The following is a 55,668-nucleotide window of genomic DNA, read 5'->3' on the forward strand; positions in this document are numbered from 1 at the left end:
AAACGGTCGCCTCACAAAATGTTTGTTCGTTATAACGGGTTTGTTATACCGAAAGCCCGCCATCAATAGGGAAAATGGTGGCTGATGTGGCTCGAACCTTCGAGCGCGGATTAAGGGTCGGAGGGACTAGCAATTCCCACTGCCCACAAGCTCCGGCGCCGTCAAGAATGTCGACGGATCAGAGCCTTGGAAACAAGACCAAGTCCGAGCCCCCATTCAGTCCACCTATTTTTTGCGTCAATATAGTTTGATGATTTGGCGCCGTGGTTCCACGTAACATACCGTATGCTACCTCCACGGACGCGTATTTTACTGCCTTAGCGGCTTCAGTCGCCCTATCATCTCTCAAACTTTGGAGGCCATGGCGATGACATCAACCGAGACGTCTGCATCCCATCCATTAAGCGCGGAAGAGCTGCGCAAACGAGCCCTTGAACTTCAACTCAAAGAAATGGAGCGCGACGACAAGATCAAGGCGCGCGAGGCGAAGAAGCATTCCGAGTTTGTGGAGGACTTTTTCCGCAAGCATATCAGTGAAAATGAGCGCACCGTCATAAAGCGGCTCGTGATGAAGGCGGCCACCGACGGAAAGTACGAGGCGATGATCTACAGTTTCCCTTCGAGTTTCTGCACCGATAGCGGCCGTGCCATAAACAATAACCTTCCGGGCTGGCAAAAGACGCTCCAGGGAAAGGCGAAGGAACTGTACGAGCTCTTTGAGGAGGTTGCAAAACCTCAGGGCTACGGACTGAAGGCGGCAATCATCAATTTTCCAGGTGGTATGCCGGGCGAGGTCGGCTTCTTCCTGACGTGGGCACCGCCCATCGAGTGACCCAATGACACGATGGCAAGGGGCCATTGTCGCGCTGTGCTCGTTCGCGTGCGGTTTCGTCGAAAGCGCTAGTCGCTGACGACAGTCCAGTCGGAGTCGGGATTGAAGTCCTTGATCGCCGCTGCCCGATCCTCCGTCTGCGGTCCCAGGTCGCGTTGGTAGATGACGCTCACACTGTTGATGATAAAGGTCTGCACGCCGGTTACCCGATATTTGACCGGCCAGGCGAGCAGCGCAAAGCCGCCAGTCATGTTGCCGTTGACGATATAGCTTTGCTTGCCGCCGAGAACATTGTCTCCCTGCCTCGTCAGGATGCGATAGCGATACCCGTAGTAACCCTCGCCCCGCTTGGCTCTGTCGAAGGCGGCGGTCTCGATCAGAGCGCTTGCCGGGCTTTCCTCACCATGCACGCTCGGGTCCCAGTAAAGCCCGTCCACCTTGCCGGGACTGCTGATCAGCTTCTCGGCATACTCGTAAACGCCATCGCCATCCCGGTCCTCGGACGCATATTCGCGCTGGGCCGTGACATATTCCTGCATTGTCTGAATCGTTGCGAGTTCATTCTCGCCGATGCGACGGTTGACGATTTCCTGCAGCCCGACCTCGGTATCGAATGCCCACTTGCCGTCCTTGTCCTGCGACAAGGGGAAGGGCAGCGGCCACAAGACTTCTCCCACTTCAACGATCTGGCGGTCTCCCACGGCCTGAAGGCGCAATTGCCGCGCGGCGCCCTCGCGGATGAGACCATAGCTTATCATGGCCTCCTTGCTGGAGCGCAGCTTGGCGGCATCCAGCCCAAGAAGATTTGCCAAGCCGTCGAGATCATCATTGCTCAGCACCGCCTTGAATCGCTGGAGAGCTGCCGATGGATCGTCGAACGACGGCGGAGTTCCGGCCGCGAACTCCGAGAGGTTCGTCTGCATCTGGGTGGCGGATGGGCCGGCGAAAGCCAGCGAGAGCGCGGTTCCGAGCAGCAGCGGGATCAATCTCAACCGTAGTCTCATGATTTTGTCTCCGGTAACCTGAAAAGCTGGGAATTTACCGCCGGCCGCCGCCGCGGCCACCGCCACCACGGCCGCCGCCGCGGCCACCACCACCGTGCATTCTCGGGGGCGGACGACTGGCGACGCGAGGCGCACCGCGATGCCCTCCTCCCATGCTCTGCCCTCCTCGCTTGGAAGCAACCGCTTCGCGGCGGCCCGACTGCACGTTGCCGAGGGCACTTTGCTGGCGTGATCTGTTGTCGGATCGCGCTGCCATCTTTGGTGCGTTTGACTTCTTTTTTACGTTAGCCGGTTTTGACGGACGGCTGGCCGCGCTCGCCTGGCGATTGCCGGAACTGCCTGGACGAGCATCGGGACGCGTCGTGCTCGGTCTATTGGCGGCGCGATTTCCCGCCGATCCCGGATTTGCCTTCAAGCCCTGGACCGTGCCCTTGCGGATATCATCGGCCCGGGCGCTGATGTCCCTGGTGCCAGGCCTGACATTGCCTTGGCGATTGCTGACCTTGTTCTTGAGCTGGTTGCGGTTGTCGGACTGGAGACTGGATTTGATTGCCGAACGATCGAGATTGGCAATCTGATCCTTTCCGATGCTCAGCTTGCTCCGGTCTACGTTCGTCCAGTCGATGTCATTCCACTTGACCTTGCCGTTGAAGTTCCGGTCGTTGAAGCAGTTGTTGCAGTCGACGTCGATATCGCCGTCCCAATCGCCACCCCATACGCCCCAGTCGTCCCAGTTGACGATCGCTCCCCAGGCAATCCCGGTGATCGCAGCGGCGAAGAATGCCGCGCCCGGATAGTAGTAGCTGTCGTAGGAGTCGGGATAATAGGAGATCGGCTCGACTGCGTAGCCGGGTTCATACAGCATTTCGGGTGGATATTGCGGGATGTAGACCTTCTGCGGATCAGTCGGTCGGATGACGATGTTTTCGTTTTCCGTGACGACAGTGAGCTTATCGTCCGTCTCGATGATGTCCTTCGCCACTGCTTCGTCGCGAAGCTGCTGGATTGCGATCAGGACGTCCTTCTGCTGATTGGTGAGGGCTTCGGCCAGCGACTGGGTCCAGTCGAGGTCGTCGCTCATCATCTTGACGACATCGGGATAATTCAGAAGCGAGATCACGCTGCCGTCCCAATCGTCCTTTGGCTTGAGATTGGTCTCCTTCTTTTTGGCCTCAAGGAAGCGGGATGCCTCCACGACCTGTAGCGGAAACAGTGAAGCCGCCGAGATCGCGGCGACAAGTTCATCCGGATAAAGCGCTATACGCGCCACAAGAACCTCGAGCTCGTCCTCTGAAAGAAGGTCGGCTTCGGCGTTGACGGTCTGCGCAGGCGCGGGCTTCGGCGTGGGCGTCGGTGTCTGGGAGTACGCCACCGGTCCTGGATGCAACGACATGATTGCGAGGGCTGACAGTCCGCCGAGCAGCCTGCGGGAAATTGCTTTCATTGCGCATCGATCTCCTCTAATCAAACCGATTGCCATGATGCATGCCTCACGAAGACCTTGGTCCGGTGGCCGGAGGCCGCCTGAGCACCACGATTTTCGACTGCGCGAGCGCCTCTTCCATTTCCTTTAAAAGGGCGTCGACCAAGGCGGCATATTCTTGGCGCCGTGCTTCCCGCAGGCTGTCTGGCAGGCGTTCCACATTTAACAAGGCTTCCGCTGCGGCAGCCAGATCCTCGCACATGCTGTGAAACTCCTCATTTTCATAAGCAAGTTGCTGCACCAGCCTCTTTTGGTCAGGGAAATGAGCCTCGGCCGTTTCCAGAACGGACAAATGGGTCGAGTTGCTTTCTCCCGAGGTCATGCCCGCCTCCGCCATCGAAACGCGTTAAGCAGATGTCACATCATATAACGCCTGCTGCGCGCAGTGGCGTAACTTACGCGATCTTACGGCGGGTCGGCTTTTCTCGCTCCGGGCAGGTTCCACTGCGGCTATGCGCTGGCCATTCAGGCTCATCCTTCAGCGGCGATGCACCTGCCTCGCATCGATAGAGTTTACGCGATGCTACGGGCCTTTGCGCCAAAGCGGGTCTACTATTGCGCTGTCGCTTGCGACCGAACGGCTCGGCTGGGCCAAGCCGAAAAGGAGGAGCCGTGTTTCTCGACTACTTTGCTTTGGGCGTGCTTATCTTCGTCGTCATCACCTTGTTTTACGCGGTGATCGCGATCCACGACATTCCGCATCTGATAGCCAAGGGGCGAAATCATCCTCATCAGGACGCGATACACGTCGCGGGATGGGTCAGTCTTTTCACGCTTCATGCCATTTGGCCGTTTCTTTTCATCTGGGCAACGCTCTACCGCGAAGACCGCGGCTGGGGCATTCGCCAGGATGGAAAGCTGTCTGAAAAGGTCGAGGCGAATGAGGAGATTGCCCGTCTGCACATGCGGATAGCAGAACTTGAGGGGCAAGCGCTGGAGCAAGCACCGGAGAAGGAGAACGCCTGATGGACCTTCTGCTCATACTTACCTACGCGGCGATCTGCTGGACAATATTCAAGATATTCAAAATTCCCGTCAACCAATGGACGCTTGCGACTGCCGTCCTCGGCGGAATCTTCCTCATTTCCTCCCTTCTTCTGCTGATGAGCTACAATCATCCATACACGAGCGATGGACGCATCTATTTCACGTCCGCTCCTGTCATCCCGGTGGTCGGTGGTCAGGTTGTTGAGGTCCCGGTCACGCCGAATAGACCCTTGAAGAAGGGGGATGTTCTTTTTCGCATCGATCCCCGCCCCTATCAGTACACCGTCGATCAGAAGCAAGCCGCGCTCGCGGAAGCCGAGCAAACAGTCCGCCAGTTGAAAGCCGCGCTCGACGCCGCCAACTCGAGCGTAACCGGTGCGGAAGCCTCGCGGGATCGGTCGCTGCAGGCCTTCGAGAAGTTCCAGCAATCGAACGAGAACTCAAAATCGAGCGGCAGGGGAGCTGTGTATTCCGAGCTCGAGGTCGAGAACCGGCGCGGCATCTATCTCACCGCGGAGGCTGCGGTCGATACTGCACGCGCACAGGCGGTGCAGGCAAGGCTCGCCTATGAGTCCAAGATCAACGGAACGAACCCGACTGTTGCAAGGCTGCAGGCCGAATTGAAGAACGCCGAGTATGAGCTCGACCAGACGACCGTTCGCGCGCCAAGCGATGGCCATGTAACTCAAGTTTTTCTCCGCCCCGGCATGATGGCGAACCCACTCCCGCTGCGGCCGGTGATGGTCTTCATCAACAGCGAGGATCGGATGCTCGGTGCGGCCTTCATCCAGAACTCCCTGCAGCGTGTCCGCGTCGGTGACGAGGCCGAGGTGGCCTTCAAGGCGGTACCTGGCAAGATTTTCAAGGCAAAGGTCGAGGAAGTCATCGACGTCATGGCCCAGGGCCAGCTACAGCCGAGCGGCGCGTTGATCGATCCGCAATCACCCGAGCGCATAGCGCCCGGCCAGACGCTGGCGCGTATCGCATTGCTTGAAAGCACGGACGGTTACCAACTGCCAGGCGGCGTGGTCGCGGAGGTCGCGGTCTACACCCACCACTGGCACCACGTTGCAATTCTCCGCAAGGTGCTTCTGCGCATGAGCAGTTGGATGAACTTCGTGTTCCTGGAGCACTGAAACGGACCCGCCGATCGCTTCGACCACCGACGACGCGAATGCAACGCCGGGAGAGGCGCAAAGAAACATAACGAAGGAACGAGGAGCCGCGGGGTGTTACGCAGTCTTCCGATGTTGCGCGGCTTGGCCGGTTTTGAACGCAGCTGGCTCCGCCGCGATATTCCGGCGGGACTGTCGATTGCTGCGGTCGGCCTGCCGAGCGCCATCGCCTATCCGGCGATCGCCGGTCTACCGCCCGAAACCGGCATTTACGCGAGCATCGTTGCTCCGATCGCCTATGCGATCTTCGGTCCTTCCCGGCTCCTGATCGTCGGACCTGATGCAGCAACCATGACCGTGCTTGCGGCTGCGATGGGTGTCATCATCGCCGCCGAGCCTGCTTCCTCCAACCTCGAGCCGGTTGCCATCGCATCGGCACTTGCCCTTGGCGTAGGTGTGTTCTGCATTGCAGCGAAACTGCTGAGGGTCGGCGTCATGGCAAGCTTTTTGTCCCGTCCCATCCTAGTTGGGTTCTTCGCGGGTGTATCGCTTTCCATCCTTGTCGGGCAGATCGGCCGCTTCACCGGGGTGAAGATCGAGTCGGACGGATTGATCCCGCCGCTCGTCGAGATCCTCGGAAAGAGCGCTTCGATCCACTGGCCGTCGTTACTCTTCGGCCTGCTCATGTTCGCATTGTTGTGGTTCGTGCGCGCCTTCCAATTCAGGATTCCCGGTCCCGTTCTGGTTGTCGTCGTGTCGGTCGTTTTTTCCGCGATCTTCGATTTTAGTGGGCATGGCATCGCTGTCGTAGGCGACATCCCGAGCGGGCTGCCGTCGCTTTCCCTGCCGGCGATTTTAGCGATGCCTCTCGACAAGATCGTGCTTGGGTCGACTGCGATCTTTGTGGTGAGCTTCGGCGCCGGCATCGTGACCGCAAGAAGCTTTGGGTCGCGCAGCGGCGAAGAGGTCGATGCAAATCAGGAGCTGATCGGCCTTGGCGCCGCCAATATCGCACCGGGCCTGTTCGGCTCCTTTCCCGTCAGCATGTCGGATTCGAGAACCGCCATAAACCTAGCTACCGGCGGCGTATCGCAAGTTGCAGGGCTGGTTTCGGCCGCTACGCTGGTTGCAGCACTTGTTTTCCTCCAGAGCGCCCTGCGCATACTTCCGATTCCCGCGCTCGCCGCCATCCTGGCATCGGCGGCCATCAGCCTCATCGATGTTCACGAACTCAGGAAGATCTGGCGGATCAGCCGCATGGAATTCGTCTTTTCACTGATCGCCATGTGGGGTGCAATCAGCTTCGGCGTTCTCAACGGCGTGATCGTCGCCGTTGCCGCAACCCTCGTCTATCTTTTGCGCAAGACGATGTTTCCGCGCGATGGACTTCTTGGTCGCATCGACGGCCGGCACGGTTTCTTCGACCTCGCCCGCTTTCCGGAAGCTCGTCCCGTCGAGGAAGCAGCGGTCTTCGCGATTCAGGGAAGCGTCCTGTTCTACAACGCCGATTATGTGCGCCTGCGGCTGTCTGCAGTTGCCAAGGAGCTCGTCGCCGGGACCAAATGCTTCGTGCTGGATGCCAGCGCCATCACGCATATCGATAGCACCGGGGCGGCCGCGTTGGACGCCGTGGCCAAGATCCTCGAAGCGCGGAATATCATCTTCGCGGTCGCCGACCTTAGCGAGGAAGGCCGCGACATTCTCGAACGCGCGGGAGTCATCAAGGCGATCGGCCCTGACAACCTTTTCAATGGCAGAGAAGAAGCCCTGAGGGCGCTGACTGGCAGGTTCGGTCAGGCAGGCAATGCATCAGCAAGCAACGAACGTTAGAGCGCGAAGGAGGTAGAGCCATGGACGAGAACTACGAGCCTGGACCTGTTGATCGAGAAGCACGCCACAATGGCAAGGACAAAAAGAAGAAAAAGACATGGGACTACGATAAGGAACTCAGGCGGCGGCAGGTAGAGTTGGCGCATCTGCAGGCATGGGTGAAGAAATCGGGCGCCCGAATCGTCATCATCTTCGAAGGGCGTGACGCCGCCGGCAAGGGCGGCATGATCAAGAGGATAACAGAGAAGGTCAGCCCACGGGTGTTTCGTGTCGTTGCCTTGCCCGCTCCCAACGATCGCGAAAAGTCGCAGATCTACATGCAGCGCTACATAGCGCACCTGCCTGCGGCGGGCGAGATCGTGATCTTCGACCGTAGCTGGTACAACCGGGCCGGCGTTGACCGCGTGATGGGATTCGCTAGCGAGAAGAAGGCGCAGCGCTTTCTTGAACTCGCGCCTCGCTTCGAAGCTGCAATCGTCGAAAGCGGTGTCATCCTGCTCAAATATTTCCTAACGGTCAGCGAGGAGGAACAGGAACGTCGCTTCAAGCGCCGGATCGACGATCCGCTGAGACAGTGGAAGCTCAGCCCGATGGATGTCGAATCCTATCAGCGCTGGTGGGATTATACACGCGCCTATGACGAGATGCTGCGGATGACCGACAGCAACCACGCGCCTTGGTGGATCGTACCTTCCGACGACAAGGATCGCGCCAGGATCAACTGCATTTCGCACATACTGCAATCCATCCCCTATGAACGACTGAAGTTCGATGCGCCGGATCTCGGAAAGCGCCAGAAGCGGCCTTCAGGCTTCGTCGAGGATCGTAGTATCCGTCACGTCGTGCCCGATGTGACATCCTAAAAGGCTCGATCGGAATGCGGAAGACGGGATGCGACAATGGAGCAGGCAAGCAATACGACACCGCAAACCGACTTGGGGCAGATTTCGATCGAAGCAAGAGTAAGCGACCTTGTCAGGTTGGGCATCATTGGAATTTTTGCCTATTGGACCATGGTTCTCATCGCACCTTTCGCGCTGATCGTCGTATGGTCGGCAATCCTTGCGGTGGCGCTCTTTCCGATGTTCGAAGCACTTTCTCGACTACTCGGAAGCCGGCCGGTCATTGCCGCCACGGTCGTGGTTGTGGCCTGCCTCGTTCTCATCATCGCGCCATTGGCGCTTGTCCTCACCAGCTTCGCCGATGCGATCCAGGCGCTTGTCAGCAAGCTGAAGGCAGACAACTTCGCATTACCACCCTTGCCCGAAACCATCCGCGACTGGCCCGTCGTCGGGGAGCGCATTCAAGCTGCCTGGAACCAGGTCGCCAGCAATTTGGGTTCGACCATCATGAAGTTTCAAGCGCCGATTCGCGAGGTTACCGGCGTCATTGTCGCAAAGCTTGCATCCATCGGTGGTGGCGTATTGAGTTTCGTCGCCTCGATCATTCTCTCGGGAATCTTTCTCACCATGTCGGATCGAATGGCTGCAGCGATCAAGGTGCTAGCAAGCAGGATTGCCGGCGACAAGGGCGTTGGCTTTGCGCGTTTAGCGGGCACTACGGTTCGAAATGTTTCGCGGGGTGTCATCGGTGTGGCCCTTCTGCAGACGCTCCTCTGCGGATTATGCTTTGCCTTCTTCGGCATCCCTGCACGCGGGGCATTGACCTTTCTCGTCTTTGTCCTCTGCGTAATACAGCTCGGCCCCGCACTCATACTGCTTCCTGCAATCGTTTGGGCGTGGATCTCCTGGCCGACATCCATCGCGTTCGCCTTTACCATCGTGACGCTTCCCATCATGGTCGTGGACAACGTCTTGAAACCAATCTTGATGGCGCGAGGTCTTACGACCCCGATGCCGGTGATCCTGATTGGCGTGATAGGCGGCACCCTGTCACATGGTCTGCTGGGTCTGTTCCTTGGGCCGATCGTACTCAGCGTTTTCTACGAATTGCTGCGAGCCTGGGCTTGGCCGCCAGAAGGATCAACGGCATCCCAAAATACTGCGGAGATGATGGCAAACGGCAAGCTGGAGGGCGTCAAAGCAGATTGAATTCATTCAGTGCTTGTTGCAATAAAGACTGAAGGCCGAGCCCCAAGGCTTACCACGATTACGATAGGTCAAAACCTCTTGCTCTATCTCCGGCAGAGCTACTCATATTCCCTGATCAATCTCTCTTCTTTCGGGCGGCCTTGCTTTCGAACGCTCCAGTGCGTCGACAACCCAAACATGCCGCCAAGCATTGTCGGCAACGGCAGTGAAGACAATCGCAAGCCCGGCGATTGGCGCTCTCGTATCCGATCGCGGCACCGATCTCATTGCCGACGTCAGGCTGACCGCGCCGCCGCGTCAGTTCGCGTCAATGCACGCTGACATTATAGAATTGTTGGACAAGCCACGCGCGCCAATGGGTCGGATGAACGTCAAGAATTTCGCCGGTCATGGCGTTTACCCAGGCGTGGGGGATGCGCTGGCACGGGAAGACCAACGCATGAACGCCTTCCTCGTCGATCACGGCGAGCTCTATATCTTGCTCGAATGGAGCTCTGACGACTGATTGCCACATCACCGGATACCTCATCGCGACGATGCATGAGCGACAGTCCGGGCGTGAGCGTAGCTCATTTCGTCCCACAACCCAGGACCTCCAGTCCTTCGCTTGGACCGGCGCATGGGCCAAGTAAGGCTGCAGCAAAAATAACAGCGCGCTTGGCAGGACGATGTCCCAACCGCCTTTCGCCTGTCCCGCGGAAATCTCTCCTTGGATACTAGCGATCGCTCATTCTACGTAGAAAACCATATTGCCATTGCGGGCCCGTGTTACCCACTCGATGTCGTTGGGCGTCAGCCTCTTGGCCCTCAACTGACCAACGAGCCACTGGTTTGACCGGGCTGCAGCTCGGATTGCCTCCACCTGCTGTGCACTGCCAGGCGACGGGTGGTGTCCGGTTTCGTTGGCGGTGCGATAGCTGACGATTGTGAATCGCCTGTTTTGAAATGTCCTGACCGCTTCCGGCAGGTTTTCAGCCCAATTCATCCTTCGATATTCCTGACGAGTCTGTTGAGCGCTGACAGGCTCCAGCGAGGTCATCATCGCCGCAGCGGACACAATTCCAACAGCCAGGGCAGGATTTCTCATCTTACCTACTCCTCGAAAGATCATGCACCCTTTGCCTATAACTTAGCCCAACCGCAAAGCGGCGGCATTGAGCCGGATCAATGGAAATCGAGATAGTTTACATCTTCCCTCGCTTGAAGGCGGCGGATTTCCGAGGCGCGCGAAGCTTTGCCGAAAGATGTCGCTTCAACGGAGAACCGCTGCCCTTCTTTCACGATCACAGACGCCATGTTCCGACGCAGGATGTTGATTGCGCCATTTTGGTCGGCATGGGCGCGCAAGCCGCATTGGCAACAGTGGAAAGACGTTTGGCTTTCGCGACTTTCCCTGTCCACGGCTCGGCAGGCCGAACAGGTCTGCCAGGTGTGGCGGGATCGATCCTGCACAGGTATCCGCCCCGTTCTTCGAGTTTGTAGGCCAACACGGTTTCAAAGCCGTGCCAGCCCTGTTCGAGGATCACCCGGTTGAGCCCCGCCTTCTGGCAGACGTTCGCTTCCGGGCGCGTCTATGGTTCCCCTGGCGCTGCGCGACATCTTGGCCGTAGCGAGGATTTCCAGCACGACCGTTTTGAAGCGACGGGCGATATCAAGACTGGCCTTGTGCCGCCAATCTGCCGGATGCGGCCAGAACGGGCCTGCAAGGCTGCAACGCGGCGGGCCTTCGCGTGGCGGCTCGATCCGCGCTTGCGCAGCGCCAGAACGCGCTGTGCCCTGCGCTTCCTGCGCTCGATCCCCGCAAGGTCGGCAGGCATCCACGTCCTACTTTGCGGCAAGCTGTGGCGGCGCACTGCTCTCGGTGATCGCCGAGTAAGTCAAACCCCAGCTGCAAGCGGCCCAAGGCCACGCGTTCCTCCCCGACCTGAACATCCCGCGAGGTTCACGATGATGAAAGAGCGGTCTGCTCACCTCGAAAAGCCCATCTCCAACAGATATTACACGATGCTACACCGATCATCCGTCCAAAGATCGTAACGGTACGTCATAGTCGGAAAAGGCGCCATCGTTCGGACGATTGGAGCAGAAGGCTCGGTGCATGTCTGCTGAAAAAGGGGGCGGAGGCCAAACTGATGTGAAGATGCCGCTTGCTATCAGGTAAGGACCCGTGCGTCTAGAAGCAGGAGGCGGCTCATCTGTGACTTCACGACCATCGGCCTGCCGTCCCTCTGAATGAATGGCACGGGCCAAGGGTTCGATCTTCTCGTTCTCGCTTCCGATGATGGAGACCCCAACTGATGGCCAACGACCTAACAGTCCATCTCGTCGATGACGAGGAGCCGTCCAGAAGATCCTTGACGTTCTTGCTGGTGTCAGCAGGATTTGCCGTGCGCGCGCATGAATCAGCAAAGGCGTTTTTGGATGTTGTTTCCATCTCCGAAAGAGCCTGCGTTGTCGTGGACCTCCGCATGCCGCACGTGGACCTCATAGGCTTGCTGGAGCGCCTGCGACGTTTCAGTTCGGATATTCCAGCAATCGTCATCACTGGCCACGGTGACGTCGCAACGGCTGTTCAAGCAATGAAGGCGGGGGCGACGGACTGCATAGATATGCCCTTCAGAGACGACGTGCTGATCGCGGCCATCAACCGAGCAACGGCTGTGAAGCGGATGTCCTGCGCAACGGCCGGCACTGAAAATGTCGAGTCTCGGCTTTGCCAGCTCACTGAGCGCGAACACGAGGTCCTGTCTGGCGTGCTCGATGGCCTGCAGAACAAGATGATCGCGTTCAATCTGGGCATCAGTTCACGGACGGTAGAAGTCCATCGCGCCAACGTGATGGCCAAGATGGGAGCTCGCAATCTGGCGGAACTCATGCGCATGGTTATAACCGTAAACGGGATCGCCCAACCACTCGCAAACAGACCGTTGCGGCGAACCCGCGCCAGCATGATATAGATTTCCAATGCATTTGTTGCAGCCGCTCGTTGTTCTGGGATATGATGTAGTGGGAAAGACTTAGATCATTGAGTGATCTGTCTGGGGGCGACCATGAGCGGCGCAAAAGGCAATCCTTTAATCCACCCCGGACCGACAGCCGAAGAAGTCTGCCAGCAAGTCGATCGAATTCTTTCAAGTGACGAGTTTCACTCGCCTAATCGCGGTCGAAGCTTCCTGAAATTTATTGTAAGCGAGACCCTTGCAGGACGGTCGGAATTCTTGAAGGCCTTCACCATTGCAAATGAGGTCTTCGGTCGGGAAGTTTCATTCGATGCGCAGAATGATCCGGTCGTCCGGATCGAAGCCGGCCGGATACGAAGAGCACTGGAGCGTTATTATCTTGTCGCCGGGCAGGCAGACGACATATTAATAACGGTGCCAAAAGGCGGATACGTGCCGCATTTCGAATACGCTCACGATTCCCGAGGCGCGGCATCGCCAGCGCAAAGCCCGGATGTTTCGCAAGGCATCGGCTCCGGCAATCAGGAGAAGGCATCTTCCGGCTCTCGTCCTTCGATATTGCTGATGGCGCTGGTCATGGGGGCTGTTCTGGTAACCGTCGCGGCGGTTCTCTACATCGCCTTTGCGCCTGCACTTTTCGTATCGCGTGGCCCCCTTTCCGGAAGATCTCCAGGAGAAGCATCTGAGCCGAAGGTTGTCGTAGAAGCTTTCGCAGGCAGTGGCGTCCCGAATGCCGTTGAAATCGCGCATGGCTTGAGGGACGAAGTTATCAGCCAGCTCGCGAAGGTCGACGACATCATAGTTGTCGCCGATCCGTCGAGAACAGGACGTACTGCCGCGGCCGGATATGCACTGCAAGGCAATGTCCAGCTCGATGGGAGCCGGCTGCGTTCTGTCGCCCGGCTCGTGCGCCAGTCCGACGGCGCCGTGATCTGGGCAAACAACTATGATGCCGATCTTCGCACTCAGAGTAAGCTCGCGGTTCAGGCCGACATCGCACAGCAGATTTCCACCGCCGTCGCTCTGCCCTATGGCGCCATTTTCCAGGCCGATACCGGCACGATCGCCCGTCAGCCTCAGAGCGGAGATTGGGACACCTACGCCTGCACCCTCGCCTACTACAGCTACCGCCGGTCGATGAACACCCACAGTCACGACACGGCTCTCGATTGCCTGCAACGAGCGACACAGCGATTTCCCAATAGCGCCACGTCTTGGGCGCTTCTGTCTCTCACCTATCTGGATGAGATGAGGTTTCGCCATAGGCTCGGCACATCGTCGCCGGCCCAGCCGCTCGAACTCGCCTCAAGTGCCGCGGAACGGGCGGCGGCACTTGCCCCCGACAATGCGCGCGCCCTACAGGCGCTCATGCTGGTGAGCTTCTTCAAAGACGACATCGACAAAGCCTTACAGGCCGGCGCGGCCGCCTATGCCATGAACCCCAGCGACACGGAAGTCGCAGGTGAGTACGGCTTGCGGTTGGCGATGTCCGGCAAGTGGCAATCGGGCTGCGAGCTGGTTTCCAGCGCGATCAACAAGAACGCCGGCCCAAAGGGATACTACGAAGTCGGCATGGCATTGTGCGCCTTCATGAGGAATGACATGAAAGCCGCAGAGCTGTGGTCCCGCATGTCCGATCTGCAATACAATCCCATGCATCGCCTCGTGCTCCTGTCGATTCTCGGCGCGGCCGGAAAGATGGCCGAAGCCAAGCAGGAACAGGATTGGCTGGCGGCCCACGCACCCGACTTGATGAACAATATTCGCCGAGACATCACGCTCCGCCTGCAACGGCCGGAGGATCAGGAGAAGTTCTTCAACGGGCTGCGAGCCTCAGGCGCCTTCATTGAACCCCCACGAGCAGAAGTCGGAAAGTAGACCAAGGCAGAATACTTCGCGGCAAAGGTGGCTTAGAGCCAGGCGTTTACAACGCAGCTGAAAGCCATGTTGCGCGCCGCGGATCTCTGAACTCGCTGACCAATCTTGCTCCGATTTGCGTGGCGGACCAGGGCCGTTTGCGGATCTGGCACCGGGCCTGCTCGAGCTTTCTCCAAGGCTTTCAAATATTGGAGGATAGCCGTGATCCGCACGGGATCGTTACCTCCGAATCCGAGGCAGTATCTGCTGCCGCGTCGTTCTCATCAAGCTCATCAGGGAGCGACGGCGTCGCACACCAATCCATGATCGCAAGCGTCCGTAGCAGTACGTAAGGGCTATTTCGAATAGTCGAATCTGCTTCAGTTTCGTATCCTGCCCGCCCATATAAGGGATAACGCGATGTTTCAGAGCCATGTCGTCGTGAAGCAGAAGTTTCTGACATTCCCCGGTCTCCGGCACGCGGGCCCGTGCGGGGCCTCTAAAGATTCGACCATCAAGCTTGAAGCAGATCAGACGATCTACAGTGAAGGCGAGCATGCGCTGGCAATCTATCAGGTGGAGGCTGGAGCCGTCCGAATCTACCGGCTGACGGCGAGCGGGCACAGACACATTTTGTCCTTCTGCAGCAAGGGCGAATGGTTCGGGCTCGAAAAAGGACATGTGCGAACCGACTTCGCCGAAGCCGTCTGCGAAACGCGAATAAGGCCGTTTCCCGCTGACCCCGATGCGGTCATCTCGATTGACCTCCTGAATATCGCCCTGACGAACCTGGCGAAAGCACAAGACAGACAGCTCGTCATGACGGAACAGAGCGCCCTGAAACGGGTTGCAGCCTTCGTGCAGGAGATGGCCGAACGCCGCCCCGAAGAACCTGAATTTGACATGATGATGTCTCGCAGCGACATCGCCGACTATCTTGGACTGACGATCGAAACCGTCGCCCGCTCCTTCACCAAGCTCCGCGACAGACACATCATTCGCCTGAACGGAAAGCTCCAACGCTCGGTCCGGCTACTGGACCGGGAGGCGCTGAGGGCATTGACGATCTAGCGGTGACAGGTTCCACGCCTATTACGGCAAGGATTTTGCCAGACGTATAGAAACTTATGTGGCATCCGATCGACTTTCCGGTACGATCACCTTGGACGGACAAGCAAGGCGACCGAGGAAGGAGGCAGTTGCTTCAAGACGCTCAAGGGACTTCACGCCTCTGATCACCCACGACCTGAAGCGGTGATCGCGGTTGCGACAAGCTGCGGTGGCAACCGCCAGTCAGCGATGAATAGATGCTACGTGATACTACCGGGACGGATAGCCGCAAATGATAGCATTCTCCGTGATGGGGGTGCTATTGGAACTCGTTGGATGACTAAACGACGTGCTGCAATCATATTGTTGGTTCTATCCGGTTGCGGGCACCCAACCGGGGTTTTGACGCCTGTCGCCATTTCGGCGTCGTCGCCACCCACGACGAAGGTCGACATGCTCGTGGCAACGACACGCGAGCTATCCGGAGACCCTGCGACCCTCTTCAGCGGCGAAAGAAGCTCGAAGCCGCGCCTCACCCAGATTTCAGTCTCGATCCCGCCCAAGCGCGACGCTGGGACCGTGCAGTGGCCGCAGCGCCTCCCGCCCGATCCGGCAACTGACTTCGCCGTGACGAAGGTTCAGCAGATCGCCACCGTCGCCGAGGGCCGGGCTTGGTTCCGACAGCATGTGAAGGGCGGGCATGCGCTCGTATTCATCCACGGCTTCAACAACACGTACGAGGATTCGGTCTTTCGGTTTGCCCAGATCGTGCATGATAGCAAGGTGCGGGCGACACCGGTGCTGTTCACCTGGCCGTCGCGAGCCGAGATCACCGCCTATCAATATGACAAGGAAAGCACGAACTATTCGCGCACAGCATTGGAGCAGGCACTTCGCACACTGGCCGCCGACCAGAACGTCAAGAGCATCACTATCCTGGCGCATTCCATGGGCACATGGCTAGCAATGGAGTCGCTGCGGCAGATGGGCATCCGCGACGGGCATGTAAATTCAAAGATCAACAATGTCATTCTTGCTTCGCCCGACATCGATATCCAGGTCTTCGCCAAGCAGTATGTCGAGATGGGCGAACCCCGGCCGAAGTTCACGATCTTCGTCTCCCAGGACGACAGAGCCCTTGCTGTTTCGAGCTTCATCACAGGACGGGTGTCACGGCTAGGCGCCATCAACCCGGTCGAGGAGCCCTACCGCTCTAAGCTGGAAAGGGCCGGCATAACTGCCATCGACCTGACGAAGGTGAAGACCGGGGATCGCCTAAACCACGGTAAGTTCGCCGAGAGCCCGGAGATCGTCCAACTCATTGGCCAGCGACTGATGACAGGCCAGATGCTTACTGATTCAAAAGTCACGCTCAGCCAGGGCATTACGGCTGTCGTCGGCGGAACAGTGACTAACATCGGCGCAGTTGCGGCCACTGCCGTCGCCGCTCCCGTTACGATCCTCGAGCAGCCGGTCGATATGAATAGGGCACCGCGTCCGTCCGACGAGACCCTTGAGACAGATCTGAGGCCACAACAGCTAACGCAGTGACTCGCGACGGGCGTGACAAGCTGGCTGGATGTGGCCCGCACGCATCGACCGCCTCGTGCTTCGATTGTTCCAGAAAGGTGGCGGTCCGTGGCATCGCAGAAGATGGCTGGTGGGTGATGTAGGGCTCGAACCTACGACCCGCTGATTAAGAGTCAGCTGCTCTACCAACTGAGCTAATCACCCGTTCGCGCTTGGCTGCGCGGTGTGACGGGGCGTATAAACAGGATCGCAGGGCTTGTCCAGCGCCCAGCGGGAAATTCTTTGATTAATTTCGAAGATTTTTCTTCATGGCTGAAATGGGAATGAAATCAAAGGTCGAGCGTACCCGTGGCAAGGCGCACCGCCTGCCCGCCGATCCGGGCATTGGAGATGGTGCCGGCCTCGACGTCGACATGCAGGTGGATGAATGATGGCCGCCCCATCTCTACCCCTTGTTCAATCGTGATCGGATGATGGCCGTCCGGCAGCCTGTCAAAATGGTGGATTGCTCCCGAAAGTGCCGCGACGGCGGAGCCGGTTGCGGGATCCTCGGATACCCCCATGTCGCATGCAAACATGCGCGCGTGGAATTTCGCCGAATGGTTCACGCCGGCGCGGCAGTAGATATAGGCCGAGGCCAGCGAACCGTCGACGAAGGGCACGGTCTTTTCAAAGAGCTGCGGATCGAATTCCAGTCGTTTTGCAACTCCGACATCGTGGACCGGCACCAGCAGGAAAGGTACTCCGGCGCTCCAGATCGAGGGCACATGATTCTCGAATCCGATCTCCGTCACCTTGAGCGACAGCGCATCGGCGATTCCGAGCTTTTCGAGCGGCATGTTGATCTGCTGCGATTTCCGCGGAAGATCGAATTCGGCAAAACTCACCTCGCCCCTGCGCAGCCGGACCGCGCAGCGCACCGGCCCGACATTTTCCTCCAGTACCGAGACCAGGTCGAGCGTCATGTCGCGCCCGTGCGCCTCTTCGGCAAGAGCAATCGCCGTGCCGACGGTCGGGTGACCGGCAAAGGGCAATTCGCGGCCTGGCGTAAAAATCCTGAGCTTGGCTGTATAGGCTGGATTTGTTGAGGGACGTACGAAGACGGTCTCGGAGAGATTAATCTCGCGAGCGATAGATTGCATCGCCTCCTCGCTCAGATCGGCACCGTCGAAGATGACGGCCAGCGGATTTCCGGCGAGTTTGCGGTCGGTGAACACGTCATAGACGCTGTAGCTGCGCGCCACATCGGCCTCCTTAATCGGTCATCGAACCTGCAACCTGCCCGACCGGCGAAACGAGTGCAAGATATTAGCCATCCTTTGTATTAGCGAAATACCAATCGATGATCGGAAGCATGGCGACGTTATAGGGATGGGCGGAGTGATCAGCAGAACGAATCGCAACTGCTCCGGCTATTTCCTTGTCCTCGGCAACGAGCATATGGGCTGCGATGCGGTCGATCATTTCGTCCGCCGCGAGCGCGAAACGGAACAGCCGGAACACGGTGACCGTGCGCCGGAAATGGCTGGCATAGTAAGTGGTATCCGGTGCTGCATCACCAAGGTCCATGCCCGTCTCCTCGAGCACCTCGCGCCGCATATTGCTCTCGACGTCGCAACGGCCGCCGGTGATATCGTCGAGGTCCAGGGAGCCGGCAGCGCAATAGACCTGACCGGCATTTGCCGTGTGCGCGCCCATGCGCACCGCGATGATCGCGCCATCTGACGAAATCATGATGCCAAAGGCAAAAAGATGGATGCCGCCGCGGCGCTCTGCCTGCTTGCGCCACCACAGAAAAGTGGAAAATGGAATGATGTGGCCCCTCCCAGATATACCGCCATCATTCAGGGCAAGCTGATGCTGAAACACCATACGACCATCGAAAAGCTCCGGCTTGGCCGATATCTCGCGCTTCCAGTTCTCGCCCGCGAGCGCTGCATTCTGCAGATGATACGGATGCTCGCCCGCCAGCACGCGAAGGTCGATGGAGGCGACAGGAAAAACGGATTTCTCCGGCGGCCAGCCGCTAAAATCATCAGAGAATGCAAAACTCATGTCAAATCCAGTGTCATGACGACGGGGCAATGGTCGGAGGCTTTCGGCCGATCCCAACCGGTGCGTGGATAGCGCTGGACTTCCTGGCCGGGCGGAAAGATGGTGCGGAAGGGCTGGCCGTTGCGGATGATTTCCGGCACCCGGCCGATATTTGCTTTAGCAAGCGCCGGTGAGAGCCAGAGGTAGTCGAGCTGGCAAAGCCACTGTTCTTCCGGTCCCCGCGCGTGATAGAGCGTCCAGCGGTCTAGCGGATCGCGGCGGCGCGCGACATTCTCGGCAAAGCCGTCATGGCTGAACACATCGAGCGCGCTTTCGGACTCGTCGGTGTGTTCGAAACGGTATCCGCTGCGACGCACGCCTATGACGTTCACGCGCTCCTGGTAGTCGTTCATGTCGCCGCAGATCACGAAATTCTTCCCGGCGGTATGTCCGGTGCCGAATCGGCTCTCGACAATCCGGCGCACGGCCAGCGCCTCCGCCCGACGGACGGGCATCGTCGCCTGCCGGCTGGGGACACCATTGGTGCGCGGCCCATCCATCGACTTGAAATGCACGACATAAATGGTCAGCGGCACTCCGCCGATCGCGAGATCGAGTTCCAGGCAATCGCGCTTGAAGATCTTGTCGTCGATGCGATTGATGAGCGCCAATTGATCGTTGAACAAATCGAGATCGCGGTAGGTGAGCATCGCGTGGCTCTTGATCTCCTTCAGCTCGATTTTCTGGCCGTCGTGCGTTTCCTCGCGCATGAGGACCGCGACATCGATGCCCCGGCTGTCATTACCCTTGACGAGATACTTCTGCCGGTAACCGGTTCCCACCATCCGGAAAAGATAGCCGTACTCGAAGGCCTGCAGCGCCTCCATGCTGTCGATCTCCTGCAGGCAGAGAATGTCCGCATCGGCATCGGCGATCGCAAGCGCCGTCATCTGACGTGTATCGTCGGTCGAGGCGACGACGCGCGCCTGCTCGAGCTGCTGGTAGAGGCCTTCGCTCTGGATCTCAAAAAGCTTGATGACGCGGTCCTGGCGCAGTTGATTGCGAAAACCGGTGAAATCGAAACGCGTCATCAGGTTTTCGACGTTAAATGTGGCAATGCGAAGCGACATCGAACATTTCCGGTTGGTCGTTCAGTCATTTGTAGAGACGAAAGCGGCATTCGGGAAGGCTGTGAGACGGAAATCAGAGCCGCCATGCCGAGCGGATCACAATCTTCACCGCATCGCCCGCCTGCACCGCCGTGCTGCTGAAGGCGCGCAGCATCTGGCCGTCCGCCAGGGTAAGTTTCAGCGCATAACGCTCGCCTTCATAGAGAACCGATTCCACCGTGGCCGCAATGCCCTCGCCGCCGAGGAGGACGTCTTCGGGACGCACGAGCATATCGATGCGCGGCCCCTCGCCCGGTTGATCTGCAATGATGGCTTGCAGCGCATTCCAGTCGAAATTTCGCTTGTCACCGCATGGGGACCGCGTAGTCAGGATCGCCCCTCGCCCGATCAGTCCGCCGACCATCCGGCCTTCGGGGCGTGCATAAATCTCGGCAGGAGGCGCGACCTGCAGCAGGTGGCCCTCCGACATCACCGCGACGTCCGTTGCAAGCGCCATGGCCTCGCTCTGGTCATGCGTCACATAGATCATGGTGGCGCCGGAACGCTGATGAAACTCGCGGAAACTCTCTTCCATCTCCTGCTTCAGGTGCCGGTCGAGATTGGCGAGCGGCTCGTCGAGCAGAACCACATCTGGCGATGTGACCAAGCAACGCGCCAGAGCCACACGCTGGCGCTGGCCACCGGAGAGGTCGGCCGGGCGCCGCTCGGCGTATTCCACAAGCCGCACGGTCGAAAGCGCGTCCCGAACCCTCCGGCGATAGGCTTCGCCCACAATGGCGCGCACCTTCAGCGGATAGCCGACATTATCGGCGACATTCATATGCGGCCATAGCGCGTAGGACTGGAAGACCATCGCCATGTTGCGCCGTTCGGGCGGCAGGGATTGCGATGCGTCGGCAAGCAGCCGCTCGCCGAGATGGATCGAGCCGTCGGTGGGCGTCTCGAAACCTGCAATCATTCGCAGCACCGTCGTCTTGCCGCAGCCGGAGGGACCGAGCAGCGCCAGGAATCCGCCTTCGCGCACGTCGAGTGAAAGCGCGCTCACCGCTGGTTTTCCAGTGCCGAAGTCCTTACCGACATGATTGAGGATCAGCTTCGCCATGGCACCACTCCCTTGGGCAGCCGCTTTGCCATCAATTCCAAAAGCAGCATCAGGGCGATGACCATCAGGACGATAAGCACGGAAAGCGCAGATGCCAGATCTGAACTTCCGCTGTCATCGAGATTGTAGATCGCCACCCCAAGCGTCTGGGTGCCTGCAGACCAGAGCAGCGCCGAAATCGTCAGTTCGTTGCAGGCAATTAGAAAGACGACGATGACCGAAGCGCCGGCCGCAGGTGCAATCAGCGGCACGATGATATCCCTCAACCGACGCAAGAAGCCGGCGCCCGAAAGCCGCGCTGCCTCCTCCAGCGCCGGATCGAGCTGATGGAACGCGCTGACGAGAGGCTTCAGGCTTACGGCAAAGAAGCTGGAGAGGTAAGCAATCAGGATGATCCAGATCGTGCCGTAAAGCGTGACGTTGAGAACCGGCAGCGGCGAGGCAAAGACGAGGATGAAGCAAACGCCAATGACTATGCCCGGCAGCGAATAGGGTATCTCGATCAAACTGGAGACGGCGCGCGAAATTGCGTCCCTGCGCCGCGTCAACGCGTAGGCTGCCAAAACAGTCACCAGGACGAGACATGTCGCCGTTCCGGCCGCAAGCGAGAGCGAATTGACGAAGGCCGTTCGTGTCACCGCCTGGTGAAAGAGGATTTCATGAAAGGCGTTGAGGGATATGGTCTTGAAGGTCAGCGGCACGCCATAGGCCGGCACTAGCGCGCCGGCGAGCAGCGCGAAGAACGGTGCTGCCAGCATGAAGAACAAGATGAGCCAAAGCAGCGGCGCGAACAGATATTTCCAGCCACCAAGTTGGAAGGTGGCTCTCGCACCCGAAAAGCCAAGCAGGCGGTAGTCTCGCCCGCGCAAGGCCCGATTCTGAATCGCCAGCCCGGTGACGGAGATAATCGCGATGATCGCCGACAGCAGCGCGACTTCGCCAAAAGTGCGGCTGGTGAATGCCGAGAATTTCGAGAAGATCAGCGTCGGTAAGGTGTAGATCGAGGAAGGAATGCCGAGGATCGCTGGGATGCCGAAATTGCCGGTGCAGGAGACAAACGAGAGCGCCGCGCCTGCGATGACGCCGGGCAGTGACATGGGCAGAACGATATCGTGAAAGACACGAAAGCTGGATGCGCCGGAAAGCCGCGCGGCCTCGACGCCCTCACCCGGCAGCGCCATCAGCCCGGCTCTCAAGGCCAGGTAGACGAGCGGCGCGTGCTGCACGCCATAGAGCAGCGCAATGCCGCCGACCGAGTAAAGCGGCTGCGGGGAGCCGAGCGGCGGCGCGATCTGCAGCGCTTTGAGGAGCGGGCTCGACGGACCAGACATCTGCACCCAGGCAAGAGCCGTCACCTGCGGCGGGATCATCATCGGCAGTACGAAGAGAAAACTCAACTGCCCCTTCCCCCGAATATCCGTCAATGCCAGCACAAACGCGAAGGCGCAGCCGATGACGAGTGAAATCACCGTGCCGAGCATGGCGGTGACGATCGTGTAATAGGTGGCCGACCAGAGTGCGGGATCGGCAAGAACGGCAGACACGCCGCCATTTGCCAACGCGGCAATGCCTGCAGCCGCCAGCCGCGCCAGCGGCAGTACGCTGAGGATCAGAACCACCAGAATGATGAAGGGAAACAGCCAGGCCGGCTGGCTGCTTCCCGCACGAACATATCCCTGCATCGAGTATCCGGTTATGATCAATTCGATCCGTAGATGCCCGAGAAGGTCTTCAGATCCTGATCGGTATTCTTCAGCGCTTCGTCGGCCTTGATCGGCAGCACCTTGATGCTGTCGCGTGCCGGGAATCCTTCGGGTAGCTTCATACCGTTGCGCGCCGGAATATAGCCGAGCTTCAGGAAGCCTTCCTGACCCTTTTCGGAAAGCACATAATCAACGAATTTTTTCGCCGCTTCGGCGTTGTCGGTGCTTGCCAGAATGCCGACCGGCTCGGTCACGGCCGAGACACCCTCTTGCGGGAAGACGAACTCGACAGGTGCACCCTTAGCCTTCTCGCGGATCGGCATATAGTCGACGACCATGCCATAGGCCTTTTCGCCCGAGGCGACCGACTTCAGGACAGCACCGTTGCCGCCGGCAGCCGTGGCGCCATTTGCGGCAAGCGCCTTGAAGTAGTCCCAGCCGAGGCCATCGACTGCAGCCAGCGTCTGGGCGTGAATGAGCGCGGCACCCGAGGTCAACGGGCTTGGCATGGCAACGAGGCCCTTGGCTTCAGGCTTCGCCAGATCCTCCCAGCTCGCCGGCTTCATCGAGGCCGAGGTGTTGTACATGATGCCGGTGGTGATCAGCTTGGTGGAATAGTAGTAGCCGTCTGCATCGTAGAGATTGGCGTCATAGTTTGCGGCTTCCGGTGACCTGTAGGCAAGCAGCTTGCCGGCGTCCTTGAGGCGCTCCAGCGTCACCGTATCGGCAATCAGCAGCACGTCGGCAACCGGGTTGCCGGCTTCGATCTCGGCTTGCAATTTCGCCATGATCTTCGGCGTGCCGTCGCGGACCCAGTCGACATTGACGTCCGGATTTGCGGCCATGAAGCTATCGACAGTGGCCTGCGCGTCCTCGTTCGGCTGGCTGGTATAAAGCACGAGATTGGCAGCCTCAGCCGAAACGGAAACGAGACCGGCAGCCAGCAATGCGGTAAAGATGGAGAGCTTCTTCATGGCAATTCCCTCATGATGAACATGACGGTTCCATAGAGAGACCGAATAACATGATTGTGACAGTCGGCGATGGGGCTTTGCGAATACTGGGGCGAGTCGCACTTGAACGTGACGGCACCCCGCTATTTCTAGCCCGAGTTTAGATTTTTGATTTTGAGTTGGGGAGATGGGAATGGAATATCGTCTACTTGGCCGGTCGGGCCTCAAGATTTCGACCGTGACGATGGGCACGATGACCTTCGGCGGCAAGGGCTGGGCGAAGATGGTCGGCGATCTCGGCATTTCCGAAGCCCGCCACCTTGTCGATCTGTGTCTTGATGCGGGCGTCAATCTGATCGACACCGCCGATGTGTATTCGGCCGGCGTTTCGGAGGAAATTCTAGGCGAAGTTCTCGGCGGAAAGCGCAAGAATGGCGTGCTGATCGCGACTAAGGCGCGCTTCCCGATGGGCGACGGCCCGAACGATGCGGGCTCGTCGCGCCAGCACCTGATCGCGGCCTGCGAGGCGAGCCTCAAGCGCATGAAGACCGACGTCATCGACCTCTATCAGCTTCACGAATGGGACGGCCAGACGCCGCTCGAAGAAACGATGGAGGCCCTCGATACGCTCGTGTCTCAGGGCAAGGTCCGCTATGTCGGCTGCTCGAACTTCTCAGGCTGGCACATCATGAAAGCGCTCGGCATTAGTGAAAGGGACAAGCGCCAGCGTTTTGTCAGCCAGCAGATCCACTATACGCTGGAGGCCCGCGACGCCGAATACGAGCTGCTGCCGGTCAGCATCGATCAGGGGATCGGAGTTCTCGTCTGGAGTCCGCTGGCGGGCGGTCTGCTCTCCGGCAAGCATCGCCGCAATCAGGCCGCTCCCGAAGGCACCCGCCAGTTCGCCGGATGGACCGAGCCACCAATCCGCGACGAGAATCGCCTCTGGAATATCGTCGAGACGCTGGTTGAGATCGCCGAAAACCGTGGCGTATCGGCCGCGCAGGTGGCGCTTGCCTGGCTGATCGGTCGCAAGGCCGTGACCTCGGTCATCATCGGCGGACGCACCGAAGCGCAATTCAAGGACAATCTCGCCGCTGCCGAACTTAAGCTGACCGAGGAGGAGCGCGGGCGTCTCGACGACGTCAGCCTGCCGCCGGTGATCTATCCCTACTGGCACCAGCTCAATACGGCGAGCGACCGTCTTAGCGAGGCGGACATGGAATTGTTCGCCCCGCACCTCAAGAAATAGGCTTCCAAGGGATCGGCGGCGTTCAGCCGCCGATTTCCTTTGTAATCAGCTTGCCGAGTCGGCCGATACCTTCCTCGATCATGACGTCGTTGGCGCAAGAGAAACTGACGCGGATCGTGTTTTCGCCCGAGCCGTCGGCAAAGAAGGCCCTGCCGGGAACGAAGGCCACCTTGGCGGTCTCGATCGATTTTGCGAGCAGCACCGCACCGTCCATGCCTTTCGGCAGCGTGATCCAGATGAACATGCCGCCTTCCGGCTTCGTCCAGGTGATACCGGCCGGCATATGTTTGGCAAGTGCGGCCAGCATCGCGTCGCGGCGGTGGCTGTAAGCCAGCTTGATCTTTGCGACCTGCGCATCGAAGCCGCGCTCGGCGACCTGGGTGATCGCCATCTGGTTGATCGTCGAGGAATGCAGATCCGCGGCCTGCTTCATCAGCACCAGCTTGCGGATTACCGGCGCGTTGGCGACGACGAAACCGACCCGAAGACCAGGCGCCAGCGTCTTCGAGAAGCTGCCGCAATAGATCGTGCGCGTGTTGTCGATATGCCCCTTCTTGCCGATCTCCAAGGCCAGGATCGGCGGGATCGGCTCGCCATCATAGCGCAGCGACTGATAGGCGGCATCTTCGATGACGGCGATATCGAGGTCTTCTGCAAGTTCGAGCACCTTTTCACGGCCAGCGCGATCGACGGTCTCGCCGGTCGGATTCGAGAAGTCTGCCGAGAGATAGGCGAACTTCACCTTGCCGCCATTTTGAGCGGCGGTGGCGCGGTAGGAATCCGGCGTGCGGTTGCCGTTCGGCGTCAATTGATCGTAAGACGGCTCGTATGCGTTGAAGGCCTGCAACGCGCCTAGATAGGTCGGCCAGGTGACGAGCGCCGTATCGTTCGGCGACAGGAAGAGCTTGCCAAGATAATCGAGGCCCTGCTGCGAACCCGAAACGATGAAGACATTGTCGAGATCGCACGGGATATCGAGGGCCGCCATCTGGTTCACCAGCCATTGACGCAGCGGCTTGTAACCTTCGCTCACCGAATACTGCAACGCCGAGCTGACCGCCGCACTCTTGAAAATATCGGCATAGGCCGTCTGGAATTCCTTGTCGGGAAACAACGCCGGATCGGGAATGCCGCCGGCAAACGAAATGATATCCGGCTGATCGAGAAGCTTCAGCAGCTCGCGGATTTCCGATGCACGCATGCGCGACGAACGCGTCGCAAACATATTCTCCCAATTCAACATGGGCATTTCCTCATATTTTCTATAGCCGCAACCAGATCACGCCGCGGTATTTATGTCAATATTACTGACCTATTTTCTTGTTATCGTGACAAGTTTGAGGTCTTTTATTCGAAACCTGCAAGCACCGGAATGGCGAGGCAAAGGAAATCGAGCGACTCTTGCCATTCCATGCCCTATTCTTACCCTCTGGCTATCGATAAAGCAGAGGTAAATTTGGCAACGTCGACCTTATCTGTGAAATGTCAGATCTCGTTCTCAAGTGTGTCTGCCACCATGTTTATCCCGAAAGGAAAAGGCCAATTGCTGATGCCATTGCCGGGATTGAACGGTTTTCGCAGATCTTCAGGAGGTCAAACCCAGCGAATTACCGCGACAGAAACGACCCGTTTGGACGTCCGATGGCCCAACATGGGCCTCGGCGGCATCACGCCCGCACAGAAACGGAAAATGGCCGCGTGAATTCTACGACAGAGCCCCGTCAAGAACGAGGGATTACCCTTCGAGAGAGCTTTATGACGCACTCATTTTATGACGAAAATGCCGAGGCCTATGCCTCGCGGAACCGCAAGCTGCCGAAGTTGCGGCTCGACGCATTTCTCTCTGCCCTATCTTCCGACGCCCGCGTCCTCGAACTTGGTTGTGGCGGTGGACATGATAGCGCCTACATGCTCTCCAAAGGCTTCGACGTGATGGCGACGGATGGCTCGGCGGAACTTGCCAAGCAAGCTGAAAAAATGACCGGCAAGCCCGTGAAAGTGATGCGCTTCGAGGAGCTGGAAGCCAAGAACGAGTTCGACGGCGTCTGGGCCGAGGCCAGTCTGCTGCATGTGCCGCGAAAGGACTTGCCCACCGTGCTGGCCCGTATCCGAGAGGCGCTGAAGGATGGCGGCGTGTTTTATGCAAGCTTCAAGGCTGGAACGGCAGAGGGTCACGACGGCTTCGGCCGGTATTACAACTACCTTTCCGCGGCCTGGCTCTGCGAATTGCTGACGACCGGCGGCTGGCGAAACATCGGCGTTGATGAAGCCGATGGCAGCGGCTACGACAACAAGCCGACGCGCTGGCTTCACCTGCGAGCACGAAAATGAAAGGGGCCGAAGCTTCCGCCACGGCCCCTCCAATTCCAAAGTCGAGACGCGCTTAGTTCACGCTCTTGTCGACAAGCTTGTTCTTGCCGATCCACGGCATCATGCCGCGGAGCTTCGCGCCGACTTCTTCGATCTGGTGCGAGTCGTTGACGCGGCGGATGCCCTTGAAGCGCGAGCCGCCGGCGCGATATTCCTGCATCCATTCCGACGTGAACTTGCCGGTCTGGATGTCCTTCAGGACGCGCTTCATCTCGGCCTTGGTTTCCTCAGTGATAATGCGCGGGCCAGTGACATATTCGCCCCACTCGGCAGTGTTCGAGATCGAGTAGTTCATGTTGGCGATACCGCCTTCATAGATCAGGTCGACGATGAGTTTCACTTCGTGGAGGCACTCGAAATAGGCCATTTCTGGAGCGTAGCCGGCTTCGACCAGCGTTTCGAAACCAGCGCGGATGAGCTCGACGAGACCGCCGCAGAGAACAACCTGTTCGCCGAAGAGGTCGGTTTCGCACTCTTCGCGGAAGTTGGTCTCGATGATGCCCGAGCGGCCTCCACCGACGCCGCAGGCGTAGGAGAGAGCGAGTTCAAGCGCATTGCCGGACGCGTTCTGGTGAACGGCAACGAGGCAGGGAACGCCGCCACCCTTCTGGTATTCGCCGCGAACCGTGTGGCCAGGGCCCTTCGGCGCGATCATGACGACGTCAACCGAAGCTTTCGGCTCGATGAGGCCGAAATGGACGTTGAGGCCGTGTGCGAAAGCGATCGCCGCACCATCGCGGATGTTGGCAGCGATTTCCGACTTGTAGATGTCGGCCTGCAGCTCATCAGGTGTCGCCATCATCATCAGATCGGCCCACTTGGCGGCTTCTGCAACTGTCATCACCTTGAAGCCGTCGGCTTCGGCCTTCTTGACGGTTGGCGAACCGGCCTTGAGCGCGATGACGACGTTGCCGGCGCCGCTGTCCTTCAGGTTCAGCGCGTGGGCGCGGCCCTGCGAACCGTAGCCGATGACGGCGACCTTCTTGGATTTGATGAGGTTGAGATCGGCATCACGATCGTAGTAGACGCGCATTTGAAGTTCCTTCCCTTTGCTTGTCGTGTTGATGGTAGAAGAACGGCGGAACTCAGCTCAGCGCCGGCATTTCCGCCAAAACCTTCTCCGTGCCGTAGAGCCGGAGGAAAGCAGTCACCGCCCTTTCCGCCTGCCGGGCGGTATCCTTAAGACCCGGCTCGCCGAGCAGCATGCGCACATGCAGGTCAGAGACGATAAGGCCGTAAAGCGTGTGATAGGCCTCGTCAGCATCATAAAAGCGCAGCAACCCTGCCCTCTTTCCCGCATCGATCAGCGCCATGGCACGGCGGTCGATCTGGCGGCGGCCGCGCTCCAGAAGCAGCTTGCCGAGCTTGGAGCCGTCGCGATGCGATTGGCCGATCGCCAGCCTGTTCAGCGCCAGCGAGACATCGCCGGCCAGAACCTCCAGCAGGTCGCGTGCAAAAAGGATCACATGGTCATGCAGGCTCACCGCCGTCAGCCGTTCGCCATTGCGCTCGAACGTGCGCACCTTGCTGGCCTGATAGGCGATCATCGCAGACAGCAGGCCATCGCGGTCGCCGAACCATTTGTAGAGGCTTTCCTTGGAGCAGTTGGCAGCGCGTGCGACGCCTGATGTCGTCAGCGCCTTCTCACCGCCATCGACAAGGAGCTGCAGCGCCTGCTCCAGAACGGCGTTCTGACGCGGCGAAAATTCGCTGGGCTCCAAGGTTTCGACAGACACGATATGCGCTCCCAAGTACGTACCGTACGGTACGGTTCGCGGATGCTTATCGCGCAGACGTCCTCACCCGTCAAGAGGGGGACGATGGGCGATGCAAATTTTCTGTAGACGGGCCGCTTTATTCGGCAGCGGTCGCCAAGCGTTCTGCGTCGACGTCGCGCGCAGGCGAGATGCCGTAGAGACGGCTGTATTCCCGGCTGAACTGCGACGGGCTTTGATATCCGACACGATGCCCGGCCATTCCGGCATCCAGGCGCTCGATCAGCATCAGGCGACGCGCCTCGTGCAGGCGGAGCTGTTTCTGGAACTGAACCGGCGTCAGCGCGGTGACGGATTTGAAATGATGATGGAACGAAGAGACGCTCATGCCAACAAGCTCGGCGAGCGCTTCGATCCTTAAGGGTCTTGCATAATTTTCCCTGAGCCATGAAACGGCGCGGGCAATCCTGTTGCTCTGGCTCTCCGCGAGCGCAATGTTCAAGAGATGCGGGCCGACGGGCCCCGTCAGCACGCGATAGAGGATTTCCTGCTCGATCAGCGGTGCCATGGCCGCGATATCGTTTGGACGATCAAGCAGGCGCACCAGCCGCACGGCCGCCTCCAGCAGTTCCGGCGGCGCGGCGTTGACCGCCATGCCCCGCAGCCCGTCGGTATGCGCGGCCGGACGCGGGATATCGACACGGCGCAGAAGCGCCGCAACCCTTTCGGCATCGATCGCCATTGCAAAGCATAGATGGGGCGCCTGCGGGCTTGCCTCAGTCACGCGCCACGCCACTGGAAGGTCTAGTGACGTCAAAAGATAGTCGCCGGTGCCATAGTTCAGGGTTTCCGTCCCGAGCCTGACGCTTTTTGCGCCCTGCAGCACCATAGCGACGCATGGGCGATAGGCCGAGTGAAAGGGTCCGGCCGGCTGGGAACGGCGGCTCAAGAAAAGGTTGCCGATGGCCGTCGCGAACTCGCCCTCGCCGGAGGCATGGCGCGCCGCGATGGAAGCGATTTCCTGATAAGGGTTGAAGGGCAATGTCATGGATAACTCGTTCTGGGGTGGCGCAGGTCTTTATTTAAGCTTCACGGCAGCATCCTACAAACCCGAAGTCGCACTTTCAGATCTCAGAAGCAAAGGCGTTGTCGCCATTGCGGCAATGGATCGCTGGCTGCAGCTACGCGGCAGTACTCGCAGTTGCGGCATTCGCGAAACGTCCTAATTTGCCAAGCGGCAAGAGCCTCGTGCCCAATTGGCGCGCTGGTCAGAATCCTGCGACAATGAAATCGAGCCTCTCGAGAGGAAAATGATGCGTTTTATCAATCCCATTCCTTTCGTTCGCGACATAAACCGCTCGAAGGAATTCTACAACAAGCTGCTCGGCCTGAAAATAATAGAGGATGCCGGAAATTTCGTCCTTTTCGAGTCAGGTTTTGCAGTCCATGAGGGACGATCGCTTGAACATACGATCTGGCGCCAAACGCTCGACGCTGACCAATCATATGGGAGAAGAAACTGGCTTTTGTATTTCGAAGATGGCGATGTCGATGCCGCATTTAGCAAGATCGCGCCGCATGTGGAGTTGATCCACCCCGTAGAAAGACAGGCGTGGGGACAGCGGGTCTTTCGTTTTTACGATCCGGATGGGCACGCCATAGAAATTGGCGAGCCACTGAGCTGAAGAGGAAGATTTGCTTCTGCTTTTGGCCGATCCTGACAGTCATTTGAAACCCGACTGCGAAGGAGGCCTGCGTAGTAGACAAACCCGCTGGATATGACCGCATCTTTCAGCGGCGATGCGTAAATTGTGGAATGCAACGATTGCATCGCCGAGAAGGCACATGATCGGCCGGCACCCGGCCACTGGATGAGGCAACAACGAAAGAGATTGCGAGTTCTGCTTTGGCCGGTTCAAGAAACGGTTGAGAGCAACAGCACCCAACGATCGTGCAATGCTTCGGTCCCGCCGGGTGTCGGGCAAACACTGGCGAAGCATTGGGATTGGGACAATCTGCGTGACGACGTATTTCACCCGCGCGTGTCCAGCCAGTGGCACTGCGCAGCACACCTGGCTAAAAGCCGGACCTGCAACTGCCGCCAATAGGATTCTGCCGGCGGGTAGCGGATTTGCAGGATCGTGCAAAAAGCTCGCAGGATCGCTCTAACGCCTCTTTGCATTTTCGATGCATTGTCCGGCCGTCCAATTCCTCAAATCAAAGGAAGATTCAGATGGCTATTGCAAAAGGCTATGCCGCCACTGACGCGTCAAAACCGCTGACGCCCTTCACCTTCGAACGCCGTGAACCGAATGACGATGACGTCGTCATTTCCGTCCGATATTGCGGCGTCTGCCATTCCGATATCCACCAGGCCCGCAACGAATGGGGCAATTCGCGTTACCCGATGGTGCCGGGCCATGAAGTTGCCGGTGTGGTTTCCTCTGTCGGCTCGAAGGTCACGAAGTTCAAGGTCGGCGACCGCGTCGGCGTCGGCTGCTTCGTCAATTCCTGCATCGGCTGTGCCACACGCGATCTCGATTACGAGCATTTCTTGCCGGGTCTCACCCAGACCTACAACGACGTCGAAGCAGATGGCGAAACGCCGACCTATGGTGGCTATTCCGACTCGATCGTCGTCAAGGAAGGCTATGTCCTCTCCTTCCCGGACAACATCCCCCTTGATGCCGGCGCGCCGCTACTTTGCGCCGGCATCACGCTCTATTCGCCGCTTCGTCACTGGAAGGCCGGTCCGGGCAAGAAGGTCGCAATCGTCGGCATGGGCGGCCTCGGCCACATGGGCGTCAAACTCGGCGCCGCCATGGGCGCGGACATCACCGTGCTCAGCCAGACGCTGTCGAAGAAGGAAGACGGCCTGAAGCTCGGCGCCAAGGACTATTATGCCACCAACGATGCCGAGACCTTCAAGAAGCTCGCCGGCACCTTCGACCTGATCATCAACACGGTCGGCACGGCGATCGACTGGAACGCCTACCTCAATCTGCTGAAGTTCGACGGTTCCATGGTGCTTGTCGGCGTTCCGGAACATGCCGTTCCTGTCCACGCCTTCTCCGTCATCGGCGGCCGCAAGAGCCTTTCGGGTTCTATGATCGGCTCGATCAAGGAAACGCAGGAAATGCTCGACTTCTGCGGCAAGCATAACATCGTCTCCGAAATCGAGAAGATCGCCATCCAGGACATCAACCAGGCCTACGAGCGCGTCATCAAGAGCGACGTGCGCTACCGCTTCGTCATCGACATCGCCTCACTGGCGGCGTGACAATGGGGAAGGCGGCTTACCCAGCCGCCTTTCTTTCAATTCTCTTCCCGCATGGTTTCCTTCTGGGTAATCAGCCGCGCGCTGTGCTGACCGCTGAGATAGATCCACAGCCAGCTCCAGGCAACGGAAAAGCGTGAGCGCGTCCCGATCAGGAAGTAGATATGGGCAATGCCCCATATCCACCAGGCGATCCAACCTTTCAGTTTGATCTTGCCGAAATCGATGATGGCAGCACTTTTGCCAATCGTCGCGAGGCTTCCTTGATGCCAGTACCGGAAAGGTCCAGGCGCCGGCTTTGCCTGTAGCCGCGCGCGGATGACTTTTGCGACGTAGGCGCCTTGCTGCTTGGCGGCAGGCGCGATCCCGGGCACCGGCTTGCCATTGTCCTGAACGACGGAGGCTGTATCGCCAATGACGAAGACATCCGGCAATCCCGGGGCGCTCAAGTCTTTTTCGACAACGGCACGCCCTGCCCGATCGGCCGGAATATCCAGCCACTTTGCCGCCGGCGAGGCCTGCACGCCGGCTGCCCAGACGATCGTCTTGCTGGGGATGAACTTGTCGCCGACCTTGACGCCGGCGGCCGTGCAGTCCGTTACGAATTCGCCGAGATGAACCTCCACGCCGAGCTTTTCCAGCGCCTGCTGCGCATAGGTCGAAAGTTCCTCGGCGAAGCTTGCCAGCACCCGCGACCCCGCCTCGATCAACACGACCTTCGCCATGCGCGTATCTATGTTGCGGAATTCCCGTGGCAGTGTCTTGTGCGCCAGCTCGGCGATGATGCCCGCAAGTTCGACCCCGGTCGGTCCTGCGCCGACGATTGAGAAGGTCAGAAGCGCATCACGCGCGACCGGATCGGTTTCTGTTTCCGCACGCTCGAAGGCCAGCAGCACGCGGCGGCGGATCGTCGTTGCGTCCTCCAGCGTTTTCAGCCCTGGTGCGACGGCTGCCCACTCGTCGCGCCCGAAATAGGCATGCGTTGCGCCGGTGGCCAGAACAAGCGTATCGTAACTTAACGTCATTCCGCCGCGTAACGTCACGTGCTTTGTCGAGGTGTCGACGCCGGTGACTTCGCCGAGCAGCGTCGTAACGTCCGGCCTGTCGTTGTAAAGATGACGGATCGGCCAGGCGATCTCCGATGTCGACAGGATCGTCGTGGCGACCTGATAAAGCAGCGGCTGGAAGAGATGGTGGTTACGACGATCGACAAGTGTGATCCTTGCCCCCGTACCCTTGAGCCCGTTGACGAATTGTAGCCCGCCGAAACCGCCGCCGACAACGACGATACGATGATCGCTCATGACAATGCCTTTCCGCTGTTTTGCTGACGCAAATGTCGCCCTTTGCAGGACGGTTTCAACGGCCGGTTCGGCATAGCTGCCCTGCGATGTCAATCGGCATAGCCGACCGGGATCGCGCTGCCGCTTTTCAGTATTTCCATGGAAATCGAAGCCGAGACGTCGAACAGCTCGATCTTTCGCACGATCTGCTTGTAGATGACGTCGTAATGTTCGACGCGCGGCAGCACGATCTTCAGGATGTAGTCCTGATTGCCCGTCAGCCGATGGGCCTCGACGATCTCCGGAATGCCGCTGATCGCCCTGCGAAACGACTCGATCCATTCGTCGGAATGATGCGCCGTCTTGATCAGCGCAAAGACCGTGGTCGGCACGCCCATCTTTTCGCGGTCGAGCACGACGATGCGCCGGGCGATGTGTCCGCTTTCCTCAAGGCGCTGGATGCGGCGTGAACAGGCAGAAACCGAAAGCGCGACCCGCTCGGCGAGATTGCTGACGGAAATGCCGGCATCGGCCTGGAGAAGGTCGAGAATCTTTCTGTCGCGATCATCAAGCATTGCCATCTCTGTGGTTGACGCCGATTTTTTGCACATTCCCGACATAATACGCAATAAGATAGTCCCGTGATGCCATCAATGTCAAAAAATGCAAACATTCAGCGCAGCAACTGAGGCATCCTATCCCCGTCAGAAATCAGAAAAAAGCGGGAGTGTGGAAATGCAGACAATCGGCCTGATCGGCGGCATGAGCTTTGAAAGCTCGGCGGTCTATTATCGTCTTGTGAACGAGATGGTGCGTGAACGCCTTGGGGGGCTCGCATCGGCCGAACTCGTCATGCATTCGCTGAATTTCGAAGAAATCGTCGCCATGCAGAAGGCCGGCGACTGGGACGGCGCAGCAGCGCGCCTCGGCGATGCAGCGCTTCGCCTGCAGACCGCCGGCGTCCGCTGCGTTCTCATCTGCACCAATACCATGCACCTGATCGCCGACAAGGTGGCAGCGCGCCTCTCGGTTCCGCTGATCCATATCATCGACGAGACGGCGAAGTCGCTCAAGGCAGCTGGCCGCAAACGTCCATTGCTGCTTGCAACGCGCTACACGATGGAGCATGGCTTTTACGCGGACCGCATGAAAGGCCTGGGCCTCAACGTGACGGTCCCGGATGCGGCCAACCGCACCATCGTTCACGACATCATCTTCAACGAGCTTTGCGCCGGAAAGGTGCTCGACAGTTCACGGACGAAGCTGATGGAAATCATCGAATGCGAACGCGCCAAAGGCGCCGACAGCATTATTCTCGGCTGCACCGAGATCTGCCTCATCCTGGACCCCGCCAAGCTGCCTCTGCCCGGCTTCGACACCACGGCGATCCATGCAAAAGCAGCCGTCGAGTTTTCAATCGGCGAGGAGCCGCACACAGAAACAGAAGCTGCATGAGATGCAGTTTACTTGACTGAGTCAATTAATTGCATGACAAAGTCTCCTATCAGGAGATTTTGCTCATGCCCGATTCCTCCCTTATCGATGCTGCCCGCGACTTCAATCGCTTCTACACCAACTTCCTCGGCGTGCTGAACAAGGCCTATCTCGACTCGCCTTTCACGCTGACGGACGCGCGGGTGCTGTTCGAGATCGGGTCGCACGACGGGATTAGCGCCGTCGCGCTCGTTCGCGACCTGCATCTCGATCCCGCCTATCTCAGCCGCATTGTGAAGCGCTTCCGCAGCGACGGTCTCATCGATACGAAAGCCGATCCCGACGACCTGCGCAGCCAGATCATCACGGTTACCGCCAAGGGAGGCGAGCAATTGCAGGAACTCGGCCGCCGCTCGAATATGCAGATCGCCGAACGTTTCGATGCGCTTGCCCCTGGTGAGCCACAAAGCGTCGTCAGCGCGATGCAGACGATCCGCTCGCTGCTCGACCCGGGCGTCAAACTGTCCTCCCCGGTCATCCGCGCGCATAGAGCCGGCGATATAGGCTGGATCGTCCAGAGCCAGGGCAAGGCCTATGCCGAGGAATATGGCTGGGACATGCGCTTCGAGGGCCTGGTGGCCGAGGTCGCCGGCAAGTTCCTGACAACCTTCGATCCGGCAATGGAATATTGCTGGATCGCCGAGCGCAACGGCATCAATGTGGGGTCTATTCTTGTGACAAACGGCGGCGACGGCGTTGCCAAGCTCCGCCTCCTCTATGTCGACAAGACCGCGCGCGGGCTTGGTCTTGGCAAGACACTTGTCGACGAGTGCATTCGTTTCGCGCAGGCGAAAGGCTACCGCCAGATATCGCTCTGGACCAACGACGTTCTGCACGCCGCACGCAGCATCTATGTCAAAGCCGGTTTCCGTCTTGTCTCCGAAGAGAGACACCGGATGTTTGGGCCAGAGGAAAACGGCCAGACCTGGGTTCTCGACCTCTGATTTTTCCGTGTCGCAGAAGTTTCGCTTGATTTGGAAACGATCATTTTCTAATTAGTTGAGCCATGACGACGGCACCCCTCGATGACAAAAGCCGATCGCGTGGCAGGCCGCGCGAATTCGACAAGGACGCAGCCCTTGACAAGGCCGTCTGCGTCTTTTCCGAGCGCGGTTACAACGCAGCCTCGATCAGCGAATTGACGGAGGCGATGGAGCTTACGGCCGGCAGTGTCTACAAGGCCTTCAAGGACAAGCGCGGCATTTTTCTCGCCGCCTTCGACCGGTATCGCGTCGTGCGCCGCGGCCTGCTTGACGAGCGCCTGGACGGGGTCAAGACCGGCCGGGACAAGATCCGTGAAATCCTGCGCTTTTACGTTGCCTCATCACACGGTGACATCGGCCGTCGCGGCTGTCTCGTCGTCGGCAGCGCCAACGAGCTTGCGATCTTCGACGACGAAGCCGCAAAGCGCGTCGCCGCTGCTTTTGCCGCCAACGAGGAATTGCTGCTGGACCTCATTCGTCTCGGCCAGTCCGACGGCTCGATCGCGAAAACGCTGGACGCGGTCGCTGCTGCGCGCACCCTGCTCTGCCTGACGAGCGGCATGCGTGTCCTCGGCAAGACCGGCCGCCGCGAAGAGGACATGACTGCCGTGGCGGACGCCGCCATGAGACTTCTCGACTGACTGCGCTTCGCACGCAAGAAGCGAGTGGCGCAGAACCACTTCAAGACCGATCTTCCCCCAGATCAGCATACCGGAGTTTTTTCATGAGCATTTCAACTGCAACGAACGAGACCGCCAAAGCCAGGCCGATCTCGCCTTTGATGACATTCCTTTTCGCGGCCGCCTGTGGCCTCGTCGCCGCCAACCTCTACTACGGCCAGCCGCTGGCCGGCCCGATCAGTGGCGAGCTCGGCTTCACGCCGGCAGCCACGGGCCTGATCGTGACGCTGACGCAGATCGGCTACGGTCTCGGCCTGCTCCTCATCGTGCCGCTCGGCGACCTGCTCGAAAACCGCCGCCTCGTGCTTATGCTGATCCTAGTATCGGCAGTCGCGCTCGTCGGCGCTGCACTCTCCTCAACGCCCATCCAGTTCCTGCTGGCCTCGCTCTGTATCGGCCTCTCCTCGGTCGCGGTGCAGGTTCTGGTGCCTTTCGCCGCCCATATGGCCCCGGATGCGACGCGCGGACGTGTCGTCGGCAACATCATGAGCGGACTTCTCTGCGGCATCATGTTGGCCCGCCCCTTTGCGAGCTTCATCGCCGAAGCCTCGTCGTGGCACATGGTCTATTACATCACCGCGCTCGTTATGGTCGGGCTGGTCCTCATCCTGCGCGCCAACCTGCCGGTGCGCGTCCCGCACACGAAGCTCGGCTACGGCGCACTGCTTGCCTCGATGCTGCACCTTGCTATCACCACCCGCGTCCTGCAGCGCCGCGCGCTCTACCAGGCCGGCATGTTCGGTGCGTTCAGCCTATTCTGGACGACGACACCGCTGCTGCTTGCGGGCCCCTCTTTCGGCCTGACCCAGAACGGTATCGCGCTCTTCGCACTTGCCGGCGCTGCCGGTGCCGTCGCCTCGCCGGTTGCCGGACGCCTGGCCGATCGGGGGCTAACGCAGATCGCCTCGGCTTTTTCCATGCTGCTCGCCATGGTAGCCTTCGTCATCAGCCATTTCGCAGCCGACGGCTCGCTGAGCGCGCTCATCCTGCTCACGGCAGCAGCAATCCTTCTGGATTTCGGCGTAACGACCAATCTGGTCTGCGGCCAACGCGCGATCTATTCAATCAGCGCAGACCATCGCAGCCGTCTGAACGGTCTCTACATGGCGACTTTCTTCGCCGGCGGCGCTGTCGGCTCCGCCCTCGGAGGCTGGGCTTATGCAGCCGGCGGATGGACGACGACAGCCTGGATCGGCTTCTGCTTTCCCGCTTTCGCCTTCCTGCTCTTCCTTACCGAGGGGCGAGGCAAATAAGAGGCGCCTCAATCTTCAGCGGTATCGAAGCGGGCCCGGGCATCGCGAACAGCGTCGTGGTTTGCTTCTGCCCAATTCAAAAGCAGCGCCAGCGTGGCGTAAAGCGAGCCTCCGAGTTCGGTGACCCGGTACTCGACACTTGGCGGCTTCGTCGGAAACACCTCCCGCTCGATATAACCTTCGCGCTCAAGGTCGCGAAGCGTCTGCGTCAGCATCCTCTGGGAGATATCCGGTATCTTCCGCCGCAGCTCGCCGAAGCGGTAGGGCCGTGCTGCAAGCGCCTCCAAAAGCAGCGTCGACCACTTGCCGCCGATCTTCTGCATCATGTCCCGCACGGGACAATTGCTGAAATCGAGACTTCCGAGATCGATCTCCCGGCGGATGCCGGGGGCAGGCTTGCTCTTCAGATTGACGACAGCGCTCACGGGATGGTTCCCTTTCGGTAACGTAGAGCGGAAAAACTGCCTTCTTTACAGCTCGAAGTCAATTCCTATTTTAGTGCTGCTCTCTTTTTGAGACTACCATAGAGGAAGACCCATGAGCGAAACGATACTCGTCACCGGCGCGGCCGGCCAGCTTGGCCGGCGCATCATTCATCACCTGCTCGAAACCTACAATGTTCCGGCCAAGAGCATCATCGCCGCCACCCGCGACCCGGCGAAACTCGCCTCGCTCGCCTTTAAGGGCGTGACCACCCGCAAGGCCGACTTCGACGATGCAGCAAGCCTGGAAGCCGCCTTCAAGGGCGTCGATCGCCTGCTGATCATCAGCACCGACGCACTCGCCATCCCCGGTCAGCGCCTGACGCAGCACAAGTGCGCCGTGGAAGCTGCGGCGAGAGCCGGCGTGAAGCACATCGCCTATACATCCATGCCCTCGCCGGACAAGTCACTCGTCACTTTCGCGCCGGACCACCTCGGCACCGAGCACGTCATAAAGGCCGCGGGCATTCCCTATACGATTTTCCGCAACGCCTGGTATTTCGACAACTATCTGCACGGCATGCCGCATAATCTGCAGACTGGCAGTTGGTACACGGCAAGCGGCGACGGCAGGGTTTCCAATATCTCCCGCGACGACTGCGCAATGGCGATTGCCGCCGCCCTCGCCTCCAAAACGGGCGAGAACGCAACCTACACGCTGACGGGCAGCCAATCGCTAACCGCCGACGAGATCGCCGCCGGCATCGCCGCTGCTGTCGGAAAGCCTTTACAGGCCGTGAAAGTTAGCGACGAGCAGCTCGGCCAGGGCATGCGCGGGGCGGGACTGCCCGACTTCGTCGCCGACATGCTGGTCTCAGCCGACGCCAACATCCGCGCCGGCAACTTCGATCTCCTCACGGACGACTTCAGGACGCTGACCGGCAAGCAGACGCAGAAGCTCGAGGACTTCTTCGTTGCAAACAAGGCAGCTCTGCTGACATAAGCGTCGATTTCTGCCCCATCGAGTCAGTTGCTGCGAAGGGCAAGGCAGGCATTGCCTTGCCCTTCGCAGGCAATGGAGCGGCGACGGGCCGTGGCTGGATCTCTCCTCGGGATTGACCTGAGGCGCGGAGCCCTTTCGCCACGCGCCCCACGTCCTGCAAAGAAAGCGGCCTGCTCCTCAGATCTTGTGCCCCAACGCCCGGCAAAAGCGCCGGACGGTTTCCGCCATGCCGTATTCCAGTGCATCCGCCGTCAGGCCGTGACCGATCGAAACTTCCGCAAGCTTCGGGATGCGCTTCACGAGCGGCGGCAGGTTGGCGACCGTCAGGTCGTGGCCAGCATTGACGCCGAGGTCGATTGCGAGTGCTGCGTCCGCCGTCTTGCCGAGCGCTTCGAGAATCGGGCCTGCCCGCTCCGGCGAACCGTAGCAGCCGCCATATGGACCGGTATAGAGCTCGATCCGGTCCGCCCCCGTCGCCTTGGCGATCTTCACTGCATCGGCATCGCCGTCGCCGTCGGCAAACAGCGAAACCCGGGTTCCCATCTTCTTGAGTTTTACAACGACATCCGTGAGAAAAGCCTGATGCCTGGAAAAATCCCAACCGTGGTCGGAGGTCGCCTGCGTCGGATCGTCAGGCACGAGCGTCACCTGCTCGGGGGCGGCGCCTCCACAGAGATCGAGGAATTCCTCCGTCGGATAACCCTCGATGTTGAACTCGGCCTCAGGAAACTCGTCGTCGATCAGATTGCGGATCACCTTCAGGTCGGAGAAACGAATGTGCCGCTGGTCTGGCCGCGGATGGACGGTCAGCCCGCTGGCCCCCGACTGCAAGGCGATGCGCCCCAGCGCCTCGACGCTTGGCCATGGCAGATCGCGCCTGTTGCGCAGCATGGCGATGGCATTGAGATTGACGGAAAGCGTCGTCGGCATGTTGATGATCCATTCGGTGCGATAAGCGTGAGCTGCTTTTTATGCCAATGGGCCCGGCGAAACCAATGAGATTCTGATATGGCTGCATGCAAATCCATGATGGAGGCCCGCATGGTCGCAAAGGGCATAACGCAGGAGTATTCCCGTTCCGCTGCAAGAATTTCAGCTGTTGCGGGCACTCTATACGGCCGACCGTACGCCGGATATCAAGATTTCGGGCGCTGCGTTGCTATCCTATTTAAAAGCGATTATTTTTAGCACTTACAAAAATGCCCGTTCACGCATAACGTGAGAATAAGTATCGAGTAAGTACGCCGCGTACTGCTTCTTCCCGACGACAAGAACGCCTCGAGGAACACCACTCCGCAGCGCCTTCGAAGCAACTGGCAAAACCGCATGAGGTGCAACTTTTGCCCCAGGAGGGTTCATGCCAGACGGTACCAAACGTGCCGCCGCCGGTAAAGCTTCGGAGCGCCGTTTCAGATACCGGTTCCTGCCATCTGCCGCCCTGCCGCCGGACTTGCCCGACGGACCGGTACCCATCGCCGAGATGGCCAACGCGTTCGGGGTCACGCACAGGACGCTGCATTTCTACGAAGAAAAGGGACTGCTGTCGGCCAACCGTATTGGCCTGATGCGCGTTTACGGCCAGGACGACGTGATGCGCATGGCCGTCATCAACGTCTGCCGCGAGACCGGGATGGCGATCGCGGTCATTCAGGAGCTGATGGAGGAATTGCGCCGTGCATCCTCGCAGGAGGAAGCAGAGGCAATCTTCCAGGAGGTGCTCGCCGTCCGCAAACGCGAGCTGACGGCGGAAATGTCGACACTGCATCGTCAGTTGCAACAGGTCAGCGATCTGCTCGACCCCGACGCCAGCAGCGAGATACCGCCGCTCAACGACAACGAGGATCAATCCGCCCTTTCGGATGAGGAACTGCGCTGCCTCTCGTTGATGGCCGAAGGCTTCTCGACGCAGCGCATCGCCCGCGCCCTTGACCTGAAGCATGACGAAGCACAGGCGCTCGAAGCTGACATCATCCTGAAATTCCGGGCCAACAACCGCTTCCAGGCAATCACCAAGGCAGTTCTTCTCGGCATCGTCAAAGTGTGACGTTCCGGCAATGGCCGCCACCGTTTTTGCAGCTTCACCGCACGATCGTCAGCGTCTCCGCCGCGCGTGTGATCGCCGTATAAAGCCAGCGTTCGCGCGTATCGCGGAAGGCCCAGCTTTCATCAAAGAGCACCACATTGTTCCACTGCGAGCCCTGCGCCTTGTGCACGGTCAGCGCATAGCCGTAATCGAATTCGTCGTAGCGCTTGCGTGTATTCCACGGGATTTCGCCTTCGACATGCTCGAAAACCTGTTTCAGCAGCTTGATCTTTGCCGCGCCGCGACCCATGTCGTCGTCTTCGGGCCGCACGAGCAGGTTGATGCCCGGCTTCGTCGTCTCCTTCGATGACGTCATCACCTGCCAGAGCGAGCCGTTGAGCAGTCCCTTGGCGGGGTCGTTTCGCAGACAGACGAGCTTGTCGCCCGTCTGCGGATAATCCGCCGTGAAACCCTTCAACTCCCGCAGGCGCTGGTTATAGCGACGCCGCGTTCGGTTGGTGCCGACAAGCACCTGATCGGCATCGAGCACCAAGGCCTGGTTGACTTCGTTCTTGGAAATCACCCGGGCGGTGCCGTAGTCGCCAGAGATGATCTCGTTGCCTTCGCGCACCTGCATCGCCAGCTTGATGATCGGATTGTCGCGCGCCTGGCGGTGAATGTCCGTCAATAGGTAATCAGGCTCCTGATTGGTAAAGAAGCCGCCGCCCGAAACCGGCGGCAGCTGGCCGGGATCGCCGAGCACCAGGATCGGTGTGCCGAAGCTCATCAGATCCTTTCCAAGCGCCTCGTCGACCATCGAGCATTCGTCGACGATGATCAGCGCCGCCTTGGCGACCGGGCTCTGGCGGTTGATGGTGAACATCGGCGTCATCGAGGTCTTGCCGGTTTCCTCGTCCTCGACAGCCTCTTCCCCACGCGGGCGATAGATTAACGAATGGATAGTCTTGGCATTGCTGGCACCGCGCGAGCGCAATACCTGCGCCGCCTTGCCAGTGAAGGCGGCAAACAACACGTCGCCATCGACATTCTCGGCAAAATGCTTGGCAAGGGTCGTCTTGCCCGTTCCGGCATAGCCGAACAGACGGAAGAGCGGCGACCGGCCCTCCTTCAGCCACTTCGAAACGGCCTTCAGGGCTTCGTCCTGTTGCGGAGCAAATTGCATGGGGGCGACTTGGCAGGATTCGCGGCCGCGAAGCAAGGTGGAAAGTGCGCCCGCAGGTTGGCGCGGCGCGATTGCCTGCTTTCAGCGGCTTGAACGCCGGTTTTGCGCCCTTTAGTGTCGCCACGTTGCTTGAGGGAATCACGTGAGAAGAAGCATTCAATTCTGCCTGATGACGGTCGCCTTGACGATTCCTGCTGCCGCCCAGGCGGAATGGCAGGCCATCGAACAGGTCACTCCCTATGCAATCACTGGCAAATCCGGCGCCGAGCTCTACACATCGATCGGCGAAAACGGTCCCAGCGCCGGCATCGGGCGTGTCATCGCGCACACGACCTTCAAGCTCACCTGGACCAGGAAATACGAGCCGCAGGCGGACAGGTCCTGCAGGCTTACGGTGGCCCGGCCCAAGCTGATTATCACTTATACTCTGCCTAAACCTACGACGCAGCTGCCACCTGCAACCAAGGCTAGCTGGGACAGCTTCATAACTGGCGTAGAGACCCACGAACGCTGGCACGGCGAAACCATAAAGCAGATGGTCAAGGCAATTGAAGCCTACAGCCTCGGACTGACCGCCGCTGATGATCCCGAATGCAGCAAGATCCGCCTCGTGCTGACAAAACGCCTCGGCGAACTCTCCGGCTACCAGCGTCAGCGGGGCCGCGACTTCGACAAGGTCGAAATGGGTGAAGGCGGCAACATCAAGCAGCTTATCCTCAAGCTGGTGAATGGCCCGTAGGAAACTCCAGCCGGCGCGTGATCCCAATGCCCTGCAGGAAGACTTCGTCGTGACTGACGACCAGCAGCGCGCCGTCATAGGCACGCAATCCGACCTCGACCGCAGCGATCGAATCGATGTCGAGATGATTGGTCGGCTCGTCCAGGATGAGGAGCGAAGGCGGTTCCGACCCGCCCAGAACGCATGCCATACCGGCCCGCAACAGCTGGCCGCCGCTGAGCGTCGATACGCTCCGGAGCGCAGCATCGGCCCTGAACATGAACCGGGCGAGCGCCGCCCGACAGGCGTTTTCATCAGCGCCCGGGTTTATCCGCAGGAAGTTGTCACGGATCGAGGCCGACGGATCGAGAAGGGTCACCTGCTGATCGAGCATTGCGCACTTGGTCATGACTGAGACCGTCCCGGCCTGGGGCTTCAACTGCGCGGTGACCAGCGCCAGCAATGTCGTCTTGCCCGAACCGTTCGGGCCGGTGACGGCGATGCGCTCCGGTCCAACGATGTTGAAGGACAGGTCGCTGAGGACCGGCTCGGCAGACCGATAGCCCGCCGTCACCGAATCCACCTTCAGGACGACCTTGTTGGCAGGCAGTCGGGCCGGCGAAAGCGTCACCGAAAGGGGCTCCAGGATTTCGATCTTGTCGCGCGCGGCGGCGGCGTCTTCGAGCGCCTGGCTACGCCGGCGTTCGACAAGCCGGGCGTTATCGCCGCCTGTTGCTTCGCTGCGCTCCTTCAAGCCGCCGGCGACGATACGCGGCATGTCGCCTCTGGCAGCCTTTTTTCGGCCGATACGATCCCTGCGAGCTTGCCGTTCGGCCGTGGCTTGGGCGCTTCGGGCAACCACCGCCACACGCTTCTCGGCATCGGCGAGATCTTGCTCTGCGGCAGTCAATTCTAAAGCCTTGCGCTGCCGATACTGGCTCCAGTTGCCGCCATAACTCGTGACCCCAAGCGAAGTCAGTTCGACGATGGCGTCCATGGTTTCGAGCAATTCCCGGTCGTGGCTGACGACGATGGTCCCCGCTCGCCAGTTTGCGATCAGGTCGATGACGGCCTGGCGGCCGTCGCGGTCGAGATTGTTGGTAGGCTCGTCCAGGATGAGAAAATCGGGCTCGGCGAAGATCAATGCTGCAAGCCCTGCCCGCGTGCGCTGCCCACCCGACAGTTCGACAAGACGCGTTTCGGGCTCGCCGTCGATCCCCGCGCGATCGAGAGCCGAAGCAATACGCGCTTCCAGCTTCCAGTCGGCCGATGCAAGCTCTTCAGCCGTCGCCTCGCCCGCCTCGGCGCGTCGAAGGACGGCGAGCGCTTCGGTCACGCCGAAGAGATCGCCAATCATTTCTTCGGCTTTCACCTGGACGCCTTGACGGAGCACGCCCAGGCGACCACCTGACGTTATCGTCCCGGACTGAGGCTGGAGTTCGCCGGAGATGAGCTTGAGAAGCGTGGTCTTGCCAACGCCGTTGCGGCCGACAAGACCCGTTCGGTCTGTGCCGAAGCCTAGATCGAGACCTGAGAAAAGCGGCCGGCCGTCAGGGGTGGACCACGACACGTTGGAGAGCTTGATGAATGCAGGCATGGATGTCCAGTTTTCCGGTGGCAAGGCAAATTGGCGTTGCGATCGGGTGGAAATCCATTGCTGCACACATCCTGTTGAAACGAACGATGGCCGGAAGCTAAGTGACGGGTGCTGCTAATTCAAGCAGGAGTAAATCTCGGCACGACACCAGAGACGTGGATTTCGTTTAAATATCCTCAGTACGCATGGAATAAAATCACTCCTGCCGGTGTCTCATCTCCGGTAAGCAAAGAAGCTGCCGAACCTGAGGAGAGACCACATGAAATCCGTAAAGTTCGTTCTCGCTTTCGCCGCCGCATCTGCTGCGGCAACGGCTGCATTTGCGGCAGCGCCGGTCATGACCGTCGAATCCGCCAAGGGCAAGGTGCTCGCCGGCGAAAACGGCATGACGCTCTATACCTTCAAGAAGGACACAAAGGGCGTTTCCAATTGCTACGACCAATGCGCCAAAAACTGGCCGCCGCTGATGGCCGCTTCCGATGCGAAGGCCGATGGTGCATATTCGATCATCGACCGCAAGGACGGCACAAAGCAATGGGCCAAGGACGGCATGCCGCTCTATTTCTGGGTGAAGGACACCAAGAAGGGTGATATCACCGGCGATGGCGTGGGGGGCAACTGGGACCTTGCCAAACCCTGAGTAAACGGGCGTGAAGACACCAGCACCCGAAACATTCGAGGGCCAGATCCTGGCCCTTCTCCCCTCGCTCCGGCGCTATTCGCGCAGCCTCACCCGCTCCGACGCCGACGGCGAGGATTTGCTGCAGGACTGTGTCGAAAAAGTACTTGCCCGCCGGTCGCAGTGGCGCGGCCTGAACCTGCGCGGCTGGGCGCTGACCATCATGACAAATCTCTTCCGAAACACCCGACGCCAGAGCCCGCCCAGCATCATGGTCGAGCTTGACAGTGCCGAGGACCTGCCCTCGCCCGAGACGCCTGCCGATCCGCTGGAGCGCTTGCGGCTGGAAGATGCGCTGAACAGTCTGTCTGAGGAAAGCCGCGCCGTGCTGATGCTGGTTGTCATCGAGGGCTATACTTACAGCGAGGTGGCCGCCGCGCTCGACATACCGGTTGGCACCGTCATGTCGCGGCTGTCGCGCGCCCGACAGCGGCTTGGAGACCGAATGAAGGCCGACAATGTGATTACGCTTCGGAGACCGAAATGACCGAGACCAGGCCGACCGTGCCCGAAGCGGACCTCCATGCCTATGCCGATGGGCAACTGCCAGAAAACGCCCGCGCCCGTGTCGAGGCTTGGCTGAAGGACAATCCCGACGACGCTGCCAAGGTGACGGCATGGCGAACGCAGAATGCTGCGATCCGTTCAATGTTCGAGCCTTACGAAAAATCCAAGGAAGGCGACATCCTGCTGGTCGAGCCGGAAAATGACGCTTCCCTCCGGCCGAGACGTTCGGCCATTGCCGCAGCCGCCGTCGCTCTCTTCACGCTTGGTGCCCTTGCCGGTCATTACGGCCCTCCACTCGTCCAGCAACCCGAACTGCAGCTTGCCGGTTCCGAGACGCTGCCGGCAGAGGCGCAGAACGCCTTCCTGGTCTATGCAGGCGAGGTCCGCCATCCTGTCGAAGTCTTCGCCAATGAGGAAGTGCATCTGGCGACCTGGCTCGGCAAGCGGCTTTCTATTCCGAACCTGAAGGTGCCGGATCTACAGTCCTTAGGCTTCCGGCTCGTCGGCGGACGGCTGCTGCCGGTGGAGGGAAAGCCGGGCGCGATGTTCATGTACGAGAATCAAGCGGGCGAACGCCTGACGGCGCTTGTCGGCCGCAACAAGGCGAACCGGACGACAAGCTTCCGCTTCGCCTCCGCCGGCGGTGTCGAGACATTCTACTGGATCGACGGCGAACTCGGCTATGCCGTCACCGGCGAGATTTCGCGCGATATGCTGCGGCAGGTGGCCGAGGAATGCTACAAGCAGTTCCCGTCGTGACGATCAGTGAAGCGGATCGTTGGAAAGCTCGATCGGCTTTCCGTGAGGCGTGGCTTGCGCCGCACGCTGCCAGCTCTTCTGCAGCAAAAGGATAGCCCCGACATCGGCTATGCCTTTATTGACAAGGAGCGAGGATAGCGCTGCGACCCAGCATTCGAAGTAGTCGCTGCCGTTCACCGCCCGGCCCGGCCTGTGCAGTTCGGCCGAAAGCATCTTTGCCCACTCTCTCCACGTGAAGAGACCGCGTTCGTGGAGATGCACCGTCATCGCAAAAGCTGCAGCCGCCCAGGGCTCGGGAAAGACCGGTTCGCCACCGGCGGATTTCGGCAGTTGAGGCGATCGCGTCAGCGGCGATGCCGTTTCATAAAGGCTCAAGATAGCTCTCCCAGGCATCGATCGAAACCGTAAGCGATGGGTCGGCGCCCACGCCCCAGATTTCCCTGCCATCGAAAACAACGGTATAGACCCATTGCGGGTTCTCGCCCTTGCCATGCGCATTGTCGTCCGGGAACACGAACGAGCCCTGCACAGCCTCGACCACGCCGATCCTGGCACGCGCATAGCGCGGCAGCCGGGTATGCGTTTCCGGATTGAAGTTTTTTGTCCGGACCTTCTCGCCGACAGCAAAGCGCGCAGCGGCTTCCACCGGACGGTCGCAAGCGCCGCCGCGCGCCAGAACGCTTGCAACCATATCCGCCTTCAGAATCCGTTTCGGCACCGCTGCAATCATCTGCTTGTGGCCGACATCGATTTCGGCAGCCGTTGTGAATCCGTGCCGATCAAGCAGCACTTCCAGCGCCCGAATCCATATTTCGTAATAGCTCGCGGAGAGATAATCAGCAGGCGGAATATTCTCGCGCGCATGCCGGCTCTCGTCGATCGTCCAGGCACCGAAGGCACCGCATGATAGCGTCAGTCCAAGCGCACGCTTTTCCCACTCGGCATGGAAATACGGCTCGTCCTTTTCAGCCGCGACCGGCCCGAACCCCATCTGTCCACCAAGGTCGTGCGGCCCGTTCACGCGGCGGCTCCCGGAGCAGAAGCAACTGCCGTCCCGATCATCGCATCGCGGCTGACGAGACCGGCAAGTTGCTGCTCGCTCAGACCTTCCGTTCCCTCGGGGCGTTCGGGAATGACGAGATAGCGCAGTTCGGCCGTCGAATCCCAGACGCGGATTTTCTTCTCCGCGGGCAGTGTCAGGCCAAATTCGGCAAGCACGCCGCGCGGATCGATCACCGCCCGCGAGCGATAAGCCGGCGCCTTGTACCAGACCGGCGGCAGGCCGAGCACCGACCAGGGATAGCAGGAGCAAAGGGTGCAGACGACGAGGTTGTGGGTCGTATGCGTATTGAAGACGGCGCGCATGTGCTCGCCCTGCCGGCCGGTATAGCCGAGGCTCGCAATTGCCGCCGTCGCGTCGCTCTTCAGCCATTCGGCAAATGCAGGATCGCTCCAGGCCCTCGCCACCACATGGGCGCCGTTGCGCGGGCCGATCTGCGTCTCATAGGCCTCGACGATTGCATCGACCGCCGCCGGATCGATCAGCCCCTTCTCCGTCAACACCGTCTCCAGCGCCTTTACCCGCGCCTGCATGTCCGAAAAGCGGTTGTCGTGATGGTGATGGTGATCAGGATCGTCGTGCAAGGCGAGGTCCTCCGCGCATAGGAGACTATCTTTAGGCGCTTGAAAGCAGCCCGCCAAGCAATTCTATGCGCCGAGCGGTTTTTCGATAAATTCGATCAATGAACATTCTGATTCTCGGCGCAACAGGTTTCATCGGCTCAGCCGTCGCCGCCCGCCTGGTGGCCGATGGCCATGCCGTCAGCGGTCTCGGCCGCACTCCCGTCCGGGCTCGAACCAAATGGCCGGATGTGCGCTGGCTGCGTGCCGATCTCGCACACATGACCACAGCTGTCGATTGGCAAGAGACACTGAAAGACCAGCATGTGGTCGTCAACTGCGCAGGCGCCTTGCAGGACGGCTTTTCCGACGACCTTGCCGCGTCGCAGGCAGATGCGATGCTAGCGCTCTATGCCGCGGCCAAGACATGCGACGTCCGCCTCATCGTCCAGATTTCTGCAAACGCGGATACTTCGGATGCCGATCTGCCGTTTCTCGCAACAAAATGCCGCGCCGACGATGCCCTTGCATCAAGCGGTCTACCTTACGTCATTTTGCGTCCGGCACTCGTTGTCGGTCGCAATTCCCATGGCGGCTCAGCGCTTTTGCGGGCACTCGCTTCGATGCCTTTTGGTCTGCTGCTTATCCATTCCCAAAGCCCGATTGAGACGGTCGATATCAAAGATGTCGCTGCAGCCGTCAGCGCAGCAGTCTGCGGCGAAATTGAAAGCGGAAACGACATTACCCTCGCATCCAGCGAGACGCTCATGCTTTGCGAGCTCGTGAAGCTGCATCGCCAATGGCTGGGCCTCCCGCCCGCGCCTATCATTCCTATCCCAGCTGCGCTGGCAAAACCCTTGACCTGGCTCGCCGATTTTGCGGGGCACCTCGGCTGGCATTCGCCCTTGCGTTCGACGGCCATGGCCATCATGTCCAAGGGCATCGCAAGCAACGGAACGGTTTCAGCCATCCGCGGTGGCTCGGCCGCAGCCACGTTGGCAGCCAACCCATCTGGCATTCAGGATCTGTGGTTCGCGCGCCTCTATCTGCTGAAGCCGCTGATAGCCGCCGGCCTTGCTCTGTTTTGGCTTCTGTCCGGCATCATCCCGCTTCTGTCGCCACAAGAGGCAAGTCAGCATCTTCTGGCCTTCATGCCGCCCACCGCTGCAATGACGCTCACGCTTTTCACATGCGCCGTCGATATCGCGCTTGGCGCAGCACTGATTTTCCGGCCCTTAGCCCGCAAAGCTCTTCTCGCCATGCTCGCCGTCTCCCTCGCCTATCTGGCGGGCGGAACCTTGCTCGAACCCTCACTCTGGCTTGATCCGCTGGGACCTCTCATCAAGGTCCTGCCATCGCTTCTGCTGACGCTCGTCACCCTCGCCATTCTGGATGAACGCTGATGCTCGCAGAATTTCTGCTGTTTGCCACGTAGTCGGCGCAACCGTGCTCTTGGGCACCGGTGCAGGGATCGCTTTTTTCATGGCAATGGCGCACCGGACGCAAGAGCCGGAACTGATTGCGCATGTTGCGGGAACCGTTGTAATCGCCGATGCGATCTTCACCGCAACGGCTGTCATTCTCCAGCCGGTGACGGGCTATCTGCTTGCCAGCATCATCGGCTGGCCGCTCGGCGAGGGCTGGATCGCTCTTTCGCTCATCCTCTACGTCGTCACCGGCCTTTTCTGGCTGCCGGTCGTCTGGATACAGGTCCGGCTCCGCGATCTCGCACGCGCAGCCGCGACGGCTGGCGAACCGCTGCCGCCGAAGTATTTCCGGCTCTACCACATCTGGTTCGCGTGCGGGTCTCCGGCCTTCATTGCGGTGATCGGCATCGTCTGGCTGATGCTCAATAAGCCTTCGATCACCCTATTTTAGCATCCGTGACGATAGGCAACGCCCCCAGGGACTAATCCCATTGCACCCGAGGTCCAGTCCGGCTTGCGTGATATTCTGGCGCCTTCTCGCAAGCAGGGGAAAGGTATTGCGATGAACAGGATCACTCTTCTTGCAGCCGCGCTCGGCGCTGTACTCGCTTCCTGGGCAAGCGCGGACGACTATCACGATCTGAAAAAGGACGAGTATCAGATCCCCGGACATCCCTATAAGTCCGCGCAGAACTGTCAGCGCATCGCTCCGGTCGGCAAGTTTGACCGCCGTTGCGACATTCCGCTCTTGGGCTTTCGCAACTTTGCAGACCCGACGATCACCGTTCAATCCGGCGGCATCGGCGGGTTCGGCATCTAAGCGCTTTCTGCAGGAGTCTCCTCGACCATCCGCGTTTTCTATTTCAACATCGGCCAGAGGCTCAGCACCAAGAGCGCCGCCATGGTGAGGTTGAACCATTTGAGCCGTACCGGGTCGGCCAGCCATTGGCGAAAAGTGGCGCCGAAGCCGGCCCAGGTCGAAACGCTTGGAATATTGACCGCGGCAAAGGCAAGACCGACGATCAGCACGCTAGCCAGATAGAGATCGGGATTGGTGTAGGTCGCCATGGCCGTTACCGCCATGACCCAAGCCTTGGGGTTGACCCACTGGAAGGCGAAAGCAGCAATGAATGACATCGGCCTGACGCTGTCCTTGCCTAGACAAGGCGCTCTCGACGTCGCGATCTTCCACGCAATCCAGACGAGATAGATGCCGCCTGCAAGTTTCAGCGCCATGTAAAGCGCCGGCACCATATGCAGCAATGCGCCGAGCCCAATGCCGACGCCGAGAAGTAGTGAGAAAAAGCCGGCGCCGATGCCGAACATGTGCGGGATCGTCCGGCGAAAGCCGAAATTAACCCCCGAGGCAAAGAGCATCATGTTGTTCGGACCCGGCGTTATCGACGTCGTGAAGGCAAAGAGAACAAGAGCCAGAAACGTATCCAGCGGCATTGGGACCTCCCGTAGATGCCAACCCATGACGATCACTGTCGATTGAGGTCCGCTAACCGGCTTTCGTTTCCTAAGCCAGATAATCTTTGTCACGGTGACAGGATTGCTTGAAAGATGACGCGCCTGCGCAATCTTTGAAAGAAAAATGAAAGATTCGGCCATGCAAGACGACCCCATCCCGGCGATCACTTTCCCGAACGGCATCAAAGTACCCGCTCTCGGCCAGGGCACCTGGAACATGGGAGAACGGGCCTCGGAAGCCGAGCGCGAAATCGCAAGTCTCAAAGCCGGGATAGAGTTAGGCATGACGCTGATTGATACGGCCGAAATGTACGGCGAAGGCGATTCCGAGCGCATCGTCGGCCGTGCCATCAAGGGCCGGCGCGAGGGCCTGTTCATCGTCACCAAGGTCTATCCGTGGAATGCCAGCCGCAGGGGAACAATTGAAGCCTGCGAGCGGAGCCTTTCACGTCTCGGCATCGACCAGATCGACCTCTACCTGCTGCATTGGCGGGGTGAACATCCGCTGGCCGATACCGTCGAAGCCTTCGAGGACCTGAAGGACGCCGGAAAGATCGGCGCCTGGGGCGTTTCGAACTTCGATATCGGCGACATCGAGGAATTGCTTGCGGTCCCGGGCGGCCGGCACGTCGCTGCCAACCAGGTTCTCTACAATCTCGCGCGCCGCGGCATCGAATATGATCTTCTGCCCTGGTGCCAGGAGCACGGCGTCCCGGTCATGGCCTATTCGCCGATCGAACAGGGCCGCATCCTGCACAATCCCGAGCTTATCCGCATCGCCAAGGCCAATCAGGCAACCCCGGCTCAGGTCGCCCTCGCCTTCCTTCTCGAACGCGACGGCGTGATCGCCATTCCGAAGACGTCAAATGCCGACCGCGTGGCTGAAAACCGCGATTGCGTCTCGCTCGATATCAGCGACGATGACTGGGCAGCGCTCGACGCCGCCTTCCCGCCGCCGACCCGCAAATCGGCGCTCGAAATGCTCTAAGTCTTCAGACTGCCCCGGCTTCAGACGCCGGTTCACATCCCCTGCGGACCGCGGTTCATGGCGGCGATGCCGGTGCGGCAGACTTCGATCAAGCCGAGCGGCTTCATGATCGCCACGAACTGATCGATCTTCGAGGACTTGCCGGTGATTTCCAGAATGAAATGCTCCACAGTTGCGTCGACCACCTTGGCGTGGAAGGCATCTGCAAGGCGCAGCGTCTCGGCCCGGGTTTCGCCGGTTCCGATCACCTTGACGAGCGCCACTTCCCGTTCGATCGGACGCTCCTGCCCCAGTTCGCGAGCCCGCACGGTCAGGTCCACGACGCGGTGCACCGGCACGATGCGCTCGAGCTGGGCCTTGATCTGCTCCAGCACGTGCGGCGTGCCGCGCGTCACGATGGTAATCCGCGACAGATGCGCCTGATGCTCGGTTTCGGAGACCGTGAGGCTTTCGATATTGTAGCCCCGGCCGGAGAACAGGCCGATGACGCGGGCAAGGACGCCCGGCTCGTTGTCGACGAGAACCGATAGCGTATGGTTCTCGGCAGCTGCGGTTTCGGGCGAGATGAAGTAGGCGGAGCCTGTCGGCTGTAGATGTGCGTTCATTGTCTTGCTTCCTCACCTTCGGATCTCAAACGAGCTGACGGCCCTTGGCGTCGATCGCATTGGCGACCGCTTCGTCCGTGGCTTCGTCCGGCAGCAGCATCTCGTTATGCGCCTTGCCCGACGGGATCATCGGGAAGCAGTTGGCGAGATTGGCGACGCGGCAATCGAGGATGACCGGCTTCTTTACGTCGATCATCTCCTGGATCGTGGCGTCGAGATCATCCGGCTTTTCGCAGCGCAGGCCGACGGCGCCATAGGCTTCCGCCAGCTTCACGAAATCCGGCATCGCCTCCGTATAGGAATTGGATAGCCGGTTGCCATGCAGCAGCTGCTGCCACTGGCGGACCATGCCCATGTACTGGTTGTTCATGATGAAGATCTTGATCGGCGCGTTGTGCTGGATCGCCGCCGACATTTCCTGAATGCACATCTGGATCGAAGCATCGCCGGCAATATCGATGACGAGGCTGTCAGGGTGGGCGATCTGCACGCCGAGCGCTGCCGGCAGGCCGTAGCCCATCGTGCCGAGGCCGCCTGATGTCATCCAGCGGTTCGGCTGTTCGAAGCCGAAGAACTGCGCCGCCCACATCTGATGCTGTCCGACTTCGGTGGTGATGTAGGTATCGCGGTCCTTCGTCAATTCGTACAGCCGCTCAAGCGCATATTGCGGCATGATGACATCGTTGCTCTTGGTGTAGGCGAAGGAGTTGCGTGCACGCCAGCGGGCGATATTCGCCCACCAGTCGGAAAGCTGGCCCTTCTCCGGCCTCTTGGCCAGAGCACGCCAAAGCCGGACCATGTCTTCCAGAACGTGGGCGACATCGCCGCGGATCGGGATGTCGACGCGAACATTCTTGTTGATCGAGGACGGGTCGATGTCGATGTGGATCTTCTTGGAGTTTGGCGAGAAGGCATTGATGCGGCCGGTAATGCGGTCGTCGAAGCGGGCCCCGATGCAGACCATCACATCGCAATCGTGCATCGCCATGTTGGCCTCGTAGGAACCGTGCATGCCGAGCATCTTCAACCAGTTCTTGCCGGAGGCCGGATAGGCGCCGAGGCCCATCAGCGTCGAGGTAATCGGGAAGTCCGTGAGTTCGACCAGCTCGCGCAGCAGCTTGCAGGCTTCCGGACCGGAATTGACGACGCCGCCGCCGGAATAGATGACAGGACGGCGCGCACTGGCCATCAGCTCGATTGCCGCATGAATCTGGTTGAGATCGCCCTGCAGCTTCGGCTGATAGCTCTTCTGGATCGCATGATCGGCCGGCGGCGTATAGGTGCCGGTCGCGAATTGGATGTCCTTTGGAATATCGACGACGACAGGGCCAGGGCGGCCCGACTGCGCGATACGGAAGGCTTCATGTATGATGGCGGCAAGCTCGTTGACATCCTTGACCAGCCAGTTGTGCTTGGTACAGGGGCGCGTGATGCCGACGGTATCGCATTCCTGGAAGGCATCCGAACCGATAAGCGAGGTCGGCACCTGACCGGTGAGGCAGACCAGCGGAACGGAGTCCATCAGCGCGTCCTGCAGCGGCGTGACGGCATTGGTTGCACCCGGACCGGAAGTGACCAGCATGACGCCGACCTTGCCGGTCGAACGCGCATAGCCTTCGGCCGCATGGCCGGCACCCTGCTCGTGGCGCACGAGGATGTGCTTGATCTCCTCCTGCTGGAATATCTCGTCATAGATCGGCAGCACCGCACCGCCCGGATAGCCGAAGAGATGCTCGACGCCATTGTCCTTCAGCGCCTGCAGAACGATCTCCGCTCCTGTCATCCGATTGTCTGGTGTCTGGTTGTCCGTGCCCGTCATGTTTTTTGTTCCGTTTTTGACTGCTGGAATTGAGGTCCTTGGTGCGCGAGCCTGGATTGCAGGCATAAAAAAAGGCCCCAGAGGGAGCCTGTCAACTAGCGCATGGGTGGCTGTCGCCGGATGGTTACACCATCCTGCCCATGCGCTTTCCCACCACAATAAGAGCTGCTGCTATTTTCATGGGCGCAATTGATAGACAGAAAATTTCACAGCGTCAACGCATCCCGAAATAAAAAATCGGCCACGTAACAGTCCCCGAAGGGTTTTGTTAAAGGATAAATCATATGATCGCCTGCTAACGCAGGGAGTAGGCCGTTGCTCAACAACGACTTGCAAACGTCGGATAAAGCCAGCGAGCAGGATCGCCGCGACATTCAAGCCCCTGGGAATCGCTTCCTCGGCCGTGTCGTCGCATGCAGCGGCTCACGCGCGACCATCGCTGCCGTAGCAGAGGCCGGCGGCACCGATCTTACCGAACTCTGGTCAGTCGGCCGCCTGATTTCGATCAGCGTCGGCCGGAATCGCGTCGTTGCACTCGTCTACGCCATGAACACCGGCACGCATGCCTGGGGCGAGGGACAGGACAACTCTTTCAGGATCGAGACCGAACTGCTCGGCGAAGTCCGCGTCGATGAAGACGGCCGCGAGGAATTCTCGACAGGGATCTCACGCTATCCCCATCTTGGCGCCATTGCTCACCGCATCCGCGCCACCGATCTGATGCGCATCTACGATGCGGGTACCGGGACGACGGCGGTCATCGGAAAACTGACCCAGGACGAGAGCATCGATGCGGCGATCCACATCCCCTCGATGCTTTCCAAGCATTTCGCGATCGTCGGTTCGACGGGCGTCGGCAAATCCACGGCCGTATCGCTTCTTTTGCACAAGGCAATCGAAGCCGATCCGAAGTTGCG

Annotated in this window: 58 protein-coding genes and 1 tRNA gene (1 of these 59 running past the window's edge); 31 read left to right on the forward strand and 28 right to left on the reverse strand. The window is 59.6% G+C overall.

Translation table 11 applies throughout. The features are described from left to right. Window positions 1-367: 367 nt before the first annotated feature. A complete protein-coding gene (locus tag AM571_RS12350; RefSeq protein ID WP_196776332.1) occupies window positions 368-832 on the forward strand; it encodes a hypothetical protein in 465 nt (154 codons plus the stop codon). A 68-nt stretch (window positions 833-900) separates the two neighbouring features. Here the strand turns inward: AM571_RS12350 and AM571_RS12355 are convergent, their stop codons facing one another. Genes AM571_RS12355 through AM571_RS12365 form a run of 3 tightly spaced genes read right to left on the reverse strand, consistent with a single transcriptional unit; the run spans window position 901 to window position 3,641 of the window. After that, the gene (locus AM571_RS12355; RefSeq protein WP_074063214.1) at window positions 901-1,836 is read right to left on the reverse strand and encodes a DUF2950 family protein; all 936 of its coding nucleotides are present in this window, start codon (window positions 1,834-1,836) and stop codon (window positions 901-903) included. 34 nt (window positions 1,837-1,870) lie between these two features. Beyond that, on the reverse strand, window positions 1,871-3,280 hold the full coding sequence (locus AM571_RS12360) for a DUF3300 domain-containing protein (RefSeq protein WP_074061653.1): 1,410 nt from the start codon (window positions 3,278-3,280) through the stop codon (window positions 1,871-1,873). A 46-nt stretch (window positions 3,281-3,326) separates the two neighbouring features. Further along, entirely contained in the window at window positions 3,327-3,641 is a 315-nt protein-coding gene (locus AM571_RS12365) for a hypothetical protein (RefSeq protein WP_074061654.1), read from the reverse strand. A 290-nt stretch (window positions 3,642-3,931) separates the two neighbouring features. Here AM571_RS12365 and AM571_RS12370 point away from each other — a divergent pair, with 290 nt between their 5' ends. The 6 genes from AM571_RS12370 (at window position 3,932) to AM571_RS38155 (ending at window position 9,807) form a co-directional block, all read left to right on the forward strand. Then, the gene (locus AM571_RS12370; RefSeq protein WP_074061655.1) at window positions 3,932-4,285 is read left to right on the forward strand and encodes a DUF3302 domain-containing protein; all 354 of its coding nucleotides are present in this window, start codon (window positions 3,932-3,934) and stop codon (window positions 4,283-4,285) included. Then, window positions 4,285-5,442 carry an HlyD family secretion protein gene (locus tag AM571_RS12375; protein ID WP_074061656.1) on the forward strand — a complete coding sequence of 386 codons (1,158 nt, stop codon included), beginning with the start codon at window positions 4,285-4,287 and terminating at the stop codon, window positions 5,440-5,442. The genes AM571_RS12370 and AM571_RS12375 overlap by 1 nt, the downstream gene beginning before the upstream one ends. 111 nt (window positions 5,443-5,553) lie before the next feature. Next, window positions 5,554-7,251, forward strand: coding sequence for a SulP family inorganic anion transporter (locus AM571_RS12380; protein WP_420493384.1), 1,698 nt, complete (start codon window positions 5,554-5,556; stop codon window positions 7,249-7,251). Between the two features lie 20 nt (window positions 7,252-7,271). Further along, window positions 7,272-8,114 (forward strand): polyphosphate kinase 2, encoded by an 843-nt coding sequence (gene ppk2, locus AM571_RS12385; RefSeq protein WP_074061658.1) that lies wholly within the window; start codon window positions 7,272-7,274, stop codon window positions 8,112-8,114. Between the two features lie 36 nt (window positions 8,115-8,150). Beyond that, window positions 8,151-9,302, forward strand: a complete 1,152-nt coding sequence (locus AM571_RS12390) for an AI-2E family transporter (RefSeq protein WP_074061659.1) — start codon at window positions 8,151-8,153, stop codon at window positions 9,300-9,302. Window positions 9,303-9,507: 205 nt separating this feature from the next. After that, window positions 9,508-9,807 carry a hypothetical protein gene (locus AM571_RS38155; protein ID WP_074061660.1) on the forward strand — a complete coding sequence of 100 codons (300 nt, stop codon included), beginning with the start codon at window positions 9,508-9,510 and terminating at the stop codon, window positions 9,805-9,807. Between the two features lie 222 nt (window positions 9,808-10,029). Here the strand turns inward: AM571_RS38155 and AM571_RS12400 are convergent, their stop codons facing one another. Further along, a complete protein-coding gene (locus tag AM571_RS12400) occupies window positions 10,030-10,389 on the reverse strand; it encodes a hypothetical protein (protein ID WP_074063215.1) in 360 nt (119 codons plus the stop codon). Window positions 10,390-10,466: 77 nt separating this feature from the next. After that, on the reverse strand, window positions 10,467-10,754 hold the full coding sequence (locus tag AM571_RS38350; RefSeq protein ID WP_074061661.1) for a zinc ribbon domain-containing protein: 288 nt from the start codon (window positions 10,752-10,754) through the stop codon (window positions 10,467-10,469). An 845-nt stretch (window positions 10,755-11,599) separates the two neighbouring features. On the opposite strand from AM571_RS38350, the gene AM571_RS12410 reads away from it, so the two are divergent. The 4 genes from AM571_RS12410 to AM571_RS12425 all read left to right on the forward strand — a co-directional run bounded on the left by AM571_RS12410 (window position 11,600) and on the right by AM571_RS12425 (window position 16,720). Continuing rightward, window positions 11,600-12,259, forward strand: coding sequence for a response regulator transcription factor (locus AM571_RS12410; protein WP_074061662.1), 660 nt, complete (start codon window positions 11,600-11,602; stop codon window positions 12,257-12,259). 93 nt (window positions 12,260-12,352) lie between these two features. Beyond that, entirely contained in the window at window positions 12,353-14,140 is a 1,788-nt protein-coding gene (locus tag AM571_RS12415; RefSeq protein ID WP_074061663.1) for a hypothetical protein, read from the forward strand. A 399-nt stretch (window positions 14,141-14,539) separates the two neighbouring features. Next, entirely contained in the window at window positions 14,540-15,190 is a 651-nt protein-coding gene (locus AM571_RS12420; protein WP_074061664.1) for a helix-turn-helix domain-containing protein, read from the forward strand. 315 nt (window positions 15,191-15,505) lie between these two features. Next, window positions 15,506-16,720 (forward strand): alpha/beta hydrolase, encoded by a 1,215-nt coding sequence (locus AM571_RS12425; protein WP_074061665.1) that lies wholly within the window; start codon window positions 15,506-15,508, stop codon window positions 16,718-16,720. Window positions 16,721-16,827: 107 nt separating this feature from the next. Here the strand turns inward: AM571_RS12425 and AM571_RS12430 are convergent. The 7 genes from AM571_RS12430 to AM571_RS12460 all read right to left on the reverse strand — a co-directional run bounded on the left by AM571_RS12430 (window position 16,828) and on the right by AM571_RS12460 (window position 23,642). Next, a tRNA-Lys gene (locus AM571_RS12430) sits at window positions 16,828-16,903 on the reverse strand. 125 nt (window positions 16,904-17,028) lie between these two features. After that, complete coding sequence (locus AM571_RS12435; RefSeq protein ID WP_074061666.1) at window positions 17,029-17,943, reverse strand: PhzF family phenazine biosynthesis protein; 915 nt, start codon at window positions 17,941-17,943, stop codon at window positions 17,029-17,031. 64 nt (window positions 17,944-18,007) lie between these two features. Further along, window positions 18,008-18,754 carry a DNA mismatch repair protein MutT gene (locus AM571_RS12440; protein WP_074061667.1) on the reverse strand — a complete coding sequence of 249 codons (747 nt, stop codon included), beginning with the start codon at window positions 18,752-18,754 and terminating at the stop codon, window positions 18,008-18,010. Next, a complete protein-coding gene (locus tag AM571_RS12445) occupies window positions 18,751-19,863 on the reverse strand; it encodes an endonuclease/exonuclease/phosphatase family protein (RefSeq protein WP_074061668.1) in 1,113 nt (370 codons plus the stop codon). Before AM571_RS12445 ends, AM571_RS12440 begins: the two co-directional genes overlap by 4 nt. Window positions 19,864-19,936: 73 nt before the next feature. Next, complete coding sequence (locus AM571_RS12450) at window positions 19,937-20,965, reverse strand: ABC transporter ATP-binding protein (protein ID WP_074061669.1); 1,029 nt, start codon at window positions 20,963-20,965, stop codon at window positions 19,937-19,939. Continuing rightward, window positions 20,953-22,647 carry an ABC transporter permease gene (locus AM571_RS12455; RefSeq protein ID WP_074063216.1) on the reverse strand — a complete coding sequence of 565 codons (1,695 nt, stop codon included), beginning with the start codon at window positions 22,645-22,647 and terminating at the stop codon, window positions 20,953-20,955. Before AM571_RS12455 ends, AM571_RS12450 begins: the two co-directional genes overlap by 13 nt. Window positions 22,648-22,664: 17 nt before the next feature. Further along, window positions 22,665-23,642, reverse strand: coding sequence for an ABC transporter substrate-binding protein (locus AM571_RS12460; protein ID WP_074061670.1), 978 nt, complete (start codon window positions 23,640-23,642; stop codon window positions 22,665-22,667). Window positions 23,643-23,814: 172 nt separating this feature from the next. Here AM571_RS12460 and AM571_RS12465 point away from each other — a divergent pair, with 172 nt between their 5' ends. Beyond that, a complete protein-coding gene (locus AM571_RS12465; RefSeq protein WP_074061671.1) occupies window positions 23,815-24,873 on the forward strand; it encodes an aldo/keto reductase in 1,059 nt (352 codons plus the stop codon). 22 nt (window positions 24,874-24,895) lie between these two features. Here AM571_RS12465 and AM571_RS12470 read toward each other — a convergent pair whose 3' ends face one another. After that, a complete protein-coding gene (locus AM571_RS12470) occupies window positions 24,896-26,116 on the reverse strand; it encodes a PLP-dependent aminotransferase family protein (protein ID WP_074061672.1) in 1,221 nt (406 codons plus the stop codon). A gap of 512 nt (window positions 26,117-26,628) precedes the next feature. On the opposite strand from AM571_RS12470, the gene AM571_RS12475 reads away from it, so the two are divergent. Next, window positions 26,629-27,204, forward strand: coding sequence for a class I SAM-dependent methyltransferase (locus AM571_RS12475; RefSeq protein WP_074061673.1), 576 nt, complete (start codon window positions 26,629-26,631; stop codon window positions 27,202-27,204). A 52-nt stretch (window positions 27,205-27,256) separates the two neighbouring features. Here AM571_RS12475 and ilvC read toward each other — a convergent pair whose 3' ends face one another. The 3 genes from ilvC to AM571_RS12490 form a co-directional block, all read right to left on the reverse strand. After that, a complete protein-coding gene (ilvC, locus tag AM571_RS12480) occupies window positions 27,257-28,276 on the reverse strand; it encodes a ketol-acid reductoisomerase (RefSeq protein WP_022714456.1) in 1,020 nt (339 codons plus the stop codon). A gap of 52 nt (window positions 28,277-28,328) precedes the next feature. Then, entirely contained in the window at window positions 28,329-28,994 is a 666-nt protein-coding gene (locus AM571_RS12485; protein ID WP_196776278.1) for a TetR/AcrR family transcriptional regulator, read from the reverse strand. Window positions 28,995-29,097: 103 nt separating this feature from the next. Beyond that, window positions 29,098-30,006 carry an AraC family transcriptional regulator gene (locus tag AM571_RS12490; protein ID WP_074061675.1) on the reverse strand — a complete coding sequence of 303 codons (909 nt, stop codon included), beginning with the start codon at window positions 30,004-30,006 and terminating at the stop codon, window positions 29,098-29,100. On the opposite strand from AM571_RS12490, the gene AM571_RS12495 reads away from it, so the two are divergent. The 3 genes from AM571_RS12495 (at window position 30,005) to AM571_RS12505 (ending at window position 32,238) form a co-directional block, all read left to right on the forward strand. Continuing rightward, on the forward strand, window positions 30,005-30,184 hold the full coding sequence (locus AM571_RS12495) for a hypothetical protein (RefSeq protein ID WP_074061676.1): 180 nt from the start codon (window positions 30,005-30,007) through the stop codon (window positions 30,182-30,184). The genes AM571_RS12490 and AM571_RS12495 overlap by 2 nt on opposite strands. An 87-nt stretch (window positions 30,185-30,271) precedes the next feature. Next, a complete protein-coding gene (locus AM571_RS12500; protein ID WP_074061677.1) occupies window positions 30,272-30,643 on the forward strand; it encodes a VOC family protein in 372 nt (123 codons plus the stop codon). Window positions 30,644-31,191: 548 nt separating this feature from the next. After that, window positions 31,192-32,238, forward strand: a complete 1,047-nt coding sequence (locus tag AM571_RS12505; RefSeq protein ID WP_074061678.1) for an NAD(P)-dependent alcohol dehydrogenase — start codon at window positions 31,192-31,194, stop codon at window positions 32,236-32,238. A gap of 35 nt (window positions 32,239-32,273) precedes the next feature. Here AM571_RS12505 and AM571_RS12510 read toward each other — a convergent pair whose 3' ends face one another. Next, on the reverse strand, window positions 32,274-33,539 hold the full coding sequence (locus AM571_RS12510) for an NAD(P)/FAD-dependent oxidoreductase (protein WP_074063217.1): 1,266 nt from the start codon (window positions 33,537-33,539) through the stop codon (window positions 32,274-32,276). An 89-nt stretch (window positions 33,540-33,628) separates the two neighbouring features. Then, window positions 33,629-34,093 carry an Lrp/AsnC family transcriptional regulator gene (locus AM571_RS12515; RefSeq protein WP_074063218.1) on the reverse strand — a complete coding sequence of 155 codons (465 nt, stop codon included), beginning with the start codon at window positions 34,091-34,093 and terminating at the stop codon, window positions 33,629-33,631. A 160-nt stretch (window positions 34,094-34,253) separates the two neighbouring features. On the opposite strand from AM571_RS12515, the gene AM571_RS12520 reads away from it, so the two are divergent. The 4 genes from AM571_RS12520 to AM571_RS12535 all read left to right on the forward strand — a co-directional run bounded on the left by AM571_RS12520 (window position 34,254) and on the right by AM571_RS12535 (window position 37,928). After that, window positions 34,254-34,973 (forward strand): aspartate/glutamate racemase family protein, encoded by a 720-nt coding sequence (locus tag AM571_RS12520; RefSeq protein ID WP_074061679.1) that lies wholly within the window; start codon window positions 34,254-34,256, stop codon window positions 34,971-34,973. 65 nt (window positions 34,974-35,038) lie between these two features. Beyond that, window positions 35,039-35,956 carry a bifunctional helix-turn-helix transcriptional regulator/GNAT family N-acetyltransferase gene (locus AM571_RS12525; RefSeq protein ID WP_074063219.1) on the forward strand — a complete coding sequence of 306 codons (918 nt, stop codon included), beginning with the start codon at window positions 35,039-35,041 and terminating at the stop codon, window positions 35,954-35,956. 62 nt (window positions 35,957-36,018) lie between these two features. Further along, window positions 36,019-36,636 (forward strand): TetR/AcrR family transcriptional regulator, encoded by a 618-nt coding sequence (locus AM571_RS12530; protein WP_074061680.1) that lies wholly within the window; start codon window positions 36,019-36,021, stop codon window positions 36,634-36,636. A gap of 83 nt (window positions 36,637-36,719) precedes the next feature. Then, window positions 36,720-37,928 carry an MFS transporter gene (locus AM571_RS12535; protein WP_074061681.1) on the forward strand — a complete coding sequence of 403 codons (1,209 nt, stop codon included), beginning with the start codon at window positions 36,720-36,722 and terminating at the stop codon, window positions 37,926-37,928. Window positions 37,929-37,936: 8 nt separating this feature from the next. Here the strand turns inward: AM571_RS12535 and AM571_RS12540 are convergent, their stop codons facing one another. Beyond that, window positions 37,937-38,353 carry a winged helix-turn-helix transcriptional regulator gene (locus tag AM571_RS12540; RefSeq protein ID WP_074061682.1) on the reverse strand — a complete coding sequence of 139 codons (417 nt, stop codon included), beginning with the start codon at window positions 38,351-38,353 and terminating at the stop codon, window positions 37,937-37,939. Between the two features lie 112 nt (window positions 38,354-38,465). On the opposite strand from AM571_RS12540, the gene AM571_RS12545 reads away from it, so the two are divergent. Next, complete coding sequence (locus tag AM571_RS12545) at window positions 38,466-39,353, forward strand: SDR family oxidoreductase (RefSeq protein WP_074061683.1); 888 nt, start codon at window positions 38,466-38,468, stop codon at window positions 39,351-39,353. A gap of 177 nt (window positions 39,354-39,530) precedes the next feature. On the opposite strand, the gene AM571_RS12550 is transcribed toward AM571_RS12545, so the two are convergent. Further along, window positions 39,531-40,283 carry a pyridoxine 5'-phosphate synthase gene (locus AM571_RS12550; protein ID WP_074061684.1) on the reverse strand — a complete coding sequence of 251 codons (753 nt, stop codon included), beginning with the start codon at window positions 40,281-40,283 and terminating at the stop codon, window positions 39,531-39,533. 427 nt (window positions 40,284-40,710) lie between these two features. Here AM571_RS12550 and AM571_RS12555 point away from each other — a divergent pair, with 427 nt between their 5' ends. After that, entirely contained in the window at window positions 40,711-41,397 is a 687-nt protein-coding gene (locus tag AM571_RS12555) for a MerR family transcriptional regulator (RefSeq protein WP_074061685.1), read from the forward strand. 34 nt (window positions 41,398-41,431) lie between these two features. On the opposite strand, the gene AM571_RS12560 is transcribed toward AM571_RS12555, so the two are convergent. Continuing rightward, entirely contained in the window at window positions 41,432-42,559 is a 1,128-nt protein-coding gene (locus AM571_RS12560) for an ATP-dependent DNA helicase (RefSeq protein ID WP_074061686.1), read from the reverse strand. 169 nt (window positions 42,560-42,728) lie between these two features. Here AM571_RS12560 and AM571_RS12565 point away from each other — a divergent pair, with 169 nt between their 5' ends. Then, window positions 42,729-43,298, forward strand: coding sequence for a DUF922 domain-containing Zn-dependent protease (locus tag AM571_RS12565; protein WP_074061687.1), 570 nt, complete (start codon window positions 42,729-42,731; stop codon window positions 43,296-43,298). On the opposite strand, the gene AM571_RS12570 is transcribed toward AM571_RS12565, so the two are convergent. Continuing rightward, window positions 43,276-44,874: an ABC-F family ATP-binding cassette domain-containing protein gene (locus AM571_RS12570; protein ID WP_074061688.1), complete on the reverse strand. Its 1,599-nt coding sequence runs from the start codon at window positions 44,872-44,874 to the stop codon at window positions 43,276-43,278. The genes AM571_RS12565 and AM571_RS12570 overlap by 23 nt on opposite strands. A 259-nt stretch (window positions 44,875-45,133) precedes the next feature. Here AM571_RS12570 and AM571_RS12575 point away from each other — a divergent pair, with 259 nt between their 5' ends. From AM571_RS12575 to AM571_RS12585, 3 genes are read left to right on the forward strand one after another with little or no spacing between them, the layout of a single operon-like run. Then, a complete protein-coding gene (locus AM571_RS12575; protein WP_074061689.1) occupies window positions 45,134-45,514 on the forward strand; it encodes a hypothetical protein in 381 nt (126 codons plus the stop codon). A 10-nt stretch (window positions 45,515-45,524) separates the two neighbouring features. Beyond that, window positions 45,525-46,040, forward strand: a complete 516-nt coding sequence (locus AM571_RS12580; protein WP_074061690.1) for an RNA polymerase sigma factor — start codon at window positions 45,525-45,527, stop codon at window positions 46,038-46,040. After that, on the forward strand, window positions 46,037-46,819 hold the full coding sequence (locus AM571_RS12585; protein ID WP_074061691.1) for an anti-sigma factor family protein: 783 nt from the start codon (window positions 46,037-46,039) through the stop codon (window positions 46,817-46,819). The genes AM571_RS12580 and AM571_RS12585 overlap by 4 nt, the downstream gene beginning before the upstream one ends. Before the next feature lie 3 nt (window positions 46,820-46,822). Here the strand turns inward: AM571_RS12585 and AM571_RS12590 are convergent, their stop codons facing one another. From AM571_RS12590 to nthA, 3 genes are read right to left on the reverse strand one after another with little or no spacing between them, the layout of a single operon-like run. Further along, window positions 46,823-47,194 carry a nitrile hydratase accessory protein gene (locus tag AM571_RS12590; protein ID WP_074061692.1) on the reverse strand — a complete coding sequence of 124 codons (372 nt, stop codon included), beginning with the start codon at window positions 47,192-47,194 and terminating at the stop codon, window positions 46,823-46,825. Beyond that, on the reverse strand, window positions 47,181-47,840 hold the full coding sequence (nthB, locus tag AM571_RS12595; RefSeq protein ID WP_074061693.1) for a nitrile hydratase subunit beta: 660 nt from the start codon (window positions 47,838-47,840) through the stop codon (window positions 47,181-47,183). The genes AM571_RS12590 and nthB overlap by 14 nt, the downstream gene beginning before the upstream one ends. Continuing rightward, window positions 47,837-48,412 (reverse strand): nitrile hydratase subunit alpha, encoded by a 576-nt coding sequence (nthA, locus tag AM571_RS12600; RefSeq protein ID WP_074063220.1) that lies wholly within the window; start codon window positions 48,410-48,412, stop codon window positions 47,837-47,839. The genes nthB and nthA overlap by 4 nt, the downstream gene beginning before the upstream one ends. A 149-nt stretch (window positions 48,413-48,561) precedes the next feature. Here nthA and AM571_RS12605 point away from each other — a divergent pair, with 149 nt between their 5' ends. The 3 genes from AM571_RS12605 (at window position 48,562) to AM571_RS12615 (ending at window position 50,686) form a co-directional block, all read left to right on the forward strand. Continuing rightward, the gene (locus AM571_RS12605) at window positions 48,562-49,842 is read left to right on the forward strand and encodes an SDR family oxidoreductase (RefSeq protein ID WP_074061694.1); all 1,281 of its coding nucleotides are present in this window, start codon (window positions 48,562-48,564) and stop codon (window positions 49,840-49,842) included. Continuing rightward, window positions 49,832-50,317, forward strand: a complete 486-nt coding sequence (locus tag AM571_RS12610) for a DUF2269 family protein (RefSeq protein ID WP_155774446.1) — start codon at window positions 49,832-49,834, stop codon at window positions 50,315-50,317. The genes AM571_RS12605 and AM571_RS12610 overlap by 11 nt, the downstream gene beginning before the upstream one ends. 111 nt (window positions 50,318-50,428) lie before the next feature. Beyond that, window positions 50,429-50,686, forward strand: coding sequence for a hypothetical protein (locus AM571_RS12615; protein ID WP_074061695.1), 258 nt, complete (start codon window positions 50,429-50,431; stop codon window positions 50,684-50,686). 38 nt (window positions 50,687-50,724) lie between these two features. Here AM571_RS12615 and AM571_RS12620 read toward each other — a convergent pair whose 3' ends face one another. Next, complete coding sequence (locus AM571_RS12620) at window positions 50,725-51,318, reverse strand: LysE family translocator (protein WP_074063221.1); 594 nt, start codon at window positions 51,316-51,318, stop codon at window positions 50,725-50,727. A 160-nt stretch (window positions 51,319-51,478) separates the two neighbouring features. On the opposite strand from AM571_RS12620, the gene AM571_RS12625 reads away from it, so the two are divergent. Next, window positions 51,479-52,327 carry an aldo/keto reductase gene (locus AM571_RS12625; RefSeq protein ID WP_074063222.1) on the forward strand — a complete coding sequence of 283 codons (849 nt, stop codon included), beginning with the start codon at window positions 51,479-51,481 and terminating at the stop codon, window positions 52,325-52,327. 32 nt (window positions 52,328-52,359) lie between these two features. Here the strand turns inward: AM571_RS12625 and ilvN are convergent, their stop codons facing one another. Next, window positions 52,360-52,932 carry an acetolactate synthase small subunit gene (gene ilvN / locus AM571_RS12630; RefSeq protein WP_074061696.1) on the reverse strand — a complete coding sequence of 191 codons (573 nt, stop codon included), beginning with the start codon at window positions 52,930-52,932 and terminating at the stop codon, window positions 52,360-52,362. A 25-nt stretch (window positions 52,933-52,957) separates the two neighbouring features. After that, window positions 52,958-54,751 carry an acetolactate synthase 3 large subunit gene (locus AM571_RS12635; RefSeq protein ID WP_074061697.1) on the reverse strand — a complete coding sequence of 598 codons (1,794 nt, stop codon included), beginning with the start codon at window positions 54,749-54,751 and terminating at the stop codon, window positions 52,958-52,960. Between the two features lie 315 nt (window positions 54,752-55,066). Here AM571_RS12635 and AM571_RS12640 point away from each other — a divergent pair, with 315 nt between their 5' ends. After that, window positions 55,067-55,668: the 5' end (the start) of an ATP-binding protein gene (locus AM571_RS12640; protein WP_074061698.1), read on the forward strand. It continues 1,435 nt past the right edge of the window; only the first 602 of its 2,037 coding nucleotides appear in the window; it begins with the start codon at window positions 55,067-55,069; its stop codon lies off the right edge, out of view.

This window comes from Rhizobium etli 8C-3, assembly GCF_001908375.1.
Taxonomy (GTDB): domain Bacteria; phylum Pseudomonadota; class Alphaproteobacteria; order Rhizobiales; family Rhizobiaceae; genus Rhizobium; species Rhizobium etli_B.

Bases quoted from the DNA above. Each gene is read 5' to 3' on its own strand.
- AM571_RS12350 (WP_196776332.1), top strand. From the start codon at position 368: ATGACATCAACCGAGACGTCTGCATCCCATCCATTAAGCGCGGAAGAG.
- AM571_RS12355 (WP_074063214.1), bottom strand. From the start codon at position 1,836: ATGAGACTACGGTTGAGATTGATCCCGCTGCTGCTCGGAACCGCGCTC.
- AM571_RS12360 (WP_074061653.1), bottom strand. From the start codon at position 3,280: ATGAAAGCAATTTCCCGCAGGCTGCTCGGCGGACTGTCAGCCCTCGCA.
- AM571_RS12365 (WP_074061654.1), bottom strand. From the start codon at position 3,641: ATGACCTCGGGAGAAAGCAACTCGACCCATTTGTCCGTTCTGGAAACG.
- AM571_RS12375 (WP_074061656.1), top strand. From the start codon at position 4,285: ATGGACCTTCTGCTCATACTTACCTACGCGGCGATCTGCTGGACAATA.
- AM571_RS12380 (WP_420493384.1), top strand. From the start codon at position 5,554: ATGTTGCGCGGCTTGGCCGGTTTTGAACGCAGCTGGCTCCGCCGCGAT.
- ppk2 (WP_074061658.1), top strand. From the start codon at position 7,272: ATGGACGAGAACTACGAGCCTGGACCTGTTGATCGAGAAGCACGCCAC.
- AM571_RS12390 (WP_074061659.1), top strand. From the start codon at position 8,151: ATGGAGCAGGCAAGCAATACGACACCGCAAACCGACTTGGGGCAGATT.
- AM571_RS12400 (WP_074063215.1), bottom strand. From the start codon at position 10,389: ATGAGAAATCCTGCCCTGGCTGTTGGAATTGTGTCCGCTGCGGCGATG.
- AM571_RS12410 (WP_074061662.1), top strand. From the start codon at position 11,600: ATGGCCAACGACCTAACAGTCCATCTCGTCGATGACGAGGAGCCGTCC.
- AM571_RS12415 (WP_074061663.1), top strand. From the start codon at position 12,353: ATGAGCGGCGCAAAAGGCAATCCTTTAATCCACCCCGGACCGACAGCC.
- AM571_RS12420 (WP_074061664.1), top strand. From the start codon at position 14,540: ATGTTTCAGAGCCATGTCGTCGTGAAGCAGAAGTTTCTGACATTCCCC.
- AM571_RS12425 (WP_074061665.1), top strand. From the start codon at position 15,506: ATGACTAAACGACGTGCTGCAATCATATTGTTGGTTCTATCCGGTTGC.
- AM571_RS12440 (WP_074061667.1), bottom strand. From the start codon at position 18,754: ATGAGTTTTGCATTCTCTGATGATTTTAGCGGCTGGCCGCCGGAGAAA.
- AM571_RS12445 (WP_074061668.1), bottom strand. From the start codon at position 19,863: ATGTCGCTTCGCATTGCCACATTTAACGTCGAAAACCTGATGACGCGT.
- AM571_RS12450 (WP_074061669.1), bottom strand. From the start codon at position 20,965: ATGGCGAAGCTGATCCTCAATCATGTCGGTAAGGACTTCGGCACTGGA.
- AM571_RS12455 (WP_074063216.1), bottom strand. From the start codon at position 22,647: ATGCAGGGATATGTTCGTGCGGGAAGCAGCCAGCCGGCCTGGCTGTTT.
- AM571_RS12460 (WP_074061670.1), bottom strand. From the start codon at position 23,642: ATGAAGAAGCTCTCCATCTTTACCGCATTGCTGGCTGCCGGTCTCGTT.
- AM571_RS12465 (WP_074061671.1), top strand. From the start codon at position 23,815: ATGGAATATCGTCTACTTGGCCGGTCGGGCCTCAAGATTTCGACCGTG.
- AM571_RS12470 (WP_074061672.1), bottom strand. From the start codon at position 26,116: ATGTTGAATTGGGAGAATATGTTTGCGACGCGTTCGTCGCGCATGCGT.
- AM571_RS12475 (WP_074061673.1), top strand. From the start codon at position 26,629: ATGACGCACTCATTTTATGACGAAAATGCCGAGGCCTATGCCTCGCGG.
- ilvC (WP_022714456.1), bottom strand. From the start codon at position 28,276: ATGCGCGTCTACTACGATCGTGATGCCGATCTCAACCTCATCAAATCC.
- AM571_RS12495 (WP_074061676.1), top strand. From the start codon at position 30,005: ATGGATAACTCGTTCTGGGGTGGCGCAGGTCTTTATTTAAGCTTCACG.
- AM571_RS12490 (WP_074061675.1), bottom strand. From the start codon at position 30,006: ATGACATTGCCCTTCAACCCTTATCAGGAAATCGCTTCCATCGCGGCG.
- AM571_RS12500 (WP_074061677.1), top strand. From the start codon at position 30,272: ATGCGTTTTATCAATCCCATTCCTTTCGTTCGCGACATAAACCGCTCG.
- AM571_RS12505 (WP_074061678.1), top strand. From the start codon at position 31,192: ATGGCTATTGCAAAAGGCTATGCCGCCACTGACGCGTCAAAACCGCTG.
- AM571_RS12510 (WP_074063217.1), bottom strand. From the start codon at position 33,539: ATGAGCGATCATCGTATCGTCGTTGTCGGCGGCGGTTTCGGCGGGCTA.
- AM571_RS12515 (WP_074063218.1), bottom strand. From the start codon at position 34,093: ATGCTTGATGATCGCGACAGAAAGATTCTCGACCTTCTCCAGGCCGAT.
- AM571_RS12520 (WP_074061679.1), top strand. From the start codon at position 34,254: ATGCAGACAATCGGCCTGATCGGCGGCATGAGCTTTGAAAGCTCGGCG.
- AM571_RS12525 (WP_074063219.1), top strand. From the start codon at position 35,039: ATGCCCGATTCCTCCCTTATCGATGCTGCCCGCGACTTCAATCGCTTC.
- AM571_RS12530 (WP_074061680.1), top strand. From the start codon at position 36,019: ATGACGACGGCACCCCTCGATGACAAAAGCCGATCGCGTGGCAGGCCG.
- AM571_RS12535 (WP_074061681.1), top strand. From the start codon at position 36,720: ATGAGCATTTCAACTGCAACGAACGAGACCGCCAAAGCCAGGCCGATC.
- AM571_RS12545 (WP_074061683.1), top strand. From the start codon at position 38,466: ATGAGCGAAACGATACTCGTCACCGGCGCGGCCGGCCAGCTTGGCCGG.
- AM571_RS12550 (WP_074061684.1), bottom strand. From the start codon at position 40,283: ATGCCGACGACGCTTTCCGTCAATCTCAATGCCATCGCCATGCTGCGC.
- AM571_RS12555 (WP_074061685.1), top strand. From the start codon at position 40,711: ATGCCAGACGGTACCAAACGTGCCGCCGCCGGTAAAGCTTCGGAGCGC.
- AM571_RS12560 (WP_074061686.1), bottom strand. From the start codon at position 42,559: ATGCAATTTGCTCCGCAACAGGACGAAGCCCTGAAGGCCGTTTCGAAG.
- AM571_RS12565 (WP_074061687.1), top strand. From the start codon at position 42,729: ATGACGGTCGCCTTGACGATTCCTGCTGCCGCCCAGGCGGAATGGCAG.
- AM571_RS12570 (WP_074061688.1), bottom strand. From the start codon at position 44,874: ATGCCTGCATTCATCAAGCTCTCCAACGTGTCGTGGTCCACCCCTGAC.
- AM571_RS12575 (WP_074061689.1), top strand. From the start codon at position 45,134: ATGAAATCCGTAAAGTTCGTTCTCGCTTTCGCCGCCGCATCTGCTGCG.
- AM571_RS12585 (WP_074061691.1), top strand. From the start codon at position 46,037: ATGACCGAGACCAGGCCGACCGTGCCCGAAGCGGACCTCCATGCCTAT.
- nthA (WP_074063220.1), bottom strand. From the start codon at position 48,412: ATGCAGGCGCGGGTAAAGGCGCTGGAGACGGTGTTGACGGAGAAGGGG.
- AM571_RS12605 (WP_074061694.1), top strand. From the start codon at position 48,562: ATGAACATTCTGATTCTCGGCGCAACAGGTTTCATCGGCTCAGCCGTC.
- AM571_RS12610 (WP_155774446.1), top strand. From the start codon at position 49,832: ATGAACGCTGATGCTCGCAGAATTTCTGCTGTTTGCCACGTAGTCGGC.
- AM571_RS12615 (WP_074061695.1), top strand. From the start codon at position 50,429: ATGAACAGGATCACTCTTCTTGCAGCCGCGCTCGGCGCTGTACTCGCT.
- AM571_RS12620 (WP_074063221.1), bottom strand. From the start codon at position 51,318: ATGCCGCTGGATACGTTTCTGGCTCTTGTTCTCTTTGCCTTCACGACG.
- AM571_RS12625 (WP_074063222.1), top strand. From the start codon at position 51,479: ATGCAAGACGACCCCATCCCGGCGATCACTTTCCCGAACGGCATCAAA.
- ilvN (WP_074061696.1), bottom strand. From the start codon at position 52,932: ATGAACGCACATCTACAGCCGACAGGCTCCGCCTACTTCATCTCGCCC.
- AM571_RS12635 (WP_074061697.1), bottom strand. From the start codon at position 54,751: ATGACGGGCACGGACAACCAGACACCAGACAATCGGATGACAGGAGCG.